The 56678-nt window shown below is 66.2% G+C and carries 50 protein-coding genes and 2 pseudogenes (2 of these 52 cut by a window edge); 17 read left to right on the plus strand and 35 right to left on the minus strand.

Features of this window, described 5'->3' with window-relative positions; genetic code table 11:
* A protein-coding gene (gene glmU, locus JLDANKMP_RS18500) for a bifunctional UDP-N-acetylglucosamine diphosphorylase/glucosamine-1-phosphate N-acetyltransferase GlmU (RefSeq protein WP_005411125.1) crosses the window boundary here: on the minus strand, positions 1–543 show its start. It extends 825 nt beyond the left edge of the window; only the first 543 of its 1368 coding nucleotides appear in the window; the start codon lies at positions 541–543; its stop codon lies off the left edge, out of view.
* A gap of 84 nt (positions 544–627) precedes the next feature.
* Between glmU and JLDANKMP_RS18505 the strand changes: the two genes are divergently transcribed.
* Entirely contained in the window at positions 628–1011 is a 384-nt protein-coding gene (locus JLDANKMP_RS18505; RefSeq protein WP_024957075.1) for a GtrA family protein, read from the plus strand.
* Positions 1012–1309: 298 nt separating this feature from the next.
* Here JLDANKMP_RS18505 and JLDANKMP_RS18510 read toward each other — a convergent pair whose 3' ends face one another.
* From JLDANKMP_RS18510 to JLDANKMP_RS18550, 9 genes are all read right to left on the minus strand, one after another.
* Positions 1310–1732, minus strand: a complete 423-nt coding sequence (locus JLDANKMP_RS18510) for a F0F1 ATP synthase subunit epsilon (RefSeq protein WP_005411127.1) — start codon at positions 1730–1732, stop codon at positions 1310–1312.
* 113 nt (positions 1733–1845) lie between these two features.
* Positions 1846–3252: a F0F1 ATP synthase subunit beta gene (atpD, locus tag JLDANKMP_RS18515; protein ID WP_005411128.1), complete on the minus strand. Its 1407-nt coding sequence runs from the start codon at positions 3250–3252 to the stop codon at positions 1846–1848.
* Between the two features lie 37 nt (positions 3253–3289).
* Complete coding sequence (gene atpG, locus JLDANKMP_RS18520; protein WP_005411129.1) at positions 3290–4153, minus strand: F0F1 ATP synthase subunit gamma; 864 nt, start codon at positions 4151–4153, stop codon at positions 3290–3292.
* Positions 4154–4250: 97 nt separating this feature from the next.
* Positions 4251–5798 carry a F0F1 ATP synthase subunit alpha gene (gene atpA / locus JLDANKMP_RS18525; protein WP_005411130.1) on the minus strand — a complete coding sequence of 516 codons (1548 nt, stop codon included), beginning with the start codon at positions 5796–5798 and terminating at the stop codon, positions 4251–4253.
* 44 nt (positions 5799–5842) lie between these two features.
* Positions 5843–6370 carry a F0F1 ATP synthase subunit delta gene (locus JLDANKMP_RS18530; RefSeq protein WP_005411131.1) on the minus strand — a complete coding sequence of 176 codons (528 nt, stop codon included), beginning with the start codon at positions 6368–6370 and terminating at the stop codon, positions 5843–5845.
* Between the two features lie 2 nt (positions 6371–6372).
* A complete protein-coding gene (locus JLDANKMP_RS18535; protein ID WP_005419512.1) occupies positions 6373–6843 on the minus strand; it encodes a F0F1 ATP synthase subunit B in 471 nt (156 codons plus the stop codon).
* A gap of 106 nt (positions 6844–6949) precedes the next feature.
* Positions 6950–7255, minus strand: a complete 306-nt coding sequence (atpE, locus tag JLDANKMP_RS18540) for a F0F1 ATP synthase subunit C (RefSeq protein ID WP_005411133.1) — start codon at positions 7253–7255, stop codon at positions 6950–6952.
* 73 nt (positions 7256–7328) lie between these two features.
* The gene (gene atpB, locus JLDANKMP_RS18545; RefSeq protein WP_005411134.1) at positions 7329–8129 is read right to left on the minus strand and encodes a F0F1 ATP synthase subunit A; all 801 of its coding nucleotides are present in this window, start codon (positions 8127–8129) and stop codon (positions 7329–7331) included.
* Between the two features lie 31 nt (positions 8130–8160).
* On the minus strand, positions 8161–8526 hold the full coding sequence (locus JLDANKMP_RS18550) for a hypothetical protein (protein WP_006394654.1): 366 nt from the start codon (positions 8524–8526) through the stop codon (positions 8161–8163).
* A 457-nt stretch (positions 8527–8983) separates the two neighbouring features.
* Between JLDANKMP_RS18550 and JLDANKMP_RS18555 the strand changes: the two genes are divergently transcribed.
* Entirely contained in the window at positions 8984–9802 is an 819-nt protein-coding gene (locus tag JLDANKMP_RS18555) for a hypothetical protein (RefSeq protein WP_032967007.1), read from the plus strand.
* Between the two features lie 454 nt (positions 9803–10256).
* On the opposite strand, the gene lpdA is transcribed toward JLDANKMP_RS18555, so the two are convergent.
* From lpdA to JLDANKMP_RS18570, 3 genes are all read right to left on the minus strand, one after another.
* Positions 10257–12065: a dihydrolipoyl dehydrogenase gene (gene lpdA, locus JLDANKMP_RS18560; RefSeq protein WP_212561808.1), complete on the minus strand. Its 1809-nt coding sequence runs from the start codon at positions 12063–12065 to the stop codon at positions 10257–10259.
* Positions 12066–12172: 107 nt separating this feature from the next.
* Complete coding sequence (gene aceF, locus JLDANKMP_RS18565; RefSeq protein WP_212561809.1) at positions 12173–13891, minus strand: dihydrolipoyllysine-residue acetyltransferase; 1719 nt, start codon at positions 13889–13891, stop codon at positions 12173–12175.
* Positions 13892–14058: 167 nt separating this feature from the next.
* Positions 14059–14574, minus strand: coding sequence for a DNA-deoxyinosine glycosylase (locus JLDANKMP_RS18570; RefSeq protein WP_212561810.1), 516 nt, complete (start codon positions 14572–14574; stop codon positions 14059–14061).
* A 186-nt stretch (positions 14575–14760) separates the two neighbouring features.
* On the opposite strand from JLDANKMP_RS18570, the gene JLDANKMP_RS18575 reads away from it, so the two are divergent.
* From JLDANKMP_RS18575 to glpK, 3 genes are all read left to right on the plus strand, one after another.
* Positions 14761–15396, plus strand: coding sequence for an OmpW family outer membrane protein (locus tag JLDANKMP_RS18575; protein ID WP_212561811.1), 636 nt, complete (start codon positions 14761–14763; stop codon positions 15394–15396).
* 128 nt (positions 15397–15524) lie between these two features.
* On the plus strand, positions 15525–17030 hold the full coding sequence (glpD, locus tag JLDANKMP_RS18580) for a glycerol-3-phosphate dehydrogenase (RefSeq protein ID WP_212561812.1): 1506 nt from the start codon (positions 15525–15527) through the stop codon (positions 17028–17030).
* A gap of 105 nt (positions 17031–17135) precedes the next feature.
* On the plus strand, positions 17136–18635 hold the full coding sequence (gene glpK, locus JLDANKMP_RS18585) for a glycerol kinase GlpK (protein WP_212561813.1): 1500 nt from the start codon (positions 17136–17138) through the stop codon (positions 18633–18635).
* Positions 18636–18741: 106 nt separating this feature from the next.
* On the opposite strand, the gene JLDANKMP_RS18590 is transcribed toward glpK, so the two are convergent.
* Together JLDANKMP_RS18590 and JLDANKMP_RS18595 are read right to left on the minus strand one after the other, a co-directional pair.
* Positions 18742–19536, minus strand: coding sequence for a MetQ/NlpA family ABC transporter substrate-binding protein (locus JLDANKMP_RS18590; RefSeq protein ID WP_012481327.1), 795 nt, complete (start codon positions 19534–19536; stop codon positions 18742–18744).
* Positions 19537–19562: 26 nt separating this feature from the next.
* The gene (locus JLDANKMP_RS18595) at positions 19563–20534 is read right to left on the minus strand and encodes a YafY family protein (RefSeq protein ID WP_212561814.1); all 972 of its coding nucleotides are present in this window, start codon (positions 20532–20534) and stop codon (positions 19563–19565) included.
* A gap of 81 nt (positions 20535–20615) precedes the next feature.
* Between JLDANKMP_RS18595 and JLDANKMP_RS18600 the strand changes: the two genes are divergently transcribed.
* On the plus strand, positions 20616–21218 hold the full coding sequence (locus tag JLDANKMP_RS18600; protein ID WP_212561815.1) for a hypothetical protein: 603 nt from the start codon (positions 20616–20618) through the stop codon (positions 21216–21218).
* Between the two features lie 106 nt (positions 21219–21324).
* Entirely contained in the window at positions 21325–22101 is a 777-nt protein-coding gene (locus JLDANKMP_RS18605; RefSeq protein WP_005411146.1) for a DUF481 domain-containing protein, read from the plus strand.
* Between the two features lie 116 nt (positions 22102–22217).
* Here JLDANKMP_RS18605 and hemC read toward each other — a convergent pair whose 3' ends face one another.
* The 5 genes from hemC to mdoH all read right to left on the minus strand — a co-directional run bounded on the left by hemC (position 22218) and on the right by mdoH (position 28136).
* The gene (gene hemC, locus JLDANKMP_RS18610) at positions 22218–23129 is read right to left on the minus strand and encodes a hydroxymethylbilane synthase (RefSeq protein ID WP_212561816.1); all 912 of its coding nucleotides are present in this window, start codon (positions 23127–23129) and stop codon (positions 22218–22220) included.
* A gap of 582 nt (positions 23130–23711) precedes the next feature.
* Positions 23712–24443 carry a LytTR family DNA-binding domain-containing protein gene (locus tag JLDANKMP_RS18615; RefSeq protein ID WP_005411148.1) on the minus strand — a complete coding sequence of 244 codons (732 nt, stop codon included), beginning with the start codon at positions 24441–24443 and terminating at the stop codon, positions 23712–23714.
* A gap of 10 nt (positions 24444–24453) precedes the next feature.
* On the minus strand, positions 24454–25497 hold the full coding sequence (locus JLDANKMP_RS18620; protein ID WP_024957924.1) for a sensor histidine kinase: 1044 nt from the start codon (positions 25495–25497) through the stop codon (positions 24454–24456).
* A 3-nt stretch (positions 25498–25500) separates the two neighbouring features.
* Positions 25501–26160, minus strand: coding sequence for an alpha/beta hydrolase (locus JLDANKMP_RS18625; protein ID WP_212561817.1), 660 nt, complete (start codon positions 26158–26160; stop codon positions 25501–25503).
* Positions 26161–26210: 50 nt separating this feature from the next.
* Positions 26211–28136: a glucans biosynthesis glucosyltransferase MdoH gene (gene mdoH / locus JLDANKMP_RS18630; RefSeq protein WP_212561818.1), complete on the minus strand. Its 1926-nt coding sequence runs from the start codon at positions 28134–28136 to the stop codon at positions 26211–26213.
* A gap of 495 nt (positions 28137–28631) precedes the next feature.
* On the opposite strand from mdoH, the gene JLDANKMP_RS18635 reads away from it, so the two are divergent.
* Positions 28632–30677, plus strand: coding sequence for a TonB-dependent receptor (locus JLDANKMP_RS18635; RefSeq protein WP_212561819.1), 2046 nt, complete (start codon positions 28632–28634; stop codon positions 30675–30677).
* A gap of 60 nt (positions 30678–30737) precedes the next feature.
* On the opposite strand, the gene JLDANKMP_RS18640 is transcribed toward JLDANKMP_RS18635, so the two are convergent.
* The gene (locus tag JLDANKMP_RS18640; protein WP_005411154.1) at positions 30738–30911 is read right to left on the minus strand and encodes a hypothetical protein; all 174 of its coding nucleotides are present in this window, start codon (positions 30909–30911) and stop codon (positions 30738–30740) included.
* A gap of 216 nt (positions 30912–31127) precedes the next feature.
* On the opposite strand from JLDANKMP_RS18640, the gene JLDANKMP_RS18645 reads away from it, so the two are divergent.
* Positions 31128–31514 (plus strand): DUF2628 domain-containing protein, encoded by a 387-nt coding sequence (locus tag JLDANKMP_RS18645; RefSeq protein ID WP_005414559.1) that lies wholly within the window; start codon positions 31128–31130, stop codon positions 31512–31514.
* 77 nt (positions 31515–31591) lie between these two features.
* On the opposite strand, the gene JLDANKMP_RS18650 is transcribed toward JLDANKMP_RS18645, so the two are convergent.
* From JLDANKMP_RS18650 to JLDANKMP_RS22465, 3 genes and pseudogenes are all read right to left on the minus strand, one after another.
* A complete protein-coding gene (locus JLDANKMP_RS18650) occupies positions 31592–34123 on the minus strand; it encodes a methyl-accepting chemotaxis protein (RefSeq protein ID WP_212561820.1) in 2532 nt (843 codons plus the stop codon).
* 209 nt (positions 34124–34332) lie between these two features.
* Positions 34333–35226, minus strand: a complete 894-nt coding sequence (locus JLDANKMP_RS18655) for an NAD(P)-dependent oxidoreductase (RefSeq protein WP_212561821.1) — start codon at positions 35224–35226, stop codon at positions 34333–34335.
* Positions 35227–35324: 98 nt separating this feature from the next.
* A pseudogene (locus JLDANKMP_RS22465) lies at positions 35325–35593 on the minus strand (peptidase S41); the annotation flags it as partial.
* Positions 35594–35726: 133 nt separating this feature from the next.
* On the opposite strand from JLDANKMP_RS22465, the gene JLDANKMP_RS18665 reads away from it, so the two are divergent.
* On the plus strand, positions 35727–36032 hold the full coding sequence (locus tag JLDANKMP_RS18665) for a KGG domain-containing protein (RefSeq protein ID WP_212561823.1): 306 nt from the start codon (positions 35727–35729) through the stop codon (positions 36030–36032).
* A gap of 10 nt (positions 36033–36042) precedes the next feature.
* Here JLDANKMP_RS18665 and JLDANKMP_RS18670 read toward each other — a convergent pair whose 3' ends face one another.
* A complete protein-coding gene (locus JLDANKMP_RS18670; RefSeq protein ID WP_212561824.1) occupies positions 36043–37515 on the minus strand; it encodes an MFS transporter in 1473 nt (490 codons plus the stop codon).
* A 127-nt stretch (positions 37516–37642) separates the two neighbouring features.
* On the opposite strand from JLDANKMP_RS18670, the gene JLDANKMP_RS18675 reads away from it, so the two are divergent.
* Positions 37643–38272, plus strand: coding sequence for a TetR/AcrR family transcriptional regulator (locus JLDANKMP_RS18675; RefSeq protein WP_088431967.1), 630 nt, complete (start codon positions 37643–37645; stop codon positions 38270–38272).
* 15 nt (positions 38273–38287) lie between these two features.
* Here JLDANKMP_RS18675 and JLDANKMP_RS18680 read toward each other — a convergent pair whose 3' ends face one another.
* Both JLDANKMP_RS18680 and JLDANKMP_RS18685 read right to left on the minus strand, forming a co-directional pair.
* Entirely contained in the window at positions 38288–38638 is a 351-nt protein-coding gene (locus JLDANKMP_RS18680; RefSeq protein ID WP_005411161.1) for a VOC family protein, read from the minus strand.
* Between the two features lie 156 nt (positions 38639–38794).
* The gene (locus JLDANKMP_RS18685) at positions 38795–38995 is read right to left on the minus strand and encodes a hypothetical protein (protein WP_005411162.1); all 201 of its coding nucleotides are present in this window, start codon (positions 38993–38995) and stop codon (positions 38795–38797) included.
* Between the two features lie 188 nt (positions 38996–39183).
* On the opposite strand from JLDANKMP_RS18685, the gene JLDANKMP_RS18690 reads away from it, so the two are divergent.
* Positions 39184–42540, plus strand: a complete 3357-nt coding sequence (locus JLDANKMP_RS18690) for an autotransporter serine protease (RefSeq protein WP_212561825.1) — start codon at positions 39184–39186, stop codon at positions 42538–42540.
* Between the two features lie 115 nt (positions 42541–42655).
* On the opposite strand, the gene JLDANKMP_RS18695 is transcribed toward JLDANKMP_RS18690, so the two are convergent.
* From JLDANKMP_RS18695 to JLDANKMP_RS18710, 4 genes are all read right to left on the minus strand, one after another.
* Positions 42656–43018, minus strand: a complete 363-nt coding sequence (locus JLDANKMP_RS18695; protein WP_032967009.1) for a hypothetical protein — start codon at positions 43016–43018, stop codon at positions 42656–42658.
* Positions 43019–43042: 24 nt separating this feature from the next.
* Positions 43043–43423 carry a hypothetical protein gene (locus tag JLDANKMP_RS18700; protein WP_111118249.1) on the minus strand — a complete coding sequence of 127 codons (381 nt, stop codon included), beginning with the start codon at positions 43421–43423 and terminating at the stop codon, positions 43043–43045.
* A gap of 66 nt (positions 43424–43489) precedes the next feature.
* Positions 43490–45991: an RHS repeat protein gene (locus JLDANKMP_RS18705; RefSeq protein WP_249336988.1), complete on the minus strand. Its 2502-nt coding sequence runs from the start codon at positions 45989–45991 to the stop codon at positions 43490–43492.
* A 344-nt stretch (positions 45992–46335) separates the two neighbouring features.
* Positions 46336–46788: a PA2169 family four-helix-bundle protein gene (locus JLDANKMP_RS18710; protein ID WP_005411167.1), complete on the minus strand. Its 453-nt coding sequence runs from the start codon at positions 46786–46788 to the stop codon at positions 46336–46338.
* Positions 46789–47341: 553 nt separating this feature from the next.
* Between JLDANKMP_RS18710 and JLDANKMP_RS18715 the strand changes: the two genes are divergently transcribed.
* Together JLDANKMP_RS18715 and JLDANKMP_RS18720 are read left to right on the plus strand one after the other, a co-directional pair.
* On the plus strand, positions 47342–50176 hold the full coding sequence (locus JLDANKMP_RS18715; protein ID WP_212561826.1) for a TonB-dependent receptor: 2835 nt from the start codon (positions 47342–47344) through the stop codon (positions 50174–50176).
* 260 nt (positions 50177–50436) lie between these two features.
* Complete coding sequence (locus JLDANKMP_RS18720) at positions 50437–51465, plus strand: hypothetical protein (RefSeq protein ID WP_100443411.1); 1029 nt, start codon at positions 50437–50439, stop codon at positions 51463–51465.
* A gap of 27 nt (positions 51466–51492) precedes the next feature.
* Here JLDANKMP_RS18720 and JLDANKMP_RS18725 read toward each other — a convergent pair whose 3' ends face one another.
* Complete coding sequence (locus tag JLDANKMP_RS18725) at positions 51493–52443, minus strand: DMT family transporter (RefSeq protein WP_171956622.1); 951 nt, start codon at positions 52441–52443, stop codon at positions 51493–51495.
* Positions 52444–52450: 7 nt separating this feature from the next.
* Here JLDANKMP_RS18725 and JLDANKMP_RS18730 point away from each other — a divergent pair, with 7 nt between their 5' ends.
* Both JLDANKMP_RS18730 and JLDANKMP_RS18735 read left to right on the plus strand, forming a co-directional pair.
* Entirely contained in the window at positions 52451–53254 is an 804-nt protein-coding gene (locus JLDANKMP_RS18730; RefSeq protein ID WP_212561827.1) for a helix-turn-helix transcriptional regulator, read from the plus strand.
* A gap of 85 nt (positions 53255–53339) precedes the next feature.
* Positions 53340–53982: pseudogene (locus JLDANKMP_RS18735) on the plus strand (glutathione S-transferase family protein).
* A gap of 23 nt (positions 53983–54005) precedes the next feature.
* Here JLDANKMP_RS18735 and JLDANKMP_RS18740 read toward each other — a convergent pair.
* A complete protein-coding gene (locus JLDANKMP_RS18740; RefSeq protein ID WP_005411174.1) occupies positions 54006–54413 on the minus strand; it encodes a hypothetical protein in 408 nt (135 codons plus the stop codon).
* 49 nt (positions 54414–54462) lie between these two features.
* Positions 54463–54882, minus strand: a complete 420-nt coding sequence (locus JLDANKMP_RS18745; protein WP_005414575.1) for an H-NS histone family protein — start codon at positions 54880–54882, stop codon at positions 54463–54465.
* Positions 54883–55000: 118 nt separating this feature from the next.
* Here JLDANKMP_RS18745 and JLDANKMP_RS18750 point away from each other — a divergent pair, with 118 nt between their 5' ends.
* Entirely contained in the window at positions 55001–55393 is a 393-nt protein-coding gene (locus tag JLDANKMP_RS18750; protein WP_033833983.1) for a DoxX family protein, read from the plus strand.
* A gap of 16 nt (positions 55394–55409) precedes the next feature.
* Here the strand turns inward: JLDANKMP_RS18750 and JLDANKMP_RS18755 are convergent, their stop codons facing one another.
* Positions 55410–56678, minus strand: the 3' portion of a protein-coding gene (locus JLDANKMP_RS18755) for a serine hydrolase domain-containing protein (RefSeq protein ID WP_249336989.1). Its footprint extends 507 nt past the window's final position; the window shows 1269 of its 1776 coding nt (coding positions 508–1776); its start codon lies beyond the right edge, outside the window; its stop codon occupies positions 55410–55412.

The following is a 56678-nucleotide window of genomic DNA, read 5'->3' on the forward strand; positions in this document are numbered from 1 at the left end:
ACGGCGCAGCGCAGTCGATTCGGCGGCGATGATGCCGGTATTGATCGTACGCACGCGCAGCTGGTCATCGGTGGCGTCCTTCTGCTCGATGATCGCGCCAACCTTGCCCTCGGCATCGCGCAGCACGCGGCCATATCCGGTCGGGTCATCGACATCGGCCACCAGTACCGCCAGCCGGCCCGGCTGTGCGAGCAGGTCGCGCAGGGTCTGCGCACGGATCAGCGGCACGTCGCCGTACAGGACCAGCACCTGCGCCAGGTCGGGAACCTGGGGCATCGCCTGCGCTACCGCATGGCCGGTGCCGAGCTGCTGAGCCTGTTCGGCCCATTGCAGGTCGGGCTGGCCGGCGAAGTACTGGCGCACCGCCTCGCCGCCATGGCCATGGACCACGTGGATCGCCGCCGGCTGGAGCTCACGGGCCGCGTCGATCACGTGCGCCAGCATCGGCTGGCCCGCGATCGGCTGCAGCACCTTCGGCAGCACCGACTTCATGCGCTTGCCCGCGCCGGCGGCGAGGATGATGACGTGCAGGGGTTGGGTCATGGGAACGGCGGTCCGTGGTTCGTTGCCGGTGATTCTAGAGCGTGCGCCGTTAACATGGGCATCCCTCCTCCCTTCGCCATGCCGATGAGCCTCGTCCGCCAGGGAAGCGCCTACCTCGTCATCGGGCTCGTGCAGCTGCTGCTCGACTGGCTCGTGTTCGTGGTCACCACCGCGCTGGGCATGCCCGTGGCGCCGGCCAACATCGCCGGGCGCCTGGCCGGCATGCTGCTGGGTTTCTGGCTCAACGGCCGCTACACCTTTGCCGAGGCCGGCACCCGCAAGCTGGGATGGAAGCGATTTGCACGCTTCTTCGGCCTATGGCTGCTGCTCACCGTGGCAAGCACATTGCTGGTGAGCCTGGTGGACCATGCGCTGGGCCTGCAGTACACCTGGCTGGCCAAACCGCTGGTGGAAGGCGGCCTGGCGTGTGTGTCGTTCCTGCTGATGCGGTACGTGGTGTATCGCTGAGACGGCACCAGGATCGGGATCGGGATCGGCACCAGGATCGGGATCGGGATCGGGATCGGGATCGGGATCGGGATCGGGATCGGGGATCGGGATCGGGGATCGGGGATCGGGGACCGGGACTGGGGACCGGGACTGGTAGAGTCGACTGTTAGTCGACTAACGCGCGCAGCGCGGGATTTTCGCGGCCTGAACGTAGAGCAGTCGACTAACAGTCGACTCTACCCAGTCGACTCTACCCCGCCACCCGAACAAAAACGCCGGCACAGGGCCGGCGTTTTCGTGGATGCAGCGCGGAACCTCAGTGCTTGAGGGTCTTGCGCAGGCGTTCCAGGGCCTGCAGCTGGACGACGGCTTCGGCCAGCTTCTGCTGGGCTTCGGCCACTTCCATGGCTTCACCGCGGTTGGCCAGGATGCGCTCGGCTTCTTCCTTGGCCTTGCGGACCGAGGCTTCGTCGATGTCCTGCGCGCGGATCGCGGTGTCGGCCAGCACGGTCACCACCTGCGGCTGCACTTCCAGGATGCCGCCGGAAATGGCGAAATCCAGCTGCTCGCCATTCGGCGTGGTCACCACCACCTTGCCCGGCTTCAGGCGGGTGATCAGCGGCGCGTGCTTGGGCGCGATGCCCAGTTCGCCCAGCTCACCGGTGGCCACGACCAGGGTCGCTTCGCCACGGAAGATTTCCTGCTCGGCGCTGACGATGTCGCAACGGATCGTGCTCATGCAAATCTCTTCGCTGTTCGCGGCGGCGCAATGCCACCGTGGGAGTCCACCGGCGCGGGCGGTTGCCCGGCGCCGGCGTCAGGTCGGGCAGGATCGCTCCCGCCCGCCCCGGATCAGGCCTTCTCGGCCATCTTCTTGGCCTTCTCGACCGCTTCTTCGATGCCGCCGACCATGTAGAACGCCTGCTCCGGCAGGTGGTCGTACTCGCCATCGACGATGGCCTTGAAGCCACGGATGGTGTCCTTCAGCGGCACGTACTTGCCCGGCGAACCGGTGAACACTTCGGCCACGTGGAACGGCTGGCTGAAGAAGCGCTCGATCTTACGGGCGCGCGACACGGCCTGCTTGTCCTCTTCGGACAGTTCGTCCATGCCCAGGATCGCGATGATGTCCTTCAGTTCCTTGTACTTCTGCAGGGTCTGCTGGACGCGCTGGGCGGTGTCGTAGTGCTCGTGGCCGATGACCAGCGGGTCCATCTGGCGGCTGGTGGAGTCCAGCGGATCGACGGCCGGGTAGATACCCAGCGAGGCGATCGAACGCGACAGGGTAACGGTCGAGTCCAGGTGGGCGAAGGTGGTTGCCGGCGACGGGTCGGTCAGGTCGTCCGCGGGAACGTAGACGGCCTGGATCGAGGTGATCGAACCGTTCTTGGTCGAGGTGATGCGCTCCTGCAGGACGCCCATTTCCTCGGCCAGGGTCGGCTGGTAACCCACGGCGGACGGCATGCGGCCCAGCAGTGCCGACACTTCGGTACCGGCCAGGGTGTAGCGGTAGATGTTGTCGACGAACAGCAGGACGTCCTTGCCCTTGCCGTTCTCGTCCTTCTCGTCGCGGAAGTACTCGGCCATGGTCAGGCCGGTCAGGGCGACGCGCAGACGGTTGCCCGGCGGCTCGTTCATCTGGCCGTACACCATCGCCACCTTGTCGAGGACGTTGGAGTCCTTCATCTCGTGGTAGAAGTCGTTGCCCTCACGGGTACGCTCACCCACGCCGGCGAACACGGACAGACCGCTGTGCGCCTTGGCGATGTTGTTGATCAGTTCCATCATGTTGACGGTCTTGCCGACGCCGGCGCCGCCGAACAGGCCGACCTTGCCGCCCTTGGCGAACGGGCACATCAGGTCGATGACCTTGATGCCGGTTTCCAGCAGCTCGGTGGCCGGGGACTGGTCTTCGTACGACGGGGCCGCACGGTGGATTTCCCAGCTGTCGCTGGCGGCCACCGGGCCGGCTTCGTCGATCGGACGGCCGAGCACGTCCATGATGCGGCCCAGGGTGCCAGCGCCGACCGGCACCGAGATGCCACGGCCGGTGTTGACGGCAACCAGGTTGCGCTTCAGGCCGTCGGTGGAACCGAGGGCGATGGTACGCACCACGCCGTCGCCCAGCTGCTGCTGGACTTCGAGGGTGATCTCGGTGTTTTCCACCTTCAGTGCGTCGTACACCTTCGGCACCGATTCACGCGGGAATTCGACGTCGACGACCGCGCCGATGATCTGAACGATCTTGCCCTGACTCATTGCTGCATCCTCTAATGTGTGCTTTGAACGAACGCGGTCAGACTGCTGCCGCGCCGCCGACGATTTCGGAGATTTCCTGGGTGATCGCTGCCTGGCGCGCCTTGTTGTAGACGAGCTGCAGGGTGCCGATCAGCTTGTTGGCGTTGTCGCTCGCCGCCTTCATCGCAACCATGCGTGCCGCATGCTCGGAGGCGACGTTTTCCAGCAGTGCCTGGTACACCAGCGACTCGATGTAACGCGTCATCACGTGCTCGAGCACGGTCGCGGCATCGGGTTCGTACAGGTAATCCCAGTCGTGGTGAGCGACCTGCTTCTCAGCCGGCGGCAGCGGCAGCAGCTGATCGAAGCTGGCCTTCTGCACCATGGTGTTCACGAAGCGGTTGTAGACCAGGTACACGCGGTCGATCTTGCCTTCGGTGAAGGCGTCGAGCATGACCTTGATCACACCGATCAGCGATTCCAGCTTCGGCACGTCGCCGATGTGGGTCACGCTGCCGACCATGTTGACCTTCACGCGGCGGAAGAAGGTCGAAGCCTTCTGGCCGATGGTCACCAGGTCCACTTCCGCACCCTTGTCCTGCCATGCCTTGGCTTCGCCCAGCATCTTGCGGAACAGGTTGTTGTTCAGGCCGCCGGCCAGGCCGCGATCGGAGGAGATCACGATGAAGCCGACCCGCTTGACCTGCTCGCGCTCGACCAGGAACGGATGCTGGTAGTCGGTGCTGGCCTGGGCCAGGTGACCGATCACCTGCTTCATCGCCTGCGCGTACGGACGCGAGGTCTTCATCCGATCCTGCGCCTTGCGGATCTTGGAGGCCGAGACCATTTCCAGGGCGCGCGTCACCTTGCGGGTGTTCTGCACGCTCTTGATCTTGGTTTTGATTTCGCGTCCGCTTGCCATCTCTTGTTTCCCGTGGCGCGGGGCTGCTGCCCCGCGTTGTTCAACCGTTTGTCATCTGGTCCAGCGGAGCCAGCGGCTCCGCTCTACAGGACCGCGATTACCAGCTGCCGGTGGTCTTGAACTCGGCGATGCCCTTCTTGAAGGCACCTTCGATGTCGTTGTCCCAACCGCCGGTGGCGTTGACCTTGCTGACCAGCTCGCCCTGGGTGTTGGCGAAGTGGGCGTGCAGGCCTTCTTCGAACGCCAGCAGCTTGTTGACCGGCACGTCGTCGAGGTAACCCTCGTTGACGGCGTAGATCGACAGTGCCTGGTTGGCGATCGACATCGGCGCGTACTGCTTCTGCTTCATCAGCTCGGTGACGCGCTGGCCACGCTCCAGCTGCTTGCGGGTCGCTTCGTCCAGGTCCGAGGCGAACTGCGCGAACGCAGCCAGTTCGCGGTACTGGGCCAGCGAGATACGGATGCCGCCGGACAGCTTCTTGATGATCTTGGTCTGGGCCGAGCCACCGACGCGCGACACCGAGATACCGGCGTTCACGGCCGGGCGGATGCCGGCGTTGAACAGGTCGGTTTCCAGGAAGATCTGGCCGTCGGTGATCGAGATCACGTTGGTCGGAACGAAGGCGGACACGTCGCCGGCCTGGGTTTCGATGATCGGCAGCGCGGTCAGCGAACCGGTCTTGCCGGTGACCTTGCCTTCGGTGAACTTCTCGACGTACTCCTCGGACACGCGGGCAGCGCGCTCGAGCAGACGGGAGTGCAGGTAGAACACGTCACCCGGGTAGGCTTCACGGCCCGGCGGGCGCTTCAGCAGCAGCGAGATCTGGCGGTAGGCGACAGCCTGCTTGGACAGATCGTCGTACACGATCAGCGCGTCTTCGCCGCGGTCCATGAAGTACTCACCCATGGTGCAGCCCGAGTAGGCGCTGATGTACTGCATGGCAGCCGATTCGGAAGCGGTCGCGGCCACCACGATGGTGTGGGCCAGCGCGCCGTTCTCTTCCAGCTTGCGCACGATGTTGGCGATGGTCGAAGCCTTCTGGCCGATCGCAACGTACACGCACTTGATGCCGGTGCCCTTCTGGTTGATCACGGCATCGATCGCCATCGCGGTCTTGCCGGTCTGGCGGTCACCGATGATCAGCTCGCGCTGGCCACGGCCGATCGGGATCATCGAGTCGACCGACTTGTAGCCGGTCTGCACCGGCTGGTCGACCGACTTGCGCCAGATCACGCCCGGCGCAACACGCTCCACCGGAGCGGTCAGGTCGGTGCCCAGCGGGCCCTTGCCGTCGATCGGCTCGCCCAGCGCGTTCACGACGCGGCCCAGCAGTTCCGGACCGACCGGCACTTCCAGGATGCGGCCGGTGGTCTTGGCGACGTCGCCTTCGCGCAGGTGCTCGTAGTCACCCAGCACCACGGCGCCGACCGAGTCGCGCTCCAGGTTCAGGGCGAGGGCGAAGGTGTTGTTCGGCAGTTCGATCATTTCGCCCTGCATCACGTCGGCCAGACCGAAGATGCGCACGATGCCGTCGGACACGCTGGTCACGGTGCCTTCGTTGCGCGATTCCGCGGCCAGCTTGACCTTCTCGATGCGGTTCTTGATCAGTTCGCTGATTTCGGAGGGGTTGAGCGTGGTTGCCATCGTCAAGTCCTAGTGCCGGCAGCGGGGCCGGACGTTAAATGAATTCAGTTAGCGAGCGCGGTCTGCAGACGGGCCAGCTTGCCCTTCAGCGAACCATCGATGACCACGTCGCCGGCGTCGATCACGGCGCCGCCGATCAGCGAGGCATCGACCGCGGTGGTCACGTCGACCTCGCGGTTGAAGCGCTTGCGCAGCGCAACCTTGATCGCGTCCAGCTCACCGGCCGACAGTTCGGCGGCCGAGGTGACGGTGGCCTTGACCACGTGCTCGGCTTCGGCGCGCAGGGCGTCGAACATGCCGGAGATTTCCGGCAGCAGCGGCAGACGATGCGATTCGGCCAGGATGGCCAGGAAGCGCGAGTAGGTCTCGCCGTGGGACACCGGCGCCAGCAGGGCGACGGCGTCGTCACGACCCAGCTCCGGGTTGGCGAGCAGGGCCGCCACGCGCGGGTCGGCGGCGACGTGGGCGGAGAACGCCAGGGCGTCCGACCACGGCGCGAACGCGCCTTCGTCGCGCGCGGTCGCGAACGCGGCGCGGGCGTACGGGCGGGCAAGCGTGAGGGCCTGGCTCATCCTTAGATCTCCGAGGCCAGCTCGTCGAGCAGCGCCTTGTGGGCGTTGGCGTCGATTTCGCGCTTGAGCAGCTTTTCGGCACCGGTCACGGCCAGCGCGGACACCTGCTTGCGCAGATCTTCACGGGCACGGTTGGCGGCGGCGTCGATTTCAGCCTGGGCCAGTTCCTTCTGACGGGTGGCTTCGGTGATCGCTTCGTTACGGGCAGCATCAACGATCTGGTTGGCACGCGCGTGGGCCTGATCGATGATCTCGTTGGCCTTGGTGCGTGCTTCCTTCAGCGCTTCGTTGACCTTCTCCTGCGCCTGGGCCAGATCTTTCTGGCTGCGGTCGGCAGCAGCGAGGCCTTCAGCAATCTTCTGCTGGCGCTCTTCGATCGCGTTCATCAGCGGCGGCCAGATCTTGGTCGCGATGATCCAGATCAGACCAGCGAAGGCCAGCGCCTGCGCAAGAAGGGTGAAATTGATATTCATGGTTAGCTCGATCGCTGGTTTCGGGGTGGACGCGCCGCCGTAGCGGCACATCCGGCCTTCATCCGAAACCGGGTGCATCAGCACCCGGTCGTCTCAAACCGCTGTATCAGCCGGCCAGAGCCTTGGTGACGGCGCCAGCGAAGGCAGCCGACAGCGGGTTGGCGAAGGCCAGCAGCAGGCCAACGGCGACCGAGATGATGAACGCGGCGTCGATCAGGCCGGCGGTGATGAACATGCGGACCTGCAGGACCGGGATCAGTTCCGGCTGGCGGGCGGCCGACTCCAGGAACTTACCAGCCATGATGGCCAGACCCAGACCGGCGCCCAGCGCGGCCAGGCCGATCATGATGCCGACGGCAAGGGCGGTGGAGCTCTGAATCTGCGCGAAGTTGGTCAGGACGGCGAAGTACATGGTTATCTCCAGGAACTTAAGTTGCTAAGGGTGATGAAACGGATGAAGGTTGAAACGCGTTGAAGCTTGAAACTCAGTGAGCGTCTTCCGACAGGCTCAGGTACACGATCGACAGCATCATGAAGATGAAGGCCTGCAGCGGGATCACCAGCAGGTGGAACAGCATCCAGCCGAGGCCGAACACACCACCGGCAATGGCACCGAAGAAACCGGCACCACCCAGCACCCAGATCAGCAGGAACACGATTTCGCCGCCGAACATGTTGCCGAACAGTCGCATCGCCAGCGAGATCGGCTTGCTCAGCCACTCGACGATGTTGAGGATCAGGTTGAACGGCATCATCCACTTGCCGAACGGGGCCGTCAGGAATTCCTTGATGAAGCCGCCCAGGCCCTTGGACTTGAGCGCGAAGAACAGCATCAGGAAGAACACGCTGATGGCCATGCCCAGGGTGGCATTGACGTCAGCGGTCGGCACCGGCTTCCAGTAGTGCACGCCCGCCCATTCCAGCGGCTTGGCGATGAAATCGGCCGGGATCATCTTCAGCAGATTCATCAGCAGAATCCAGAAGAAGATGGTGATGGCGATCGGCGTGACCAGCTTGCTCTTGCCGTGGTAGGTGTCCTTGGCCTGGCGGTCGACGAACTCCAGGCAGATTTCAACGAAGGCCTGCCACTTGCCCGGCACGCCGGCGGTGGCCTTGCGGGTGCCCAGCCAGAACGCGACAACGATCACCAAGCCCATCAGGACCGCGGTGAGGAAGGTATCGACGTGGATATGCCAGAACATACCCTCACCCTTGCCGACCGGCGCGGTCAGGTTGTGCAGGTGATGCTGGATGTAGCTGGTAGGGGTTAGAGCCTCGCCCGCCATGTGTCCGGAACCTTCAGTTAATTGAATTCTGTCAACGCCTGGCCATCGCCAGGACCTGGAACATCAAGCCGACGGCGATACCGGCCAACAGCGCCAATGCAGGCAGCTTGAAGACCAGGAACCCCACCAGCAGGACGCCGAAAACCACGACCCACTTGGCCACGATCGCAATGATCAGGCGAGCCATCGCCGATCCTGCGGCCAGTGCCCCACCGCCCAGTGCCATCCGTGCCGCCACCCAGCCACCGGCCGAAATGGCCACACCGGACGCCAGCGCGCCGAGGGCGTATTTCGGACCTACCAGCAGGAAGGCCAGGGCCAGGACAGCCACTGCGGCCAGCGGGTAGACCGCGGCGCGCAGCATCAGTCGCCGACCCGCATCAACGGAGTTCAGCACAGGACGTCCCGCGTGGTTGCAAGTGGAGGGCTGAGGCGGCTACAGCAGGGGGGCCTCATCGAGCCGCCAAATTATAGCAATGGGACAATTTGCGAGACAACCGCTCCCTGTTCATCCCTGGAAGCCGCAAGTTGCGGTAACGGTTACATTTTTGCGTGCCACCAGGGGGACAATGACGTCCGCACCATGTTGCGACGCACTATTGAACTTTGGTCGCAGGCTGCGGAACTTTCGTCAGACATGCCGGTCCGATCATTCGACCTGCCTGCAGCATCCTCGTCGGCTCCGCCCCGCAGGTCCCACGATGGCCCCGAAGCCCGGCTCCGGGGCCATCTTTTTGCATCGTCGCGACAGCACTGAACCGTACACATGCCATGGACCATACGTTCACGCATGGTGGACGGGCCTGTCCGGCACAGTGGCCTTCATTCTGATGAACCACTGCAAGGACTCTTCGATGCGCCCCGTACCCACCCTGCTCGCCCTCTCCCTGCTCGCTGCCGGCGCCTCGTTCGCCAATGCGGCCCACGCCGCCGAAGGCGATGACCGCTTTGCCATCCGTCTGGGTGCGATGAACATCGATTCGGACAACACCCTCCGCGGCAGCACCACCGTGGCCGGCCAGGACATCTCCCTGAACCAGGACTTCAAGCTGGGTGGCAAGGAATGGGAGCCGCGCATCGACGGCATGTTCCGCATCAGCAACCGTCAGCGCCTCCTGTTCAACTACTTCAAGTACGACAAGGACCGCCGCGAGACCCTCGACCAGGGCATTTCCTTCGGCGGTGAGAACGTGCCGGCCGGCAGCTTCGTGAAGGGTGAGCTGAAGTACCAGGTGGCCAGCCTGGTCTATGACTACTCGGTGGTTGATACCGACACCTTCGACCTCGGCCTGCAGATCGGTGGCGAGTACGCCAAGGTCAGCACCAAGGGCTACGCCGACCTGGGCACGGTGTACGAAGGCCAGTTCCTCGACGAGAAGGCCGATGGCGTGGCACCTGTGGTGGGCGCCCGCATGACCTTCACGCCGTCCGAGCGCTGGATGATCACGCTGCAGGGCCAGTACCTCAACACGCGCTGGGGCAGCTTCGATGACTACAAGGGCGACCTGAGCCGCGCCAATGCCATCGTCGATTACCGCTTCACCAAGAACTTCGGCGTGTTCGCCGGCTACGACTGGTTCAAGCTGGACGTGGACAAGAAGGGCAGCGACGGTACTGTCGGCCTGAAGCAGGAATTCAAGGGCCCGGTGGCCGGTATCAGCTTCGTGTTCTGATCCCCCGCCCCTTCCACGGCACTCTCTCTCCTGGCGCGGCCTCCGGAACATCGGGGCCGCGTTTTTTGTGGCATCGTCGAGCAGAGAAGCAGGTTGGTCGAGCGCAGGGGGAGAGGGGCTTGCGTGCGAATGTCCCCCGGCGCCGGCCTACGGCCGACGCCTCCTCCTTTACTTCGCACACAAGCCCCTCTCCCCCCGCGTGTCAGGAATCCGGGCGGCTTTGGCACTGGCTCTGACTATCCGCAAGCCGAGCCACTGCGCGGGTGGCGGGCGTTTCGACAAAGTAAAGGAGGAGGCGACCGCCACAGGCGGGCGACGGGGGACATTTGTCGAAATGCCTGCCACCCGCGCAGTGGCCCGGACCCTCGCGATGACAACAGCCGAAGACATTCCTGCAGCCAACAAAAAACCCCGGCAGAAACCGGGGCTTTTCGTTCGGAACGGCGCGGACGCCTTACTTCTTCTTCGGCATGTACAGATCGGTGATCGTGCCGTCGTAGATTTCCGAGGCCATCGCCACCGACTCGCTCAGCGTCGGATGGGCATGGATGGTGTGGCCGATGTCTTCGGCTTCCGCACCCATCTCGATGGCCAGGCCGATCTCGGCCAGCAGGTCACCGGCGTGCACGCCGACGATCGCACCGCCGATGATGCGGTGGGTTTCTTCGTCGAAGATCAGCTTGGTGAAGCCCTCGGTGCGGCCGATGCCGATCGCGCGGCCACTGGCAGCCCACGGGAACTTGGCCACGCCGACCTTCAGGCCCTTGGCCTTGGCTTCGGTCTCGGTCACGCCAACCCAGGCGATTTCCGGGTTGGTATAGGCCACCGACGGAATCACGCGGGCCACCCACTCCTTCTTGTGGCCGGCAGCCACTTCGGCGGCCAGCTTGCCCTCGTGCGTGGCCTTGTGGGCCAGCATCGGGTTGCCGACGATGTCGCCGATGGCAAAGATGTGCGGCACGTTGGTGCGCATCTGGCGATCAACCGGGATGAAGCCACGGTCGGTGACCTGCACGCCGGCCTTCTCGGCATCGATCTTCCTGCCGTTCGGCGAGCGGCCCACGGCCACCAGCACGCGGTCGAAGGTGCCCTGCGCCAGCGCAGGCGCCTGGCCTTCCTCGGCGGCGTCGAAGGTGACGGTGATGCCCTTGGCATCGGCGGTGACGCCCGAGGCCTTGGTCTTCAGGTGCACTTCGATGCCCTGCTTCTTCAGGCGGTCCGCCAGTGGCTTGACCAGGTCCTTGTCGGCGCCCGGCATCAGCTGGTCCATGAACTCGACCACGGTGACCTTGCTGCCCAGCGCGCTGTACACGGTGGCCATTTCCAGGCCGATGATGCCGCCGCCGACGACCAGCAGCGAGCCCGGCACTTCGGCCAGCTCCAGCGCGTCGGTGGAATCCATCACGCGCTTGTCGTCCCACGGGAAGTTCGGCAGCTTCACCGCCTGCGAACCGGCGGCGATGATGCACTTCTGGAAGCGCAGCAGCTGGGTGCTGCCGTCAGCAGCGGTGATTTCCAGCTCGTTGGCCGAGATGAACTTGCCGACGCCCTGCACGTTGCGGACCTTGCGCTGCTTGGCCATGCCAGCCAGGCCCTTGGTCAGCTGGTTGACGACCTTTTCCTTGTACTGGCGCAGCTTGTCCAGGGTGATGGTCGGCTTGCCGAACTCGACGCCGAAATCACCGGCGTGGGCCACTTCGTCGATGACCGCTGCGGCGTGCAGCAGCGCCTTGGACGGAATGCAACCCACGTTGAGGCAGACGCCGCCGAGGCTGGCGTAGCGTTCGACCAGCACCGTATCCAGGCCGACGTCGGCAGCGCGGAAGGCGGCGGTGTAGCCGCCCGGGCCCGAGCCCAGCACGACCATCTCGCATTCGATGTCGGCCGGCTTGCCGCTGGACAGCGCCGGCTTCGGCGCAGCCGGTTCAGCCGGGGCGCGATGCGACGGGGTCACCGGCGGCTTGCTGGCCGGAGCGGCTGCAGCCGGAGCCGGAGCAGTGGCCTTGGCCGGGGCTTCGGCGGCGCCTTCAGCGTCCAGCACCACGACCACGGCGCCTTCGGACAGGGTGTCGCCCAGCTTGACCTTGATCTCCTTGACCACGCCGGCAGCCGAGGACGGCACTTCCAGGGTGGCCTTGTCCGATTCCAGGGTTACCAGACCCTGGTCCTTCTTCACCGTGTCGCCGACGGCGACCAACACTTCGATCACCGGCACATCGCTGTAATCGCCGATGTCGGGAACCTTGACTTCAATCGTGGCCATGGTGGGTTTTCCTCGTGCCCGCCCGGCATGGCCGGTGGGCTGTCACTGCATCTGTTCACGCGGCCGCGCCAGGGGCTGCGGCCGCACGGTGGGGGCGAAGCGGTGCCTTACAGCAGCACGCGGCGCATGTCGGCCAGTACCTGGGACAGGTACGTGGTGAAGCGTGCAGCCAGGGCGCCGTCGATGACGCGGTGGTCGTAGCTCAGCGACAGCGGCAGCATCAGCTTCGGAGCGAATTCCTTGCCGTTCCAGACCGGCTGGATGGAGGACTTGGAGACGCCGAGGATGGCCACTTCCGGTGCATTGACGATCGGGGTGAACGCGGTGCCACCGATGCCGCCCAGCGAGCTGATCGAGAAGCAGCCGCCGCTCATGTCGGCCGGGCCCAGCTTGCCGTCGCGCGCCTTCTTGGCCAGTTCGCCGGTTTCCTGCGCGATCTGCACCACGCCCTTCTTGTCCACGTCGCGGATCACCGGCACGACCAGGCCGTTCGGCGTGTCGGCGGCGAAGCCGATGTGGAAGTACTTCTTCAGGGTCAGGTTTTCACCGCTGGCATCGAGCGAGGCGTTGAATTCCGGGAACTTCTTCAGCGCCGCGGCGCTGGCCTTGATCAGGAAGGCGAGCATGGTCAGCTTGATGCCGGCCTTCTCGTTCTCCTTGTTCAGCGCCACGCGCAGGCTTTCCAGGTCGGTGATGTCGGCCTGCTCGAACTGGGTGACGTGCGGGATCATCGCCCAGTTGCGGGCCAGGTTCGCACCCGAGATCTTCTTGATGCGCGACAGCGGCTGCACTTCGGTCTCGCCGAACTTGCTGAAGTCGACCTTCGGCCACGGCAGCAGGTTCAGGCCACCACCGGCAGCGACAGCAGCACCGCCGGCAGCCGGCACGCCACCACTGAGCGCGGCCTTGACGAACTTCTGCACATCACCCTTGGTGATGCGGCCACCCTTCTCGGTGCCGTTGATCTGCAGCAGGTCCACGCCCAGTTCGCGCGCGAACACACGCACCGCCGGGGTGGCATACGGCACCTTGGCGGGCAGCACGCCATCGGCGTTGAACTGCACCGGCGGGCTGGACGGGGTACCGGCCGAGGCGATCTCGCGGGCCGCCAGCTTGTCCGGCTGCACCGGCACAGCGACCGGCTCGACCTTGGTGGCGGTCTCGGCGGCAGCCGGAGCGGCCGCAGCGGCCGCCTTGGCCGGCGCCGGCGCGGCAGCGCCCTCGGCCTCGATGATGGCGACCACATTGCCCTGCGACAGAGTGTCGCCGACCTTGACCTTGATCTCCTTGACCACGCCGGCCACCGACGACGGCACTTCCATGGTGGCCTTGTCGCTTTCCAGCGTGACCAGGCCCTGGTCCTTCTTGACCGTGTCGCCGACGGCGACCAGCACTTCGATGACCGGAATGCCGGCGTAGTCGCCGATATCCGGCACCAGCGCTTCAACCGCACCACCGCTGGCAGCCGGGGCGGCCGGCGCAGCTGCGGCCGGGGCCGGTGCGCTCTGGGTGGCGGCAGCCGGGGCAGCAGCCTTGGCCGGTGCCGGCGCGGCAGCCGCCGGCTTGGCGGCTTCGGCTTCGCCTGCGGCCACTTCGATCAGGGCCACGACCTTGCCTTCGGACAGGCTGTCGCCGACCTTGACCTTCAGTTCCTTGACCACACCAGCCACCGAGGACGGCACTTCCATGGTCGCCTTGTCGCTTTCCAGCGTCACCAGGCCCTGGTCCTTCTTGACCGTGTCGCCGACGGCGACAAGCACCTCGATTACCGGGATATCGCTGTAGTCACCGATATCGGGGACAAGTGCTTCCTTGATTTCGGCCATGGGGATAACTCCGGCAATCTGGTGTAGGGAAACGTCTATTGTGCGGCCAGCGGGGTCCAGCGCCAACCGTTACAGGTGTTTTCAGTACGCACGCAGCCGGGACAGGCTGTTGCCCATGGGTCGCGGCCGCGACCAGTCGGTAGCGTATTGTCCGGACGATGTCCGCTTCATGTCGCCCGCGCGTCGGCCACCGGCTGCCAGGCCTGGCGCAGGCGCGGCAACGACCACGCCGCATTGGCAGGGCTGGTCGACGGCAATGCGACCAGCTTCGGCGGGGTTTCCAGCCGTGGCAGCACCCAGCGCTGGAACGCCTGCAGCGAGGCACCACCATTGCAGCCGATCAGCTTCAGCTCAGGCAGCGTGGCGATCAGTTCCGGCAGCGCATTGGCCACTTCCGTGCCACGCACGATGTCGGCATCCAGGCTGCCGCGCCGCTCGCAGCGGCCGATCACATCCCACAGGCCGATGCCCGCGGCGTTCAACGCCTGCAGCCGTTGCACATAGGGCAGGCCCGCGTCGAAACCGCAGATATCGGCCATCAGCGGCCAGAAGCGGTTGCGCGGATGCGCGTAGTAACGCTGCTCCTGGAGGGATGCCACGCCTGGCATCGAACCCAGCAGCAGTACCCTGCAATCCACGTTCACCTGCGCTTGCAGGCCGACGCACTGCGTTGCCGCGCTCACATCTTCTCCAACTGAATGAATGCCACTGACAACCAGAAACCCCATGGATACAGGCTTTTCGCGCTGATCGCTGAACAAGGAAAACTATTTTTTAACGCGCGTCGGATTCGATTCATGTTGAGGCGACTACGGTGTGCTCGCCCCGCAACCGGGGGCCCAAAACAAGAAACATTAGGAGATACCCCCATGCGCTCCATCCGTATCCTGAGTCTCGCCCTGCTGACCTCCGCCGCCTTCGCGCCGGCCGCTTTCGCCCAGGACAGCAGCTCCACCGATACCGCTTCGGGCAAGCATTTTGCCGTGGTTGGCGGCGTCGCGCTGCTGCAGCCGAAGAATGATCCGATCGACGGCATCAAGAAGGTCGATGGTGGCCCGGCGCCGACCGTCAGCTTCAGCTACTACATCAACGACAACTGGGCCGTTGAACTGTGGGGCGCCGCCGACAAGTTCGACCAGAAGGTGAAGGGCCCGAACAATGCCCGCCTGGGCAACGTTGAGCAGCAGCCGGTCGCGCTGAGCGGCCAGTACCACTTCGGCCAGGCTGACAACGTGTTCCGTCCGTTCGTGGGCGTGGGCTACTACCAGTCCAGCTTCAGCAATGAAACGCTGGCCGACGGCAGCAGCTCCGACATCCGCCTCAAGGACGCCAAGGGCGTGATCGGCACCGTCGGCGTGGACATGAACATCAACTCCACCTGGTTCGCCCGTGCCGATGCCCGCTACATGCGTTCGCGTCCGGACGTGAAGGTCGGCGGCGAGAAGATCGGCGAAGCCAAGATGGATCCGTGGACCGTCGGCTTCGGCATCGGTGCCCGCTTCTGATCCAGGCAGCACCGGCTTCACTGATGTAACGCGACGGGCCCTGCGGGGCCCGTCGTCGTTTCCGTCACCCGCGTTCTGTAGAGTCGACTGTCAGTCGACTCTACGCACACACAGGACACGGAGACGCGATGGACGACGTCGACCTGCTGGTGATCGGTGGCGGCATCAACGGCGCCGGCATCGCCCGTGATGCGGCCGGCCGCGGCCTGCGGGTGCTGTTGTGCGAGCAGTATGACCTGGCCGCGCACACCTCCAGCGCCAGCAGCAAACTGATCCACGGCGGCCTGCGCTACCTTGAACAGGGCGAGTTCGGACTGGTGCGCAAGGCACTGGGTGAACGCGAAGTGGTGCGGCGGCAGGCCCCCCATCTGGTCCGTCCGTTGCGCTTCGTGCTGCCATGGGAACCCCACCTGCGACCGCGCTGGATGCTGCGCGCGGGCCTGTGGCTGTATGACCATCTGGGCCGGCGCAGCCCGAGTTTTCCCGCCTCGCGCGCACTGGACCTGCAACGCGACCCGCTCGGCCCCTGGCTCTCCCCGGCGCTGCGGCAGGCCTTCAGCTACGCCGATGCGCAGGTCGATGACGCGCGGCTGGTACTGCTCAATGCGCTGGACGCCGCCCGGCGTGGCGCACGGGTACATGTGCGTAGCCGCTGCATTGAACTGCGCCCTGTGCTGGGCCGTTGGCAGGCCACGCTGGAAGCCACCGACGGCCGGCAGCAAACGGTGATCGCCCAGGCCGTTGCCAATGCAGCCGGCCCTTGGGCAGGAGGCCTGCTGGAACGTATGCAGGCGCGCGATGGCGGCCCCGCCCTGCGCCTGGTACAGGGCAGCCACATCGTGCTGCGCCGGCCCTGGCCCGACGACAGCGCCTGCCTGCTTCAGCAGCCCGATGGCCGCGTGGTGTTCCTGCTGCCCTTCGCCCACGACCACCTGCTGGTCGGCACCACCGACACCGACTACCGTGGCGACCCGGCCCGGTGCAGCGTGCTGCCTTCGGAGGTGGCTTACCTGTGCGAGGCCGCCAACCACTACCTGCGCGAGCCGATCACCCCGCAGGACGTGGTCTGGCAGTTCGCAGGGGTACGCCCGCTACTTGCCGATCCAGATCCGCGTGCAGCGAAGCTGAGCCGTGACTACCGCCTGCAGTTGCAGTCCGGCCCGGCGCCCGCGCTGCATGTGCTGGGCGGCAAGCTGACCACGTACCGCGTGCTGGCCGAAGAAGCGCTGGACCTGCTGCGCCCCGCCCTGCCGCAGATGGGACCGGCATGGACGGCAACGGGCCACCCACTGCCGGGCAGCGACTGGGGCGACGCCACGCAGGCGTGCTCGCGCCTGCAGGCACTGGCACCGTGGCTGCCCGCAGAGATTGCGCGCCGCTGGGCCGGCGCCTACGGCAGCCGCAGCGCGGAGCTGCTGCAGGGCCTGCGGGGTATGAACGATCTCGGCGAGGACTTTGGCGGCGGCCTGCATGCGCGGGAAGTGGCTTTCCTGCGCGACCACGAATGGGCGCGTAGCGCCGAGGACGTGCTGTGGCGGCGGAGCAAGCTGGGGCTGCGGCTGGATGCGGCGCAGGTGGCGCGGCTGCAGGCGTGGATGGGGGGTCGGATCCCTTTCCCAGGGAAAGGGCTCTGACCCCCGTGTTGCCACGTGTGCCAACCACGGTTGGCAGCTACCAGGGTGGCCGCGCGCGACGCGATCGATGCATTAGGATTTCCCCATCGCCACCGGAGACGCTGCATGACGCCCCGCTACGTGCTGGCCATCGACCAGGGCACCACCAGTTCGCGCGCGATCCTGTTCGACCGTGCTGGCGACATCGTCGGCAGTGCGCAGCGCGAGTTCGCGCAGATCTTCCCGCAACCCGGCTGGGTCGAGCATGACCCGCGCGAGATCCTCACCAGTGTCTATGCCACGCTGACCGAACTGCTCAGCCGCGAACAGATCGACCCGCGTCATATCGCCGCGCTGGGCATCACCAACCAGCGCGAGACCACCGTGGTCTGGGACCGCGCCACCGGCCAGCCGATCCACAATGCCATCGTCTGGCAGTCGCGGCAGAGCCATGCCATCTGCGAGCGACTGAAGTGCGACGGGCATGAGGCACTGGTCCGCGAACGCACCGGCCTGCTGATCGACGCCTATTTTTCCGCCACCAAGGTGCGCTGGATCCTCGACCACGTGGAAGGTGCGCAGCAACGCGCCGAGCGTGGCGAGCTGCTGTTCGGCACCATCGACAGCTGGCTGGTATGGAACCTCAGTGGCGGCCATGCGCATGTGACCGACTACAGCAACGCCGCACGCACGCTGTTGTTCAACATCCACACCCTGGACTGGGATGACGACCTGCTGGCGCTGCTGGACATACCCCGCGCGATGCTGCCGCAGGTGCGCGATTCCAGCACGGTGTATGCGCACACCCGGCCGCAGTTCTTCTTCGACCACCCGATCCCGATCGCCGGCATCGCCGGAGACCAGCAGGCGGCGCTGTTCGGCCAGGCCTGCTTCCAGCCGGGCATGGTCAAGAACACCTATGGCACCGGCTGCTTCATGCTGATGCACACCGGCACGCAGGCGGTGCGCTCGCGCAACGGCCTGCTGACGACCATTGCCTGGGGCCTGGACGGGCGCGTGGAATATGCACTCGAAGGCTCGATCTTCATCGCCGGCTCGGTGGTGCAGTGGCTGCGTGACGGCCTGCGCATGATCGAGCGTGCCAGCGACAGCCAGGCACTGGCCGCGCAGGTGCCGGACAGCGGCGGCGCGTATCTGGTGCCGGCATTCGTCGGCCTGGGCGCGCCCTACTGGCGCAGCGATGTGCGCGGCGCGATGTTCGGCCTGACCCGTGGCACCCGCAAGGCACACTTCGTGCGTGCCGCGCTGGAGGCGATGGCCTACCAGACCCGCGACGTGCTTGATGCGATGCAGTCCGATGCGGGCATCGCGCTGACCGAACTGCGCGCCGACGGCGGTGCGATCGGCAACGATTTCCTGGCCGGCTTCCAGGCCGACATCCTTGGGGTGCCTCTGCTGCGGCCGCGGCTGACCGAGACCACCGCGCTGGGCGCGGCCTACCTGGCCGGTCTGGCCGTCGGGTTCTGGTCCAGCCGCGAGCAGATCGCCGCGCAATGGGGCCTGGACCGGCGCTTCGAGCCACAGATGGAAGTGGCGCGCCGCGAGAAACTCTATGCAGGCTGGCAGCAGGCCGTGGCGGCCACCCTCGCCTTCCACGTGGACTGAAGGTCGTGCCGGCCGCTGGCCGGCAACCCCATGATCCTTGGCGGCGTTTGCAGATTGCCGGCCAGTGGCCGGCACGACCGCATGGCCAGAACGTCCGTAGCGCCGGTCAGAACGCCGGCAGCACCGCGCCCTTGTACCTGGTCTCGATGAAAGCCTTCACCTGCGGGCTGGTCAGGGCCTTGGCCAGCTTCTGCACGCGGGCGTCGTCCTTGTTGTCCGGCCGCGCGACCAGGAAGTTCACGTACGGCGAGTCCTTGCTCTCGATCGCCAGTGCATCCTTGGTCGGGTTGAGGCCCGCATCCAGCGCGTAGTTGGTGTTGATCAGGGCCAGGTCGACCTGGTCCAGCACGCGCGGCAGCATCGCCGAGTCCAGCTCGCGGAACTTCAGGTTCTTCGGGTTGGCGGTGATGTCACGCAGGGTCGACAGCGCGTTGGCCGGATCCTTCAGCTCGATCACGCCGGCCTTGTGCAGCAGGATCAGCGCGCGGCTGTTGTTGCTCGGGTCGTTCGGGATCACCACGTCGGCACCGTCGCGCAGCTCGGCCAGCGACTTGACCTTGCGCGAATAGGCACCGAACGGCTCGATATGCACGCCGATCACCTTCACCAGATCGGTCTTGCGATCGCGGTTGTAGGCATCCAGGTACGGCTCGGTCTGGAAGTAGTTGGCGTCCACCTGCTTCTGCACCAGCTGGTCGTTGGGCTGCACGTAGTCGTTGAACACGCGCACGTCCAGGTCCACGCCTTCCTGCTTGAGGATCGGCTTGACCACCTCAAGGATCTCGGCATGCGGCACGGCCGTGGCGGCCACCACCAGCTTCTGCGAGGGCTCGCCGGACTTGCCGCAGGCGGTCAGGGCCAGCGCAGCGGCGAGCAGGGGCAGCAACAGGGTCTTCTTCATGGGGGACGGGATTCTCGGGGGGAGTGTCAGGAGGGTTCGTAGTTGCTCAGCGCCAGCTCGAGCAGCGCCTTGGCCTGCTCGCGCAGCATCACCGGCTCGACGATTTCGGCATCCGAGCCGTAGTGCAGCACGTCCATCAGCAGTTCGCGTGAGACGCTGTACGGCACCTTCAGTTCATAGCGGCCATCGGCCAGGAAGCGGCCCTGCTGCTTGGAGTGCCAATGCTCGTCGGCCACCCAGCGCGCGGCCTTGGCACTGAACAGGATGGTCGCCCAGCCCTTCGGCGCACCGGAGAAGATGCCGTAGCTGGCACCCAGCTGCTCGTCCAGCTCGCTGTCGGCGACGTCACGGGCAGTGCTGTCGACCACGCGCGCCTTGTGGATGCGGTCCACGGCGAAGCTGCGCAGGGCTTCGCGGTCATGGTCCCAGGCATCCAGGTACCAGTTGTCGCGGTAATGGGTCAGGCGCTGCGGCGAGACGGTGCGCTTGGTCGGCTCGTCGGTGGAACGGGCACGGTACTCGAACGCCAGCTGGCGGCGCTCCAGCACCGCCGAGGCCACGCTGCGGAAGCTGCCTTCATCGAACTTGCGGCCGCGGTGCGGGATTACCCGCACACGATCCACCGGCCAGTTGGAGACACCGGCCTGGGCAGCCAGCAGGCTCTCGATACGCTGCTGCAGCGGCGCCAGCACCGAGGACAGCACGCCGCCGCCGGTACGCGCCAGCAGGTGCTGCGAGGCCAGCAGGGCGTGCAGCTCCTCCGAGCTGAGCCACAGGCCAGGCAGTTCGAAGCGGTCGCTCTCGTCGGCCTGGTAGCGGAAGCCGGCCTCGCCGTCGCCCTCGATCGGTGCCATCAGCGCATCGCGCAGGAAGGCCAGGTCGCGGTAGACGGTGGCACGGGAACAACCGAGCTTGTCCTGCAGAGTCGCCACCGTCACCGGATAGCGCGCGGACTTGAGCAGACGATGCAGGGCGGTGATGCGTTCGTATCGGTCCATACCCCCGATTATGTCCGAGTCGCGGGTCTTGTGTGGGACGTTTGGGCTATCGTGGTCGCCCCCACCCCCATGGAATGCCCGATGCGCCGGTTGCCCGCCCTGTCCCTGCTGGCCTGCCTGCTGCTGGCTGCCTGCGATCGCGCACCGGCGCCGGCCAGGACCGAAGCCCCCGTGCCCGCGGCCGATCCGGCCCAGGCCGTACTGGGCGCCAGCCAACGCTTTGCGGCCCTGGGCAGTTTCCATGCCGAGCTGGAGGTGCTGGGCGCGCCGCAGCCGGTGCGCAGTGCCATGGACTTCGTCGCCCCCGACCGCTTCCGGGTGCAGACCCCGGGCGGGCCGCAGACGATCATTGGCGACACCATGTTCCTGCAGGCCGACGGTGCGATCCGCCAGGTTCCCACCCCGCCGGGCCTGCTGGAGCAGTGGCGCAATCCCTTGCCGGCCGACGCCCTGCCTGCCGAGCTGCAGGCCGAAGACCTGGGCAGCCATTCGCTGGATGGAGTCGAAACCCGTCACTACCGGCTGCGTGGCGCCCAGCCCGGCGAACGCCTGGAATACTGGGTGGACGCCCAGGGCCTGCCACGGCAGATCGTGCGCAGCGGCAGCAGCAACGGCCGCAATTTCCAGCTGCGCCTGCGCTATTCGCGCTTCAACGACCCGGCATTGCGTATCGATCTGCCCTGAATAGGTGTCCGCGGCAACGTCTGCTGAAGCGCGCCTTGGATCGATTCTGACCGCCATCACGCTTCCAGTATCATCACCGGCTGTCAACCGCTTCGGAGAAGCCCCGATGTCCCTGCGCGTGTCCCTGCTGATCCCCCTGCTGCTGTGCGCGCCGCTCGCGTATGCACAGGATGCCTCCGAACTGGCGGCGATGTCTTCGCCGTGGAGCGGCAGTGGCGGCGAGCTCGGCTTCGCCTCGGCACGCGGCAACAGCAGCACCGAGAGCTTCAACGGCCGCCTGCGCCTGCGCTACACCGACGGCGACTGGGTGCACAGCATGGACCTGGCCGGCCTGCGTTCCAGCTCCAAGGTGACCGAGACCCGCGACGACGGCACCACCACCCGCCGCAACAACACCACCGCCAACCGCTACACCGGCAGTGCCGGCAGCGCGCTGCAGCTGGGCGAGCACCGCCAGCTGACGGCCACGGTGCGTACCGAGCGCGACGACTTCGCCACCTACGACCGCCAGAGCTCGTTCGGTCTGGGTTACGGCACCCGCCTGTGGAACACCGAGCGCTTCTCGTTCGACGCGCAGATCGGCCCCGGTGTGCGCCGTACCCACAGCACCGAGGACGACCGCACCCGCACCGGCATGATCGGCCGCGGCCTGTTCGACATGAAGTACTCGCTGACCGACAACACCGACCTGGTCAACACCCTGCTGGTCGAATCCGGTTCGTACAACACCTTCGGCCAGAACGACTTCGGCGTGTCGGTGAGCATGAACGAGCACCTTGCGCTGAAGGCCGGCTGGCAGGCGCGTTACAACAGTGACGTGGCCGAGGACAAGCGCAAGACCGATACGCTGACCACGATGAACGTGGTCTACAAGTTCAAGTAAGCGGAACGGGCGCCCAGGGCGCCCGTTCTTCTTCCGGTAGTGCCGGCCGCTGGCCGGCAACCGCATTCAATCGGGATCATGAGGTTGCCGGCCAGCGGCCGGCACTACCTGATGGCTCAGACGTTCAGCAGTTCGCCGGCGCCATCGTCCAGCAGCATCTTCGCCACGCGCTGGCCCAGCGCTTCCGGATCACTGCCTGGGCCCACGGCTTCGGCGCGCACCGCACGGCCGTCGCTGGCGCTGCCAACCAGCCCCTGCAGGTGCAGATCATCGCCCTGCCACTGCGCGATGGCCGCCACCGGCACGTGGCAGCTGCCATGCAACGCACGGTTCATCGCCCGCTCGGCTTCCACGCAGGCACGCGTGGCCGCGTCATCAAGCGGGGCGAACAACGCCATCAGACGCGCATTGCCACTATCGCACTCCACCGCCACCGCGCCCTGCGCCGGGGCTGGCAGCCACTGCGGCGGTTGCAGGCGCGCGACGATGCGCTCGCCCAGACCCAGACGCTCCAGGCCGGCCACGGCCAGCACGATGGCGTCGTAGCCACCGTTATCGAGTTTGGCCAGCCGGGTGTTGACGTTACCGCGCAGGTCGAGCAGTTCCAAGTCCGGTCGCAGCGCGCGCAGCTGCGCCTGGCGACGCAGCGACGAGGTCCCGACCCGCGCACCGATCGGCAGCGCGTCCAGCGAGGCGTACAGGTTGGAGACGAAGCCATCGGCGGGATCGTGGCGGGTCAGCATTGCCGGCAACGCGAACGGCGGGTCCAGTTCCATCGGCACGTCCTTCAGCGAGTGCACCGCGCAGTCGGCGTCACCGCGCAGCATGGCCAGCTCCAGCTCCTTCATGAACAGGCCCTTGCCACCGATGGCGGCCAGCGAACGGTCGAGCACTTCGTCGCCGCGGGTGCTCATCGGCACCAGTTCCACATGCAGCCCGGGGTGGGCCTGGCGCAGGCGGTCGGCGACGTGTTCGCTCTGCCAGAGGGCGAGCGGGCTCTTGCGGGTGGCGATGCGGACGGTTTCCATCCGGTCATTATCGCGCCTCCGGCGGGGATACGGCCAACGGCGGAGCCCCTCGTGGCTGGTGGAGGGGTCATGAAAGCAACAGCCGCGCGTGGCCGGGCGGGGTGGGCCACGCAGGGGACGCTGCAAGTACGTCCGTGTAAGCTCGGTCGCCGCATCCATGCGGCTCACGCCCCTGCGCAGCCCACCCCGCCCGGCCTCTGACAGTTTCCGTGTGCGTCAGCCACGGAAGATCAAAAGAAAAAAGCAGAAGCAAAAGCAACAGCCGACGGCTTCCGGGGTCAGATCCCTTTTCCGCAGGAAAAGGGATCTGACCCCTCTTTCCCCACCCGATAACAACAATGCCTTTGCCGTCCGACGCGGGAAAAACGAGAGGGTTGGGCCGGGGTGGGGTGGCGGGACCGTTGGCGCCATGGATGGCGCCATCGAGCTACAGGGATGTACTTGCAGCGTGTCCCGCCCCCCCACCCCGGCCCGACCCAGTACGTAGCACCAACGAGCCGACCAACCGCCGTTGCAGTTGCCGTTGCAGTTGCTCCAGACGTTGCTCGTAAGCAGTCGCGGCCGCAGGCCGCGCGGGACCACTCACAGATGCCGCAGTTCCTGCTTCAGCGTCGCCACGCAGCGGCGGCTGACTTCCAGCGGCTGCTTGCCATGCCGCAGCACCGCCTGCACCTGCCCGCCCGAGCCGCGGCGCAATTCCACCAGCTCGTGGCGCGCCACCAGGCAGTTGCGATGGATGCGGATGAAGCGGCTGGCGAACTCTTCCTCCAGCGACTTCAGCGACTCCTCGATCAGGTCCTCGCCGCGCGCATGGTGCACCACCACGTACTTCTCTTCCGCCTGCAGGTAGTGGATGTCGTCCAGCGGGATCAGCCGCAGGCTGCCACGCAGGCGTGCGCACAGCATGCTGCGGGCCTGCTGCCCGCCGCTGTCCTGCGGCTGGCCGTCGCGGCCGGCCAGGAACGTGCGTGCACGTGCGATCGCTGCCGCCAGTCGCTCGGCACGCACCGGCTTCATCAGGTAATCGATGGCCGCCGCCTCGAACGCCGACAGCGCATGCGCGTCATAAGCCGTGCAGAACACCACCGCCGGGCGCGGCTCGAAGCTGGCCAGGTGGCGGGCGGCTTCCAGGCCGTCCAGCCCGGGCATGGCGATATCCAGCAGGACCAGGTCCGGCTGCAGCTCCGCGCACGCATGCAGGGCCTGCTCGCCGTTGCCGGCCTCGGCCACCACGTCCACCCCGTCCTGCGCCGCCAGCAGGCTGCGCAGGCGTTCCCGCGCCAGCGGTTCGTCATCGGCGATGACTACCCTCACGGTCGTCCCCTCACTGGATCGGCACTGTCACCTGGCAGGCATAGTAGCCCTCGCTCCAGCCAGCCGTCATCCGCGCGGCGGCGCCGAAGCGCCAGGCCAGCCGATGAGCGATGCTGTGCTGGGCATGGCCGGCACCACGCGCCAGCGCCAACCCCGGCGCCTGCGGATCGGGTGCGGGATTGCGCACGCAGATCTGCAGCTCCTTGCCCTCGCGCACCAGCTGCAATTCGATGGTGCCGCCCTCGGGCAGCCGCGAAATGCCATGCAGCACTGCGTTTTCCACCAGCGGCTGCAGTACCAGCCTCGGCAGTGGCAGGTCCCACGGCAGCGGCTCATCGCGCTGCCAGCGCACCTGCAGACGCTCGCCGAGGCGCAGCGACTCTATCGACAGATAGCGCTCGGCCAGCTCGCATTCGTCACGCAGGGTGGAGTCGCCCTCGCCCGCGCCCAGGGCAGCACGGAACAGATCGGACAGATCCAGCACCGCGCGTTCGGCCACCGCCGGATCGCGATGCAGCAGGCTGGCAATCAGGTTCATGCTGTTGAACAGGAAGTGCGGCCGGATCCGCGCCTGCAGCGCGTCGGCCTGGGCACGCGCGTTGGCCTGCACCTGCGCGGCCCAGCGATCGCTCACATAGAAGTAGCGCAGGGCAAGCGCGGCGATCAGCGCCGTGGTTGCCGCACTGCCCAGGGTGAAGCGCCAGAAGCTGATGCCGCGGGCGAAGTTGTCGCCCAGTACCGCGTACAGTGCATGCACGATGCCGGCACAGACCACCGCGATCAGGGTCGCCAGCACGATCGCCGCGACAGCGCCCAGCACCGGCGGCAGCCTCGACAGAGCCTGCCGCAGGAGGCACAGGCTGGCGGTCACCGCCAGCGCCAGCCACAGCGCGAAGCCGCTGGCCGACAGCAGCTCGCCGAAGGTCCAGTGGCGGCTGCCATCGGGCGCCAGCGCCAGCACCACCACCACCAGCTGGGCCAGGCCGAGCATCGCCGCCAGCCGCGGCAGGCGGCACAGTTCCGGCATCCACGGCGATGTGCTGGCCGGGGGCATGGCTCAGGCAGCGCCCAACCGTTCCTGCAGCCAGTCACCCAGCGCCTGGATCTCTTCGGCGCAGACCTGGTGGGCCATCGGATAGCTGTGCCACTCCACCTCCAGGCCCAGCGCCTGCAGGGCCTGCGCGCTGTGTACGGCCACCGCCTGCGGAATCACCGGGTCGCTGCTGCCATGGGCCATGAACACCGGCACCTGCACCGCACCGTCAACGCGCCTGGCGCTCTCGGCTTCCGGCAGGTAAGTGGACAGTGCGATCAGGCCGGCCAGTGGCGCGGTGCGCGACAGTGCAGCGGTGAGGATGATCGCCCCGCCCTGCGAGAAGCCGGCCAGGAAGATCTTCTCCGCCGCGACGCCGCGCTCGATCTCACGTGCGATCAGCGCATCCAGCTGCAGCACCGATTCCTGCACGCCGGCCATGTCGGCACGCGAGCGGAAGTCCATCCCGACGATGTCGTACCAGCCGCGCATCGGCACGCCGTTGTTGATCGTGATCGGCCGCACCGATGCGTGCGGGAACACGAAGCGCAGCGCCGGCCAGTGCGGACGCACCAGTTCCGGCACGATCGGCGCGAAGTCGTGGCCGTCGGCGCCAAGCCCGTGCAGCCAGATCACCGACCACTGTGGCGAGGCGCCGGTTTCCTGTTCCACCGTTTGCAGCATGATGCGGCTCCTTCAAGTTCGAGCCGCATTATGCCGCTGGTGCAGGGCCATCAGTACAGCGGCGGTTGCTCGGCGGCTTCCCGGCGCAGCTGCGCGGCGCGCACCAGCACCGGTGGCGGAATGTTCTCTTCGGGGATGTCGAGCAGGCCGAGGCGATGCAGGAAGGCACCCGGGCCGCGCGAGGAGGTCAGCGCCACCACCGGAACGGCCAGCACCATGCCGATCACCACCGGCGCCATCCAGGCTGCCAGCGACGGCGACACCGCCCACGCCAGCACCCCCATGAACGCACCAAACACACCCAGCCCGCCGTAGCCACGGATCAAGGCCATCCACGAGATGCCACCATCGTCACGCTGCTGTGCGTCCCAGCCGGAATCGCGGCCGGACAGCACTTCGGCCACGCCGCGCGACTGCACGTACATCACCACCGGTGCCATCAGTGCGGCCAGCACGGTCTCCACCAGCATCGACACGAACGCACGGATCGCACCGCCGCAACCGCGGCGGTCGACAGGGTCCAGCAGCATCGCCAGATAGCCCAGCACCTTGGGCAGCAGCAGCACCGCCATGGTGGCGGCGAACAGGCGCACCACCTGCTCCTCGTCCTGGGCCCGCCAGTACACGCTGGGTGACAGGTGCAGCAGGGCATTGAAATCGATGCCTTCCTGGAACAGCGGGATCGCAATGCCGATCAGCATCAGCATCGCCCACATCGGCGCGGTGAAGTAATGGCCGATGCCGATCAGCATGTGGGTGCGGCTGATCCAGTGCAGGCCACGGCTGCCGACCACCTTGCCGTGCTGCAGGTTGCCCTGGCACCAGCGACGGTCGCGCACCAGCAGGTCGGTCAGGGTCGGCGGGCCTTCTTCGTAGCTGCCCCCCATGTACGGCACCATGTGCGCGGCCCAGCCGCCACGGCGCATCAGCGCCGCTTCGACGAAATCGTGGCTGAGCACGTGGCCGCCGAACGGCTTGCGCCCCGGCAGCGCTGGCAAGCCGGCGTGGTCGGCGAAGGCACGGGTGCGGATGATGGCGTTGTGGCCCCAGTAGTTGCTCTCGGCGCCATGCCACCAGGCCACGCCACGGGCGATCACCGGGCCGTACACGCGACCGCCGAACTGCTGCATGCGTGCGAACAGGGTGCGGCCACCGATCACCGAGGGCAGGGTCTGGATCAAGCCGACATCGGCGTTGTGTTCCATGCCGGCCACCAGGCGCACGATGCTGTCGCCGGTCATCAGGCTGTCGGCGTCCAGGATCAGCATCTGCGGGTAAGCGCCACCGAAGCGGCGCACCCAGTCGGCGATGTTGCCGGCCTTGCGCCCGCTGTTGTCGCCACGGCGGCGGTAGAACAGCCGCGTCTGGCCGTCCGGCACGCGCTCGCGCAGTTCGGCGAATACCTGCTCCTCGGCGCGTGCGATGTCCTCGCGCCGGGTATCGCTGAGCACGAAGAAGTCGAAGCGTTCGAGCTGGCCGGTGGCGGCCACCGACTCGTAGATCGCCTGCAGGCCCGCCAGCAGTCGGCGCGGATCCTCGTTGTAGGTCGGCATCAGCAGCGCGGTGCGGCTGTGCACGGTCGGCAGCGGCTTGTCCGGGTCGATGCCAAGGCGATAGCCACGGTCGAACACGGCGGTCAGGAAGCCGGCCACGGCGCTGGCGAAGGACAGCGCGATCCAGGCGAACAGGCCGACGAACAGCACCAGCAGGCAGGCTTCCAGCACGCTGATGCCATTGGCCGACAGCACCCGCCACATCATGCGGGTGGCGATGGCGGTCATGGCCAGGGTGCCGCCGAAGATGTAGAACCGGCGCAGGCCGATCAGGCGTGGCGAGGTACGGTGCCGACGGACCTTCAGCTTGCCTTCGCGCAGGGTCTGTTCGGGCATCGGCAGCGGAGATTCGGCCGGCAGCAGCGCCCAGCCGGCGTCGAGCCGGGGCGCATCCGCTTCCGCGTGGATGGTTTGACCCCCCATCACCGCTTACTCCCCACGATCGGCATGGCCGGCCGTCCCGGCCGGGCTGCATGCGCGAAGGTTCCCGGCGCGCCTTCCCGGCGCCCGCACTTGTCCTGGCTGTACCGGCCCTTGGCCGCACAGTCGCTGTCTGTCACTACCGGAACCCACACGATCTCCAACGGGGCGGAATCGAAAATGCGGCCCAGTCTAGGGCGCCGGATGTAAGCCGAGTGCGAAGGTCTACGCCGGGATTTATCCCCATTCAGCAAACAGCAGGCGATGGCGGACCGCGCAGCGGAATGTCGCTTCGTGACACCGGGTACTGGATCGTAACAAACGCGAACGGTTATCATTTCATTAACCAGGCAGGTCGCCGTCTTCCGTACGGCCGAGACCCACCCAGCTGCGCCGGCCCGAACCGTGCGCCCTACGACCCATGGAAGGGGGCCTGCCTGCTTGTCTGCGTGTGCCCGCTGCTTCCATCCGGTCCCCCCTCATTCGATGGAAGCCGTCATGTCCAAGCCGTTCCGCTCCCGTTCCGCGCGCCTGCCGCGCACCCGCCTGGCCAGTGCCCTGGCCACCGCCTGCCTGCTGGCCCTGCCCGGCGTGGCCGCTGCAGAGGCCAGCGCCGATGCCTCCACCAAGGACCTGGATACCGTGGTGGTCACCGCCTCGGGCAACCAGCAATGGATCAAGGATGCGCCGGCCAGCATCAGCGTGATCAGCCGCGAGGACATCGAGCGCCAGCCGGTGCACGACCTGGCCACCCTGCTCAGCCGCGTACCCGGCGTGACCGGCGGCCTCAGTGCGGTCGGCGAGCAGTCCAAGATCAAGCTGCGCGGCATGCCGTCCAACTACACGCTGGTGCTGGTGGACGGCAAGCGCATGGGCAGCTCGGCCTCGACCAACTACCGCCCCGATCTCGGCCGCCAGGATCTGAACTGGATCTCGCCCGACCAGATCGAACGCATCGAGGTGGTGCGCGGACCGATGTCGTCGCTGTACGGCTCCGACGCCATGGGCGGCGTGATCAACATCATCACCAAGCGCATCGGTGATGACTGGAACGGCAGCGCCACCCACAGCTATACCCGCGCGGGCGATGGCAAGCGCGGCGACACCCAGCAGATCGGTGCGACGTTCTCCGGCCCGCTCGGCGAGCGCTTCGGCCTGCGCATCGGTGCCAACAGCATGCGCCGCGATTCGGATCGCTCCAATGGCGGTGTCTACGGCAACGCGTATGCAGGCGAGAAGGACCGCAATGTCGATGCGCTGCTGCAGTGGAAACTGAGCGACGCGCAGGAACTGTCGCTGGAAGCCGGCCATGGCGTGCAGCAGGCCTTCATCGATGCTTCGCTGGAAAAGCAGGACGAAGGCGCCTGGGGTGCCAGTGAACTCAAGCGCAGCTCGCTGGCGCTCAACCACGATGGCAAGTGGAGCTTCGGCAATTCGAAGATCAGTGCGTACTGGACCGAGTACAGGAACGACATCGGTGCTACCGGCCGTTCCGAAGCCACCGATACGATCATCGAGGGCAGCCTGACCACGCCGTTCACCCTCGGCGTTGAACACCAGTTCGCCGTGGGCGGCCAGTGGAAGCGCCAGGAGCTGACCAACACCGACACCATCGGCCGCGCGCCGATCGACTATACCGGCAATGCCGTCAGCGGCTCCGATCTGGAAGTGGATACCTGGGCCCTGTTCGTCGAAGACGAACTGAAGCTGCACCGCACCCTGGCACTGACCCTGGGCGCGCGCCTGGATCACCATGAGACGTTCGGTGGCCACGTCAGCCCGCGCGCCTACCTGGTCTGGCATCCGGCCGAGCAATGGACCATCCGCGGTGGCGTCTCCAAGGGCTTCCGCGCCCCCAGCCTGACCGAGAACTCCGCCAGCGCCGCCACCCAGTCCGGTGGCCGTGGCTGCACCTCGCTGATTCCGCTGGGCTATACCCGCGGCGGCTGCTACATGGCCGGCAATCCGGACCTGGACCCGGAAACCAGCACCAACCGCGAAATCGGCATCAGCTTCGACAACGACCTGGTCGATGCCGGCCTGACCTACTTCCACACCGACTTCAGGAACAAGATCGAGTACGCACCGCTGGGCAGGTTCAACGGCATCTGGTGGACGCGTATGAGCAACGTGCAGCGCGCGCGCACCAGCGGCATGGAAGGCAACCTCAACTTCCGCTTCGGCGAACACTGGCGCTGGCGCACCTCGGCGACATGGATGAAGGAAGCCAGGAACCTGACCACCGGCCGCAACCTGATCGATACCCCCGAATTCTCGGGCTATTCGTCGCTGGACTGGACGCCCGACGCGGTGTTTTCCAGCAGCCTGTCGGCGCAGTACACCGGCAGGCAGGCCGGCACGGCGACGACCTTCCTCAAGGCCTACACGCTGTATGACCTGACCGCGGCCTGGAACGTCAACGAGGTACTGACCCTGCGCGGCGGCGTCAGCAACCTGGCCGACAAGAAGCTGTATGCGGAAGGCTCCACCGATTACTTCGTGGCCGGGCGCAGCTACTTCCTCAGCATGACCGCGCGGTTCTGACCAAGAGCGTCCGCCGCGATCGCGCTGGCGACGGGCCAGCGCGATCGGCGGTGTTGCGGATTACTCGCTTTCCAACGCGGCGGCGGGCGCCGCGCTCTGCGTAGCCGCCGTGCGTGCACGGTCCATCGCCACCGCCAGTTGCTGGCGTGCGAGCAGCTGTTGTGCCTGCACCACTTCAGGTGTCGGCAGGAGCACCGGTCCCGGTGCGTTTTCCGGTGTAGCAGGTGTGGTCATGCAACCTCCATGGACATCCCGCCGCCGCACGGATTCAGCTGGTGCGGCAGCGGAATTGCGCACCCTATCCTAAAAACAAGGCGGGCGGGTGACGGTGCGCGCCCCTGCCGCAGCAGCCGGAACAAGGCAGGCGTCACATTTTTGACGGTGACGCTTGGATCCTGAATAGGACTTGTCCTATCATGAAAACGTTTTCTCACAGGGATGTCTCCCCCAATGAATACCACTGACCTGTCCCAGTTCAGCCCGAAGTGGCAGTTCCGCTTCAACTTCTTCCGCCAGCACGGCGCCCCCAAGAACCCCGGCTTCAAGCAGGCCTGGAAGGCGCTGTCCTTTGGTGACCGCCTGAAGATCAACCTGAACTTCTTCGCGTTGTTCTTCGGTGCCATCTACCTGCTGATTCTTGGCATGTGGCGCAAGGCACTGGTGGTGATCGGCATCAACATCGTGCTGGCCATCGTCTCCATGTTCCTTCCGGACGTCGTCGGGCGCATGCTGTTCATCGCCATGAACCTGCTGGTCGCCTCCAGCACCAACTACAGCTACTACCTGGAGAAGGTGGAAGGACGTACCAGCTGGAACCCGTTTGAAGGAATGTTCTGAGCCATCAGACCTGCGCAGGATGCGCGGCAAGGATGCAACCGACGCCCGGCCCCCGCCGGGCGTCTTCGTTTCCGGGATCAGGCCGCGCGGCGGGCCATGGCCTCCGGTTCGGCCCGCAGGCGGAAGCGCGAGACCGCCACGGCCAGCTGCTCGGCCTGCTCCTCCATCGCCCGCGCCGCGGCGCTGGCTTCCTCCACCAGTGCGGCGTTCTGCTGGGTGGTCTCATCCATCTGCACCACGGTCTGGTTGACCTGCTCGATGCCGGCGGACTGTTCGCGCGACGCAGCCGAGATCTCGGCCATGATCTCGTTGACGCGCCCCACCTGGCCGACGATGGCCTGCATGGTACGGCCCGCACCGTGCACCAGCTGCGCACCGGCACCGACCTGCGCCACGGATGCGTCGATCAGTTCCTTGATCTCCTTCGCTGCGCCCGCCGAGCGTTGCGCCAGCGCGCGCACTTCGCTGGCGACCACCGCGAAGCCGCGGCCCTGCTCACCGGCCCGCGCCGCTTCCACCGCCGCATTCAACGCCAGGATGTTGGTCTGGAAGGCGATGCCGTCGATCACCGAAATGATCTCGGCGATGCGCTGCGAGGAGGCCTCGATCTGCTCCATGGTCTGCACCACCTGGTTGACCACTTCCCCGCCCTCGCTGGCAACGTCAGCGGCGGATCCTGCCAGGGTATTGGCCTGCAGCGCGTGGTCGGCGTTCTGGCGCACGGTGGAGGTCAGCTCCTCCATCGAGGCGGCGGTTTCTTCCAGGTTGGCGGCCTGCTGCTCGGTACGACGCGAGAGATCGCTGTTGCCCGCAGCGATCTCACCCGCCGCCAGGCGGATGCTGGCGGCCGACTGCTGGATCTGGCCGACGATCTGGGTCAACTGCTGCACGGTGCTGTTGGCATCGTCGCGCATCACCGCGAACACGCCATGGAAATCGCCGCGCATGCGTGCGCTGAGGTCGCCGGCGGCAATCGCGCGAAGCAGCGTCGAAAGCTCAGCCAGGTTGTGATCGCTGACCTGCATCATGATGTTGAGGGTCTCCACCATGCGGCGGAAATCGTGGTCGAAGCGCTGGGCATCACCGCGTACAGCGAAGTCGCCGGCCGCCGCGGCGGCGGCCAGCTGCTGGATCTGCTCGTTGATCGCGGCCAGGTTGCTCTTGGTGGTGGCCATCGCTGCGGTGAACACCGCCTTCTCGCCCGGCAGCGCTTCCATGTCCACGCTGAGGTCACCCACCGCGTAACGCTGCATCACCTCGACCAGGCGCTGGGTGACCGCATTGCTGGAAGCCACCAGCTGGTTGCTGTCGGCCACCATGCGGCCGTACTCGCCGGGGAAGGCAGTGGCGTCCATGCGGTAGCTCAGCTCGCCAGCATCGTGGCGGCGCGCCATTTCCGCCTGCGCCGCCATCACCGCCTGCAGCTGCCCGCGCATGCCCTGCATCGCGTCCAGCAGGCGGCCCACTTCATCGTTGCTGCGCGCAGGCAAGGTGCTGTCGAGCTTGCCGGCGGCGACGTCACCCGCCACCCGCACCGCTTCGGCCAACGGGCGGATCGCCAGGCGGCGCAGCAGCACATAGACGCCGGCACTCAGCGTCAGCGCGGCCACCACGCCCACCAGCAGCGTCAACCACAGCAGCTGGCGCGCCTCGGCCACGATCACCGCGTGCGGCATCACCACGCCCAGCGCGAAGCGCTGCGGGGCATTGCCCACGCGTAGCGGCACGTAGACGCGCACGTTGCCGGCTGCATCGGGCGTGAAGGCTTCGAACCGGCGGTCGGCGGCGATGTCGGCCAGCATGCTGCGGGTCAATGCGTCGGTGCGCGGCTTGCCGATCTCGGCGGCATTCGCCGAGGCCAGCACCACGCCGTTGGGCGAAAGCAGCTCGACGCGGCCTGCGCCCATCGGCGTCAGCGTCGCCAGGTGCTTCTGCAGCGCCGCCAGCGAGAAGTCGACGGTGAACACGCCGAGGAAGGTACCGTTTTCGACGATCGGCGAGCTCAACGTGCTCATCAGCACCTGCTGGCCGGCGATGTCGTAGGCATAGGGCTCGCTGACCTTGGGCAGCTTGTCGCGGCGGGGTACCACGTACCAGTCGGCCGAGCCGTCGGCGGCTTCGGTGTAGTCGGTCATGGTCGACTGCTGCGGCTTGCCGTCATGCCAGGCCCAGTAGCTCATGTAGCGGCCGCTGGCATCGTGCATCGCGGTATTGGCGAACTCGGCATCCTTGCCATCGAAGGCATCGGCCTCCCACATGGTGCTCTTGCCCAGCCACTCCGGGTGGGTGCGCAGCTGCTCGCCCAGCACGGCAGCCAGGCTGGCGCGATCGGGCACGTCGCCCCGCGCACGCTGGGCGAGCACGGCTTCGACCATGGCATCGTTGCTGGCAAACGCCGTGCCCAGGTCGGCGGCGACCTGGCGCGCTTCGGCGTTGGCCTCGCTGGTCATGGTCTGGCGCGAGGCATCGATCAGGCTGGCACTGGCCTGGCGATAGATCAGGAACGCCGTCAGGCCGAAGCACAGCAGCGCGATGACGGCGGTGCCCAGCATCAGCTTGTGGGCGATGCTGCCCGGGCGGCGGGCAGCGGCGGAACGGGAAGAAGGCATGGAGGGGTCCGCAAGGCAGTTCAGGACGACCGGCGCCGGGAGGGCACCGCGCAGGCGCGCGATCCGTCGCGCAGGCCACCGGCCGCCGGGACCCGCCCGGCGCAGGAAGCGCACCGGGTTAGCGGCCGCCTGCCAACGAGGTTGAGGCGACCGGCCTACACATTCCTGAATCCACTCAGGGACGGGACAGGGATCCGTCCCCGCTTCCCCTATTCGGCCACCCGATCCTTGATCCACTCCGCGCGTGGCAACACCTCGATGCTGCCTGCGGCGTACTGCTGCAGCACGGCGTCCGGCCCGAAACGCGGCTGCCACCCCAGCTCCCTACGGATGCGGGCGCTGTCGTAGACGCGGTCGACGCTCAGCGGCAACGGCCAGCCGCGGCGCTCGAACTCGGCCAGCAGCTGCGGTACGCGCCGGGCCAGTACATTGCGCGGCTGGGTGGCCAGTTCCAGGCAATCCTCGCGCCGAAACGGGGTTGCGGCGCAGGCGATGTAGCGGGCGAAGGCCGGCCCCTCATCCAGCAGCAGCGCGGCATGGGCACTGGCCACGTCACGGGCGTCGATCCCACGATGCAACCGGAACATCGCCATCCGTTCCGGCGGTTCCGGGAAGCAGCGCCCCATCCGCAGCACGCGCACCCCGAAGTCCGGTGCGGCGGCAGCTTCAGCCAGGGCCTCGGCCTGCAGCTTGCTGCGGTGGTAGATCGTTCGCGGCAGCGGCTCGGTATCCTCATCGAGCCAGCGGCATCCCCCTGCCACCACCGCGTGGCCGTACAGCGCGGTGGTACTGGTCAACACGAACCGCCGTGCGCCTGCCTCGCGCGCCGCCTGCAGCAGGTGCGCAGTCGCGTCCACGTTGATCTGCTGGAACACCGCGTCCGGTACCAGGCCGACGTGCGGCGCATGCAGGGCCGCGGTATGGATGACCGCGTCGACGCCCTGCACCGCGCGCACGACGGCTTGATGATCGGTGACATCGGCAATGATGCGCGTGGTGGCAAACGGACTGCGGTCCAGACCCACCACTTCATGGGCAGCCGCCAGCGCGCCGAAGATCGCGCGCCCGATCCGCCCGGAACTGCCGGTCAACAGAATCTTCATTGAGTCCATTCACTCGAAGCGCCCGGGAACTACCGGGATGCTTCGATTCTAGGCATGCAACGGGACATCTGCGATAGGACGACCGCGCAACTGTGCGTTCATCCTGACGACTTCGGCGGAGCCAGCAGTTGACGCGCGATGGAGAGTGGATCGTCGCCGCCTGCCGCGTGGGGCGCGACACCGGTCCGTTCGCCGTTGCCACCGGTGCGCAGTTTGATCGGTTGCCGGTCCGGAACGTTTATCTGATAGCCATCGGGCAGCAGCACAGGATCATCGAACATATGTGCGGCACCGCCACTGCGGCCGCCGGCCTTGCCGCGCATCCGAGGGCCGGCAGTGAATACGCGACGGATGCGGCCGCCGGGCCGGCTGCGTGATCATCCCCGTGCGCAGGGCGCGTGAAAACCGGGGCGAAGATGGCGACCTGGACTTAGCGTGCGATGGCCAAGCATGGACGCCGTCGCCCACGAAGGCGGCGTCCACACTGCAGGAGATTTCACATGACTGATCAGAACCCGCGCAGCTCCAACCGGGGCTTCGCCTCGATGGACCAGGACAAACAGCGCGCGATCGCCGCCAAGGGCGGGCGCGCGGCACATGCCTCCGGCAATGCGCACGAATTCAGTCCGGCCGAAGCACGTGTCGCAGGCCGCAAGGGCGGCGAAGCGATCAGCCGCGACCGCCAGCACATGGCCACGATCGGACGCGAAGGTGGACACGCACGCCACGCCAACGCGCGCCAGCAGCAACAACAGCCTCAGGCGATCGAACGCACGGCAGAGGACCCGCAACGCCAGCAGGGCTGAATGCTGCGCGTCAAGCCGATGCACGCTGCCGATGCAGCCCAAGCGCCGCAAGCAGGGCCAGCGCACCCGCCACCGCCATCGCCCAACCGAACCCGCTGGCCATCGCACTGCGGTACCAGGTCAGCACCTGCGGCGTGGCGTGCATCGAGCCCGGGTGCAGGATCAGTTCACGCGCCTGCGCAACAAGCCGCTGCTGCCCTGCGACCTGTGCGCAGGCGGTGAACTGCTGTACGGCACGCTGGCCCATCAGGCTGCCCATCAGCGCGATGCCCAGGCTCATGCCTGCCTGGCGCAGCGCGTTCATCGTGGCTGACGCGATACCTGCGCGTTCGGCCGGTGCGTTGGCCATGATCGCCATGCCGGTCGCCGGCACCGCCAGCCCCATTCCAATGCCAAGCAGCATCAGCACGGCAGTGGCATGAGCGCGCGAAGTAGCCGGTTCGAACGTGGCCATTGCGCACATCGCCACACCGGCCAGGACGTAGCCCAGCACCAGCGCGGCATGCAGCCCGAGGCGGGCAACCAGACGCCCGAACAACAGCGAGACAACACCCATCAACAGGAACTGGGGAGCCAGCTGCGAGCCCGCCAGCGCGGCGCTGTGCCCCTGTGCCTGCTGGAAGAAAAGCGACAGGAAGAACAGGCTCGCATAGGCGGTGAAGCCCAGCACGAACGAGGCCAGGTTGAGCATACGGAAGCGACCATCGGCGAACAGGTCCAGCGGCAGCAGTGGGCGTGCCACCCGCCGCTCGACGATGCCGAACAGGATCAGCCCCGCAGTTGCGGCGCCCAGCGCCAGAAGCGTCACCGGCGCCAGCAGGCCCTGCTCGCCGATCGCGATCAGGCCATAGCACAGCGCGCCCAGCGCGCCGATGCTGAGCAGCTGCCCGGCCGGATCCAGCGCGGCGTGCTGCGGGTGCCGTCGCTCGGCGATGCCCCAGGCGCCAAGCACAAACGCCAGCAGCCCCAAAGGCAGGTTGATCAGGAAGATGCTGGGCCAGCCAGCCCGCTGCACCAGCGCACCGCCCAGCAACGGGCCAAGCACCAGGGCAAGCGCGCTGAAGGCGGACCAGCCACCGATCACGCGTGCACGCTGGCCCGGATCGGGAAATGCGTGACTCAGGATCGGCATCGCACTGGGAATCAACAGCGCACCTGCCACGCCCTGCACCGCGCGCCCGGCGACCAGGGTCGAAAGGTCCTTGGCGCAGGCGCACAGCAGCGAGCCCATGGTGAAGGTGGCGACGCTCAGCAGCCACATCCGCCGATGACCGTAGCGATCCCCCAACGGACCGGCCGACAGCATCAGCGCCGACAGTGCGATCGCGTAGGCGTTGATCACCCATTGCAGGCCCGCCATGTCGGTCTGCAGCGCCTGCTGCAGGGTTGGCAGGGCCACGTTGACGATGCTGATGTCCAGCGAAGCGAGGAATGTACCGAGGTAGGCCGCCAGCACCAGGGCGGGCCGTTGGAGGCGTCTCATGCGTGGATCCCGGGGGGAGGATGTGCGCGCATCCTATCGACTGACTGACCGTCGGTCAATGACCGGCGGTCAGTCAGTGCGAAGGGGCAGCTAGAATGGCGTCCGTCACACCCGGATACCGCCCACCATGCAGACCCCAGCTGTCGCCAGGCCTCGCACCAAGCCCGCCGAAACCCGCCAGGAGGAACTGATGGACGCCGCGCAGGCGTTGTTCCTTTCGCAGGGTGTGGACGCCACCACCATCAGCGACATCGTCGCCGCGGCCGACGTGGCCAAGGGCACTTTCTATACCTATTTCGCCTCCCGCACCGAGATCCTGCAGGCGCTGGCGCAGCGCTACACGCGGCAGTTCATGGACGAGGTCGAGCAGGCAGTGCAGCAACACCCTGCCAGTGATGGCGCAGCGCGCCTGCGCGCCTGGATCCGCGCCAACATCGAGATCTACGCGCGCACCCACGCGTTGCATGACGTGGTGTACGCCAACCATCACCACCACCAGCGGGGCAATGCCGAGCGCAATGCGATCCAGCAGCAGCTGCTGGGCATCCTCGAAGCGGGCAACGCAGCCGGACTGTGGCAGCTGCCTGCTCCACAGGTCACCGCCTCGTTGATCTATGCCGGCGTGCACGGGGCCACCGACGACCTGATCGCCACACCCGCACAGGATGCCGATGCCTTCATCGCCGCTGTGGAAGCGGATTGCCTGCGCATGGTCGGCGTTCCGGCAGCGCCGACGCGCAGCGGCAGACGCCGCTGAAGGAACGCTTCCCGCTCAGGTGTGGGCGAGAATGTTCAACAGCCGCCCGAACGGGTCGCGGACGAAGAAACGACGCACTCCCCAAGGCTCGTCGGCAGGGCCATACTCCAGCGGGATGCCGGCCGCGTGCATGCGCTCCAGCACCTGCTGCAGGTCGTCCACTTCGATCGACAGATCGGGCACCGCGGTGCCGGAACCCCCTTCGCTGGCAAAGCTCACCTGCGCCAGCGCACTGCCCTGCCCGCCATGGGTGACGATCCAGCCATGATCCATCACCACCGGCATGCCCAGCAGCCCGCCATAGAACGCTGCGGCACGCGCCGGGTCGGGCGTGGCGATGTTGGCGACAATGCGTTTGACGGCCATGTGCAGCGGCTCCGGTGCGATTTCCCATCCTCGCCGCTGCGTGCATGGCCCGCAAGCGGGCTCGGGCCAGATGACCGCATCGCCATCTGAGGCGATCGCTGGAACAGAAGAGCCCCGTCGATGACGGGGCTCCGCGTACGGCTCAAACGGCGCGACTCACACGCCCATGCACAGATCGACCACGCAGGTGTTGTACGCCTGCTGGCATTCACCGGCATCGGTGCCACTGGCCAGGCACATCTGATAGGCCCGCCAGCACGGCTGGTCGCAGGGCTCGACCGGCCCTGCCACTGCCACCGAACCGGTACACGCCAACGCGAATACCGCCACTGCGATCACCTTCCTGACAACACGCATCGCCATCACTCCTTGATAAGCCTGGTGAGCCCAGGCCGGCCCACGTTAGCGAGGACACGGGGAGACGAAGTGAAGCCCACTGTCACGCACACTTAACCTGTTCACAATTTTCCTTTCACATGCATGGGGGATGTCGCCACAGATTGGCGTTAACGGCCTTGTTGCCCGTCCACCAAGGAAGTTGCCCGATGAATCACCCGCTGCACGGCCGTTCGTCCCACTCCCGCTCCCCGCTGCACAGCCGCCTCGCGCTGGCCGTGCCCAGCTCTCTGTTGCTTGCCGCTGCCGCGCCCGCCATGGCCGGCGAGGCGCTCGACGCATGGCAGCAACAGCGCCAGCTGCAGGCGGCTTGGGCACAGCCCGCCGTCAGCGCGCCTGCAGCATCGACGGCCGCCACGCCTGCGGCAACCGGCACCGCCCTGCTCGGCAATCCGGGCGATGCCGCCAGCTGGCGCAGCGATGAATTCAACGCCGACTGGGGCCTGGGTGCGATGGGGGCCGACTACGCGTATGCCCGCGGCCTGACCGGCAAGGGCGTGCGCCTGGCGCTGTTCGACACCGGATCGGCACTGGCTCACCCCGAATTCGCCGGCCGCAACACCTCCAGCATCACCATCGGCCCGAACTGTGCGTCACCGGGAACCGTCGGCGGTACCGGCGCGTGCAGCCAGACACAGGGTGATCAACCGGGTATCAACTACTACACGCTCGGCGCGGGCGTGCCTGCTTCCCTGCAGGCCAACATCATTGCCGCAGGCCGTGAATGGGGTTTCCGCTATGCCGATCACGGCACGCATGTCCTCGGAACCATTGGCGCCAACCGCAATGGCACGGGGATGCACGGCGTCGCCTTCGGTGCCGATCTGACGACCGCCCGTGTATTTGGTGACACTTACTACGAATGGAGGCGCCAGGCGAGCGGAGGCTACCTGCCTGAAGCCGTGGAACGGACGGATCCCGATGGTGCCGCAAGGCTGGACATGTACGCGCAGCTGCAGGCACAAGGCGTGCGTGCCATCAATCACAGCTGGGGCATCTCCACCCGGAACATGACCGTGGCCGCACTGGATGCCCAGTACGCACGCATCGGTGCCGGCTACGACGTATACGGAAGCATCTACAAGGACAGTGCAAACGCCCCCGCTTCGCAGTTGATCCAGGTCTGGTCGGCCGGCAATGGCAGCGGCGCCGTCGCCGGTATCACCGCGGCCCTGCCGCGCTGGAAGCCGGAGATCGAGCCCTACTGGCTGGCCGTCGCCAACGTTCGCCAGCCCAATACAGCCAATGGTGAAACCGACTACGTGATCAACGCAGGCTCGAGCATCTGTGGCGCTGCCGCCAACTGGTGCATTTCCGCACCCGGCACGGCAATCCTCAGCACCATCGTTTCCGGTGACATCCAGGGACGGCTGGAGAAGACCGCAGACTACGTCCGTCTTCTCATCGACAGCCAGAATCCCACGTACGACTACGGCCTGAAGACCGGCACGTCCATGGCCGCCCCCCATATCACCGGCGCACTCGGCTTGTTGATGGAGCGCTTCCCCTACCTGGACAACGCCCAGGTGCGCGACGTCCTGCTGACCACCGCGCGCGATCTCGGTGCGGCAGGCGTCGACCCGATCTACGGCTGGGGCATGGTTGACCTGCGCAGGGCCATCGAGGGCTATGGCTCGCTGCGCGTGGATACCAACGTGGTGATGAACCAGAGGGCCGGCGGCCTGAAGGTGTGGGAAGGCGATGCCTGGGACGACTGGACCAATGACATCGGCGGCCCCGGCACGCTGACCAAATCCGGCATCGGTTGGCTGCGCCTGAGCGGCGACAACAGCTTCAACGGCGCGGTGCTGCGCGAGGGCACGCTGGAGTTGAACGGCAGCAACACCCTCACCTCGGCGGTCGATGTGCAAGGCGGCCGGTTCCTGCTCAACGGCAGCCTGGTCTCCACCGCACTCACCACCACCGGTGGCGTCAGCACGGTCAGCGCCAGCGGCGTTCTGAAGGACGGGAACCTGACCGTCAATGGCGGCGTGGTGTCCTTCAATGGCATGCAGACCGGCGGCACCACCACGGTCGGTAGCAACGGCCTGCTGAAGGGTATCGGCACGTTGGGCAGCACCCGAGTGGACGGCACCATCGCGCCCGGCAATTCGATCGGCACGCTGACCATCAACGGCGACTACGTGCAGGGCGCGACCGGCGTCTACGCCGCCGAACTCGCGCCTGGCGGGCGCAGCGACCAGTTGCACGTGACCGGTACCGCCACCCTCGGCGGCACGCTGGTCGCGTTGCCGGAACCAGGCATCTACTATCTCGGCGAGCAGTTCAACTTCATCCGCGCCGACGGTGGCATCAACGGCCAGTTCGCGAAAACCGACTTCAGCGCGTTCTCGCCGTTCCTGCAGTTCAGCCTCGCCTACGGGGCCAATGGCACCCGCATCGACGTGGCACGCGGTGCCTCGCTGGCCAGCGCCGCCACCACCCCGAACCAGCGCGCGGTGGCCGCCGCGGCGGACCTGCTGGCAATCAACCAGGGCCTGCCCAAGCCGCTGACCCAGCTGTTCCCGCAGCAGATCGGCGGCGTGCTCGACGGCCTCAGCGGCGAACTGCACGCAGCCACGCCGCTCGCACTGGTGGAAGGCAGCCGCTACGTTCGCGATGCTGCGCTGTCCCGCCGTGCAGGTGCAGTCGCGCCAGGCGCCGATGCGGGCGACGCCACCGGCGCCTGGGTGCAGGCTCTGGGCGGCAACAGCAGGCTGGACGGCAACAGCAATACCGCCCGCACCGAAGCCAACAGCAACGGCCTGCTGGCCGGTATCGACCACGAGTTCTCTGGCTGGCAGGTCGGCGTGCTGGCTGGCACCGGCCGCACCGACGTCAAGCAGCAGGCGCTTCGTGCCAAGTCGAAGATCGACAACACCCACTTCGGTGCATATGCCAGTCACAACTGGGGCGGCCTCGGCCTGCGTGGCGGCGTCGCCTGGAGCAAGCACAAGGTGAAGAGCACCCGCGATGTCGACTTCGCAGGGTTCAGCGACAGCCTGAGCGCCCGCTACAACGCGCATACCCGCCAGGCCTTCATCGAAGCCGGCTACCGCTTTGGTGGCCCGGAGGCCGGGCTGGAACCCTACCTGCAGGTCGCGCGCGTGGAGGTGGACCTGAAGCCGATCAACGAGCGCGGTGGTGCAGCCGCCCTGTACGGCAAGGTGGACGACACCGGCACCACGATCGCCACCGCGGGCCTGCGCTTCGACAAGGGCCTGAAGGCATCGTTCCAGCAGGACAGCTGGCTGCACCTGCGTGGGGGCGTGGGCTACCGCCGTGCCTCGGGTGACCGCAGCCAGCTGGCCGACCTCGCATTCGCCAACAGCACCACCACCTTCGCGGTCGAAGGCGCCCCGATTGCCGACAGCGCCGTGGTGGCCGAGCTGGGGCTGTCGGCGTGGCTGACCCCGCGCCAGCAGCTGGAGCTGGGTTACAGCGGCCAGTACGGCAGTGAAAGCCGCGACCACAGCGCCAACATGCGCTGGTCGGTTCGTTTCTAGACGCGTGTTCTCCTGACGGTTTGGGGCGGCCTCAGGGCCGCCCCCTTTTTATCCACGCCCCAGGGCTGTGCGCGATACCCCAGGATCATCGCGTCCTGGATCCATCCGTGGAGCGTTACGCGTGGATGAAGATCGACTGGAGCCGGGTCGCCCAGCCATTGCACCCGGTGGAGTTGAACGCCTCGAGCCGGACATTCTTCCCCGATGTCAGCGCTGCCAACGCCGCCGCGTAGGCTTCCTTGGCTCCCGGCCGGGACATGTCGATTGCAAAGGTATCGGTATTGCAGAAAGCCGTACTCGAAACATGCACGTACACAATTCCCGCCGGGCCGTCCATGTACGGCCGCAGCGACAGAATCGTCATCTGATCGCTGGTTGGCTCCGCCTTCAGTGGTGCAGACAGGCACAAGGCCAACGTCAAGGCCAACCCCGCTCCCAACCTCCTGCGGAAGCCCGGCGTCGCGTCACTCATCATCATGTAGTTCCCCTGTGGATTCAGACATCAGGCCTCAGGCATCGTCACGGCCCTCAGCTGCATTACCCCGGAGGTGCAGCCGTCGACACGCAATCCGACACGCAGCTTGTTCTGCCAGGCGATGAGCAGCATCGAGACCATCTCCCTCTGCATCGGATGATCATTGAGGAGAATGAAGCGATTGCCACCCCCACAATCCGAGCCCGCTGGAAGCACACCTTGCGTCACCAGGTAGAACCCTTCCCCGCCCCAGCCAGTTGCGACGGATACGATCCGATGGCCTTCCAGATTGTAAGGCTCAGCATTTGCCGTTGAGGCCAGGCCAGTTCCCAGCACTGCCACCACCGCCAGCAGGACCTTGCCGCCGATGGCGCCACGCGGGCACGACACAGCACGTACTCCAGCCATGTTCTTCCTTCCCCTGTCATGAATAACCGGTTGACGGTGCACTGCGGCCGGTGCAGCCCGCTACGCTCAGCCCAGCAGCAGCTGGTACAGCAGGGGCACGATGTCACCCTGCGGACGCTGGACATGCGAGACATCGGACACCGGCGTGCAGCTCCCCGTGGCGCCACAGGCAAGCACGCGATACGCATAGCTGGTGGCAGGGCGTGCGGCCGACGTCCAGTTCGCGGCGTTGCCTTCGTAGACCGTGGTCCAGGTCACCCCGTCCACGCTTTCCTCGACGACGTAGCGGACGGCAGAGGCCACAGGCGACCACCCAACGAAGTCCTTCGCGGCCGGCGAACGACGCATCGGCACCGCTGCCTTGGCGACCAGGCTTCCGCCCAGCGTGATGTAATCGGTCCGTTTGTCCTCGCGCTCGCTCGCCTGGTAGCGGAGGACGCCGGCGTGGTCGTACATCGAGGTGATCCGTCCGAACGATGAATCTGTCTGTGTGCGGCGACCGTCAGCGTCGTAACGGTAGCTCTCGGAACCTGCCGCCGCACGCAGCCGGTTGCCGAAGTCGAAGGCGAACGGCTGTCCGTTCTTCGCCCGCAGATTGCCCTGCGCATCGTAGGCCAGGCCGACCACGGTTGACCCTCCGCACCCGTTGATCTTCACGTTGGTCAAGCGCCAGGCGTTGTCATAGCAGTAGTGATGGTCACGGCCGAGAATCGTCACCCGCGTGAGGTTGTCCAACGCGTCATAGCTGTAGCTCGCCGAGCCGAACATGGGCGAGGAAGCCGAAACGAGCCGATCCAGCGCGTCATAGCCCAGATTGCGGTTGCCACGCTGGTTGCGGCCCGTGGCACCGTCAGTGATTGCCATCACATTGCCGACCGCATCGTAGTCGTAGCCGTCGCTGAGGATCCGGGTTGCGCCAAGGGTGTCCTGGCTTTCATCCGGCAACTGGCGCGCGTTCTGCACCATCGAGTGGACAATGCCGTTGCCATAGGTGAACTGACGAATCGCCCCATTGGGGTAATAGACCACGCCAGCGGCGTAGGAGCCCGCCTGCCCGGCCTGTCCCAGCGCGTTGGGCGCATACGCGACCACGTTGCCGGAGGGATAGCGATGCGCGGACAGGTTGCCCAGTGCGTCGTAGGCATACCCCATCGCCAGCGCTTCGCCATCGGTGGGGCTCTGCACCTCACCGATGAGCAGCCCGCGACGGTTGTACGCATAGCTGTTGTGCGTCTCCACCCCGGCGTTCAACGTGGTGACCTGCTTGACCAGGCCATCGGGCCAGTAGCTCCAGCGCTGGTTGCCATTGCCGTCGGGGAACTGCAGTGATGCGAGCCGGTTGCGTGCGTCATAGGAACGCACCACCCGGCGCCCGCTCGCCGCAGCAATGTCCTGGTTGCAGTTGCCTGCATCGGACAGGTCCAACCCCTGCGCGCTTCCAACCGGGTTCGATGCGGCGTCGTAGTCAAATACGGTGACGCCGGTTTCCGGTTCGATCGTCTTGCACAACCGCTGCGCCGCATCGTAGACATAGCGCCGGGTCGACGTCACCGAGCCATTGCTGGCCCTGCGGGTGATCGACGTCGGCTTGCCGAAGACGTCCCGCGGGATATCCAGCACGGCTCCCTCGGCCAGTTCGATACGTACCGGCCAGTCAAGCTTCGCGGCATCTGCACCGGTGTAGGTCACGACGGTCGGGATACCCCTGGCATTGGTCGTGCGCACGCGCCGCCCCGGCAGGTACTCGGTTGTGCTGACCAACGCGCCAATCTCGGAATCCTGGCTGACCTGGACCACCCGCCCAAGTGCGTCGTACGTCGTACGGACGCCAGTTCCGGCGTCCTGGACCGTACCGACCCCCGCGACAGGATAGGACTGGAAGGTGACCCGCCCCTCCGTGTCATAGGCGGTCACAGAGGCCCGCTGCGTGCCGGCTTCATTGCCCGCGTCGTACTCGCGCACCAGCAATGGGCGCCACAGCGCATCGTAGTAGGTGACCTTGCGCGCATTGCCGGTGCTGACCGTCTGCCGCCAATGACCGGCAGGAATGCCGTACTCGGCGCCGCCCACCTGGGCAAACTGTGTCGTGGTGGACGCCCAGTCCACCGTATCGCCGTCGGGGTAGTCGACCAGCGACATGCGCCCCATCGCGTCGTAGTCGTAACGCGTGGTGTTGCCCCGGCCATCGGTGATCCAGCGTATCCAGCCATTGTCATCCACGCCGGCAGACTGGGTCGAACCATCCGCATACTGGATGTTCCCGGGGATGCCGCGCTTCCAGCCGGACAGGCTCACCGTATTGCCACGCCCATCCACCACGGCGCGAACGGTACCGTCGCTGTTGTAGTGAATGGTCTGCTGGAGCTGGCCGAAGGCATGGATCCGCTGGGGCTTCGCGGTGGCCGGGTCATAATCCACCTGGGACTCGGTCCGGCCCGTGTCCTGGTTGACCGACGTCCGGACCTGGCCAAGCACCCACTTCGACAGATCATCGTGATAGGTGATGACGTTGGTCTTGCTGTAGGACTGCGCCCCCGCACTTCCCACAACCGTGCCCAGCAACATCATCGCGGAAAGTGCATTGACTCGACGCATCGTCAGTGGGCCTGTTCGCAATGGATGGCGATGGGACAACCAGGACCAGGCAACGGAAAGACCGGCGAAGCGCACATCACAGCAAACCGCGCACACGCACAAAACCGGACGCGGCTGCATCCGGTTGGCGATTGACGTTGATGCTGGACGAAGCCCCCTTCGTCATGCCGCGCCTGTTCCCTGGACTCGGCCAAGTATAACCATGGAAACGGGGCCGGACGCCCGGTCCTTCGCAGCCCTGCCGGGCTGCGAAGGTTCCCGGGCCATGACGCGCCTCCGGGGCTCGACGGCCGCGATCGGCCGCCCGGCGCGGGACGTCAGGCGGCCTTCATGGCGTGCTTGCGTGCCCGCATGACGTTGTGGCACTCCTGCACATCCGGCAGCAGCTGGGTCACTTCCTGGCGCACCGCCGGCGGCAGATCGTTGTCCTGCAGCACATCCTTGAACGCGCCCAGCAGGCGGTCTTCGGATTCTTCCAGTTCGGCCACGTAGCCGTAGTTGGTATCACCAAACGCGGCGCGCACCTTGCCGTAGAACTGCTGCATCGAACCGACCATGGTGCCGTGCTCGGCCGGCTTGCCGCCGCTGGCGGCAACCGAACCACTCAGCGCCGCGACGATCCGCGCCTTGACCCCGGCGATACGGGTGAACAGTGCCGACAGTTCGGCATCCTTTACCTTCGTTGCGGCTTCCTCATAGAAGGACTTGCCATCACGGGCGATCTCGATCAGGTCGTTGAGGCGATGTTCGATGGTGGACTGGGTGCTCATGGCGTCGCTCCTGTGTGCTCGAAAGTCAGTGGAGAATGGCAGCGCGTCGGCACTGCCTTCGACCTCACTATCATCGTCCTCGTGTGCCGGCCAGGTGAGTACGAATTGATGTACACATCACCATGCGGAACACGTGCTGACTTCTTCATTGCCGGCATCATTGAATGTTCACGGAAAACAAGCATGCGATGCCTGCCTCACCATGGCGCGATGACGATGATCACACTGATCAGCAGCGCAATCGCCAGAATCACCAGCAGCACATGCCATTGCTTCCAGCTGGGTTTCGGCTTGCCAGGCGTATTCATCGGCGGCCTCCTGTGTATGCCGGGAAAGGAGCTGCCAGACTGAAGCGAAACGACATTGCACAACGTCGACGCGACGTGCACTCCCCGTGCAGGACAGCGGCCAAGGGCGCGCGAGATAACGCGTCCATAACGCAGTTCAAATGTGAGCGGGATGTTAGGTTCCTCTCGATTCCGGGTAACGGAATGCAGACCGGTCGTAGCGCCGCGCGCATTGCGACCACACAACGGATTTGGAGAGAGAAACAATGCACTACAAATACACTCTGCTTTCGGCAGGGATCGGCGCCGTGTTGGCCGCCGTTTTCTCGCCGGCTGCCAATGCACAGGACGACGCTGCGAAGTCTCCGAAGAACCTGGACCGCATCCAGGTGACGGGATCGGCGATACGCAGCGTGGATGTGGAAACCCAGCAGCCGGTGCTTGCCATCTCGCGCAAGATGATCGAGCAGCAGGGCTTCACCACCATCGCCGACGTCCTGCAGAACCTCACGTCGGCCGGCGCACCAGCGCTCTCGCGTTCGCGCACGCTGTCGTCCGGCGAAGACGTCGGCGGCAGCTACGCAAACATCCGCAACCTCGGCGCCACCCGCACCCTGGTGCTGGTGAACGGCAAGCGCCTGGGCGCCAGCACCAGCGGCCTGCAGGACCTGAGCCAGATTCCGATGAGCGCGGTCGAGCGCATCGACGTGCTCAAGGATGGCGCCTCGGTGCTCTACGGATCCGACGCCATCGCCGGCGTCATCAACATCATTACCCGCAAGAGCGTCGAGGGGCTGGAGCTTTCGGCGCAGCATGGCCAGTTCAGCCAGGGCGACGGCAAGGACAGCACGTTCTCGCTCGTTACCGGCGCGCGCGGCGAGCGAGGTGGCTACACCTTGGCCCTGGAATACCAGAAGGCCGACCCGGTGTTCGCCCGCGACCGCTGGTTCTCCAAGCATGGTGGTTCGGGGCCGGGTTATCCGCGCGCGGGCTGGAGCGACCTCAGCCAGAACGGCTCCTGGTGTGACCCGGCGCTTTACGACTGTGCCACCGGAAATTCCGTGTTCAAGACACTCAATCGTGGTGGCGACCCGAAGAACCCGAACGACTACCATCCGATCACGCCGGCCGAGTATTCCAACGGCAACGAGCAGATGCATGTACAGACCGGCATCGAGCGCCGGTCGCTGTTCCTCAGCTCCGACTATGCACTGAGTGACCAGATCACCTTCACCACCGATATCGGCTACAACGAGCGCATCTCGGACCAGCAGATTGCCGGCTACCCCTACGAATCGACCAAGTTCGGGACGCCGCTGGCCGGCAACAGTGCGTTCAACCCGGTCGGCCATGACATCGCCTTCAACCGCCGCCTGTGGGAGCTTCCGCGCACGACCGAAAGCAAGCTGAAGTCGCTGCGCGTGGCACCGACGCTGTCGGGCTACTTCGAACTGGCCAGCAGAACGTTCGACTGGGAGGTGGGCGCGCTGTTCAACCGCAACGAGGTGACCAAGACCGGCCGTGGTGACATGAGCCTGATCGCCTCGCGCCAAGCGCTGGGACAGTCCTTTGTTGATGGCAACGGTGTAGCACGCTGTGGCAGCGCAGGTGCACCGATCGCCGGCTGCCTGGCCTGGAATCCGCTGCTGCCGTACGGCGTTGCTGGCGCCGGCTCGCTTGCCGACCCGGAACTGCAGCGCTTCCTGTTTCCCACGTTCACCGATACCGGCATCACCAAGACCCGAAGCTACTTCGCCAACATCTCCGGGCCGGTGCTGGAACTGCCGGCGGGCGAGCTCTCGGTGGCGATGGGCTACCAGTACCGCAAGGAAGAGGGACGCTACGTTCCCGACGCCTTTGCCCAGTCGCGCCAGAGCACTGCACTGGGGGCACAGACCACTGCAGGCGGTTACAGCCTCAATGAAGTCTTCGCCGAAGTGAATGTGCCGGTGCTGCGTGACCTTCCGTTCGCCAAGGAGCTGACCGTCAACGTTGCGGCACGCTATTCCGACTACAGCAACTTCGGCAGCACCACCAACACCAAGGCCAGCTTCGCCTGGCGCCCGGTCGAGGAGCTGATGGTGCGCGGCACCTTCGCCGAGGGCTTCCGTGCTCCCAGCATCTCCGACCTGTATGGCGGCCTGGGCACCAGCTTCGAAACCTACGTGGACCCCTGCGGCATCGGCGCCACCAACAGCGTCAACGGCAACGCGGCCTGCAACGCCGCCGGTGTTCCGCGTGGCTACGAGCAGCTGGCCCAGGGCCTGAAGCCCTGCACCAGCTACCCGTGCGCGACCCCGAACGAGTTCACCACGGGCTCGAACCCGAACCTGCGCCCGGAAGAGTCCAAGAGCAAGACCGTCGGTGTGGTCTGGAGCCCGCGCTGGGTCAACGGTCTGGACATCAACCTGGACTGGTACAGCTACAAGATCACCAACATGATCATCGAGGACAACGTCGATCGCATCCTCCGTGACTGCTACGTGCTGGGCAATGCCTCGCGCTGCGGCAGCGTCAAGCGTGCCGCTGATGGCCACATCACCAGCATGTTCTACGGCCTGACCAACCTCGGCGCGATGAAGACCGAGGGCTGGGACCTGGGCATCCGTTACCGCCTGCCGGAGTATGCGTTCGGTCGCTTCACCCTTGACCTGCAGAACAGCTACGTCTCCAAGTACGACGAGGAGAAGCAGAACTCGGCCGGTGACACCATCATGGACGGTCGTATTGGACGCCCGGGGGTGTTCCGCCTGCGGTCCAATCTCGGCGTCAACTGGCAGCTGGGCAACCTCTCGGCCCAGTACACGGTGCGCTACTACTCCGGGATGATGGAAGGCTGCATGCCAAACCGGCCCTGCACCGCGCCCGAACGCATCGCCAACGGCGAACCGGATGCCGTGCGCAGGGTCGGCTCGAATGCGTTCCACGACATCCAGATCAGCTACAGGCTGCCCTGGGATGGCACCGTGGCAGTGGGCTCGAACAATGTGTTCGACCATCGCGGCCCGATCATGTTCTCCAAGCCGGAGAGTTCCTTCCCCTACTACGGCGGCTTCGATATCGGCCGCACGGTGTACGTGAAGTACTCGCAGCGCTTCTGATCGTAGCGTCCGTGCACGTGGCCGGTGGAAGGGGAGTTCCGCCGGCCACGCCGCACACAACCTCCACCCAATCTCCACGCTACTTCGACCCAATCTCCAACATCCCCGGCAACACTGGCGCAACGGCAGCAGATGGAGCAGGCAAGCGAGGATCGCCCGCGTGGCATCCACCTCGCCCGACCTCTCCGGATTCACCACTGAATGCGATGGACCACCCCCTCCCCGCTGCGGGGATGAGGCTGGTCCAAGGGAAGCAAGCGATGACAACGGCAGTACACAGTGGCTTGACCGATCTGGTCATGGATGCGCAGCGCTACCTGCGCCGGATCCTGCCCGGCCTGGCCTCGGTGGTCGGCCCCGTGGCTGCGGCACGCTTCATCCCGCAGACCATGGCCTCGCGCTATCACATCGCCGAGCTGACCCTCTATGGTGAAACGCCGGCGATGCTGGCAGTTCCACGCGTCCCGGGCGAATCCAGCAGCCGCGTCATCCAGGATGTGAAAGTGCTGCGCTCAGCGGCAAAGGCCATGGTGCTGTATGTCTCGCCGTACCTCACCCCCACCCAGCGCAGGTTCCTGGTCGAGAACCATATCGACTTCGTGGTACCGCACAACCAGCTGTACGCCCCCAGCCTGGCGATCGAGTTCCGCGATGCGCCCGACCACGAGAAGAAGGCGATTTCGCTGCTGCCTTCGGCGCAGGCCGTGCTCATCCACGTACTCCTGTCCGGCCAGGCACGCTGGTGGTCGCCGCGTGAGGTCAGCCGTGCTGCCGGATACACCTCGATGACCGCGTCGAGGCTCTCCGCTGAACTGGTCGGTCGCGGACTGGCCGAACGCTCCACCGGCGGACGCGAACGCTTCCTGAGACTCGCCGGCAGCCGCGGCGAAGTCTGGGCGAGAGCGCAGCCGTTCCTGCGCTCCCCCGTGCTGAAGGAAGTGGAGGTCTGCTGGGAACAGGTCGCCGACGTTCTGGCCCGACATGCTCAATCCGCCCCCCAGGCAGGGACGGAAGCAATGCTTGCGGTGCCGTCGAAAGACCACGGCATCACACGCGCCCTGTACATCGATGCCTGGCGGAAGCTGGGGGCACTGCCTGCAGCCGGCCCCGACTGCACGCGCAGCGGAACGTTGCAGATATGGTCGTATCCGCCTGCCTTCACCGGTAGCGGTGACCGCGTGGACCCGCTGTCGCTGTACCTGAGCCTGCAGGGCAAGCGCGGCTACGACGCCGACGCGCTGGAGCAGGAGGTGGAGCAGGCGCTGTGCGGGACGACACGCCACGGCTGAGGTCCGCGCGGGTCCGGCCCGACCGCGTCAGGACGCTTCGCCCCCACTCGCCATCGTCGCGCGCTTCGCTGCGTACTCGGCGAAGACCACACCGGATACCGCCAGCACGCCCCCTGCCAGTACCCAGCCACTGAGCGATTCACCCAGCAGCAGCACGGCCAGTGCGGCGGTCACGATCGGCACCAGGTTGAAGAAGCCGGAGACACGCGCTGCGCCCAACCGTGACAATCCGGTCATCCAGGTCAGTGGGGCCAGGATCGACGCGCATACTGCCGCAAACCCGATGCAACCGACCGCAGTGAGATTGTTCACCCCGGTACCGACCAGCAGCTGCGCCGGCAACAGGATCAGCGACGCGGCGGTGGCCTGCAGGAACAACGATTCCAGCACCGTCAGCGGGATCTTCCAGCGCTGCATCAGCACGTTGTAGGCGGCAAAGGCCAACGCACCGATCAGCATGATCGCATCACCGCGGTTCACGCCCTGAGCGGCCAATCGTGCCAGGTCGCCCTGCGAGACCACCGCCGCCACCCCGACAGTGGAAATCACCGCACCGGCAATGGAGGTACCGCGCACCGGATGGCCCATGAACACGCGTGACAACGCCAATGCGAGCAGTGGAATCAATGCCTGGATCACGCCCATGTTGGTGGCCGAGGTGAAGTGCGCCGCATAGTACGCAAGGCACTGGTACATCACCCCGCCCAGGCACCCCAGCAGCAGGAAGCGGCCAAGGTTGGCACGCACGGTCTGCAGGTTGTTGCGCAGCCGCGGCAGCGCGAAGGGCAACAGGACAATGGCCGCCACCAGCCAGCGGAAGAAACCAATATCGATGGGACCGACCGCGCCCGAGGCCAGCTTGGTCACGATGGTATTCGCGCCCCACAGCAGGCAGGCAAGGATTGGGAAGAGGTAGTTCAAGAGCGTGGGTGTACGTGGGGGAATGGCCAGCGTACGCTTGGCGCATATCGAGGACATCCTGAAAATGCGTCACTCCGACCCTGGGTTGCGGCAACCGATGGAGCCCATCCCCACCTTCCGCCAGCTGCCCGGTCCGGTCTACTTCCGGCAGGGTGCGATGGAGCCCACCGACTGGGGCACGCACAGCCATCCTTGGGGCCAGTTCAACTTCGTCGCACAAGGGGTGATGGAGATGAAGATCGACGGCGAGTGGATGGTGTCCCCGCCCCATTACGCGATCTGGATCCCACCGGGAATGCCCCACTATTCGCGCAACCGGTCGCGGTTGGCCTATCGCTCGGCCTACCTGTCGCCGGCGTTGTCACGCCGCCTGCCCGAGCGCTGCAGTGCGCTGGAAGTCAGCCCATTGCTGCGCGAGCTGCTGCACGAGCTGGCGCGACAGGGCGTGACCGATCCGCGGACGCCGGCCCTGCGGCGCATGGCCGCCGTGGTGATCGACCAGATCCTCAATGCCGCAGTGCTGCCCAGCTTCCTGCCGATCGCCAGCAGCGATGCCCTGAAACAGGTGATGGCGTACATCGAGAAGCACCTGTCGGCAGCCGAGTCGATCGCCGATATCGCGCAGCGGCACCACATGAGCGTACGCAAGCTGGAACGCATGGCACGCAGCGAGCTGGGCATGTCACTCGGTGACTGGCGCGGTCGGGTGAAGTTCGTGCGCGCCACCGAAGCGCTGTGCACACGCCGGCCGATCAGCCGGATTGCCGAGGAGCTGGGCTACTCCGGCGTCAGTGCTTTCGCCGAGATGTTCAAGCGGCACGCGCAGTGCACACCGGATCAGTACCGGAAGCTGCATCGGGCGGGGTGAAGAGCGCATCGAGGGATGTCGATTTCCGCCCTCGTCGTTCGTCGGAACAGAAGAGCCAGGCCTTCCCGCCTGCAGGAGCGCCGCGATGTCCCCCATCCTCACCGCCTTTGCCCCCCCCCCCCGACCGCGGCCAGGGCCTGGCCCGTGACATGCGCGTGCGCTGGGCGCTGGAGGAACTGGGCGTGCCCTATGACGTGCAGCTGCTGACCTTCGCCGAAATGAAGCAACCTGCCCACCTGGCGCGGAATCCCTTCGGACAGATTCCCACCTGGCAGGAGGGCGACCAGGTCCTGTTCGAATCCGGCGCGATCGTCCTGCACCTGGCCGAACAGCATGCCGGCCTGCTGCCCGTCGGTCCGGATGCACGCATGCGCGCAGTCATGTGGGTGTTCGCCGCGTTGAATACGGTGGAGCCACCCATCGTCGAGCGCTCGATGGCCTGGGTGCTGGAGCGCGAACAGCCCTGGTATGCACGGCGGTTGGTGATGCTGGACGAGCGCGTGCGGATGCGTCTCTCACAACTGTCCGCGTGGTTGGGCGCGGCGGCGTGGCTGGAAGGCGGGTTCAGCGTGGGCGACCTGATGATGGTCTCGGTGCTGCTGCGCCTGAAGAGCAGTGGCCTGCTCGACGAGTACCCGCTGCTGGTGGCCTATGTGGCACGGGCGACGCAGCGTCCCGCCTATCAGCGCGCGTTCGCTGCACAGTTGGCGGTATTCCAGAACGGGTAGTTCCACGCCATGGGTGGAAACACTCAGCGCAAGCTGCGCCGGCAGGCGGCCTGCACCAGCATCAGCTGCGCTACCAGGATCAGCATCGCGCCGCCTGAAAGCAGCCACGGGTCGATGTACCACTGCGCGTTGAAACTGAAATCACCGGCGGAAATGCGCTTCCAGCCGTTGAAGTGCTGCATCGCTGCAACCACGAACGCGAAGCCGCCCGCTGTGTACGACAACCAGGGCACGATGAGGCTCCCCGGCCGCGCGAACAATGTCAGCACGCCCAGCACACCGATGACAGTGCGTTGTACGCGGCAGTATGGGCAGACATAGGCCATCCCGCTCCACTCCACCGCCCAGGCCAACAGGCTGACCAGCACGGCCACGCCTGCGGCTGTGTACAGGACTTTCGGCGTGATCGTCATGCCACCCTCGTGTGCCATCCGGTGCTCCTTGGTTGAAAGACCCGGGCAGGGTAGCAGTGCTGCAGCCTCATCCCTTCTTGATGACAGTCCGCTTGCCGATGGTGCTGGTCTTGCCAGCGGTCGGCCTGGCCAAGCCAGGAATCAGGAAATCGGTGGCCTTGTGGCCCATCGACACCTTGGACGCCAACCAGCGCGGCATGCGCCCGCGACCGGTCCAGGTCAGGCGCTTGTATTCCGGGTCGCGATACTTGGGCGCGACTTTGCCGGATTTACGGCGGGTGGGTTTGCGGGCGGGCGCAGGTGTTTCCGAAGCTTCGCCACCGAAGAGTTCTTCGAGGGTGTAGCCGGCTTCGGCCGCAGCAGCCTTCAACATCCGCCGCACCGCGCTGGCCGGACGGCGGCTGGAAATGAGCTGTTTCCGCTGTTCAGCGGCAACCACCAAGGCGCCCAGCTCCCGAAGGCTGAGCGATTCAATATCGATCGTCATGATGGAAAGGTGTCCTGCGGCCGGCCAGCTGTCAAGCCGCCTTGCCCGGTACGTAGACACGGGCTTCACTGCCGGTGGGCTCCGATCACCTTCGGCAGCCATCTCCGAGGACTTCGACGTGAGCAACTCATCGCATTCGCTCGCCTACCTGCTTGCGCGCATCCTGCTGATGGCACTGTTCCTGGTGTCCGGCATCGGCAAGCTCGGCGACCTCAACGGTACCCAGGGCTACATGGAAGCGATGGGGGTACCCGGCATCCTGCTGTGGCCTACCATCGCCTTTGAGATCGGCAGCGGCCTGTGCATCCTGCTGGGCTTCCAGACCCGGCTGGTATCGATCGTGCTGGCAGGCTTCAGCCTGGTCACCGCCTTCATCTTCCACCACAACGTTGGCGACCCCACCCAGCAGATCATGTTCCTGAAGAACCTGGGGCTGGCCGGTGGCTTCCTGCTGCTGGCCTGCACCGGGGCGGGGCGCTACAGCATCGATGGGCGTGGGCGGCGCGGATGATGGCGGCATGCCGCCATCATCCCTGGCCCACGGGCTGGACGCGCTGCAGACGCAGGTTGCGCCATGTCGGCTGGGAGCTGCGGAAATCCACCGCTTCGCCATCGCTGGTGAACAGCAGGCCTGGCTCCACTTCAGTGACCAGGCGGATGCCATCGATGTACAGCCAGCCCTGTCGCTGCTCCAGCACAACGGACATCGACGGTTTTCCCCATTGGTCGATGCGATAGCGCCCCAGCCAGGGTTGCCAATGGGGCGCGTGCGGCCCGGTGGACCCATCGATGGGATCGTTCTGGTCCAGGCTATCCTCGCCGTTCGTACATTCCAGGTGCGCCGGCAGCATCTCCGTCGCCGCATGGTGACGGTACGTCGCAACCTCTCCATCGGTGTCCGCGGTGAACAGCTGGTCGCCGTCGATGGCCGCAAACCGTCTGCCCACAGCTTGCGCCCCACGATGCAGTTGCAGTTCACCGCTTCCGGCAACCACGATCTTCGCCTTGCCGCTGCGCCCTATCCAGTCTCCCGCCATCCGCTGGATCTGGTCCTGGTTCAACCTGATCGGCGCCAGGGACGATAGGGGCACACGCGGCTGGCGGGGCCCGAAACGCGCCGACAGCAGCTGATCGATCAGACGCTCGCCGATGCCGTACCCCGCGGACGTCGCGCGGTTGAACATCGCGGCAAATCCAGCGTTGGCCTGCCTGCAGTAGGTGAACACGCACCCGAATCCGAATCCTCCGCCGCGATGGTGCAGCAGCCGCACCGGTGTACTACCGTAGAGGCGTTCGCTGCGCATTACACCGAGCCCGTAGTCACCGCCCAGGCCGAAACCATGCATCTCGTCCCAGAGACGGGGCTCAAGCAGTTGCTGCGCACCGGATCGGCCGCCACCGAGCAGGAAGCCAAGATACTTCGCCATGTCGACGGCACTGGTCCAGACGCCTCCCGACACCACCAGCGGTGTCACTGGCGGCACCTGCGCATAGCCCTCCTGGGTTCCCAGTGCCCGCCCCCTGCTTGCCAGGTAGACCGACGCATCGGCTGTACTGTCGTGCATTCCCAGTGGCTCGAAGATCCGGCGCTGCAGCCAGGCCGGATAGCCGATGCCCGCAACCTGCTCAAGGACATGACCGGCAAGGTCGAAGCCCAGGTTGGAATAGCGATAGCGCGTACCCACCGGAAAGCGCAGCCATGTCTGCGAGATGCTGCGGACGTGCGCATCAAAGCCCGGTGACGCCGGTTCGTAATTGTTGCCCAACGGCGCCTCGTGCGTGAATCCCGCGCGGTT

This window comes from Stenotrophomonas sp. PE591 (assembly GCF_018320795.1).
In the GTDB taxonomy this organism is placed as follows: Bacteria; Pseudomonadota; Gammaproteobacteria; order Xanthomonadales; family Xanthomonadaceae; genus Stenotrophomonas; species Stenotrophomonas maltophilia.

Excerpts from the sequence above, each read along its gene's own strand:
- JLDANKMP_RS18505 (WP_024957075.1), top strand. The coding sequence starts at position 628 with ATGAGCCTCGTCCGCCAGGGAAGCGCCTACCTCGTCATCGGGCTCGTG.
- JLDANKMP_RS18510 (WP_005411127.1), bottom strand. The coding sequence starts at position 1,732 with ATGAGCACGATCCGTTGCGACATCGTCAGCGCCGAGCAGGAAATCTTC.
- atpD (WP_005411128.1), bottom strand. The coding sequence starts at position 3,252 with ATGAGTCAGGGCAAGATCGTTCAGATCATCGGCGCGGTCGTCGACGTC.
- atpG (WP_005411129.1), bottom strand. The coding sequence starts at position 4,153 with ATGGCAAGCGGACGCGAAATCAAAACCAAGATCAAGAGCGTGCAGAAC.
- atpA (WP_005411130.1), bottom strand. The coding sequence starts at position 5,798 with ATGGCAACCACGCTCAACCCCTCCGAAATCAGCGAACTGATCAAGAAC.
- JLDANKMP_RS18530 (WP_005411131.1), bottom strand. The coding sequence starts at position 6,370 with ATGAGCCAGGCCCTCACGCTTGCCCGCCCGTACGCCCGCGCCGCGTTC.
- JLDANKMP_RS18535 (WP_005419512.1), bottom strand. The coding sequence starts at position 6,843 with ATGAATATCAATTTCACCCTTCTTGCGCAGGCGCTGGCCTTCGCTGGT.
- atpE (WP_005411133.1), bottom strand. The coding sequence starts at position 7,255 with ATGTACTTCGCCGTCCTGACCAACTTCGCGCAGATTCAGAGCTCCACC.
- atpB (WP_005411134.1), bottom strand. The coding sequence starts at position 8,129 with ATGGCGGGCGAGGCTCTAACCCCTACCAGCTACATCCAGCATCACCTG.
- JLDANKMP_RS18555 (WP_032967007.1), top strand. The coding sequence starts at position 8,984 with ATGCGCCCCGTACCCACCCTGCTCGCCCTCTCCCTGCTCGCTGCCGGC.
- lpdA (WP_212561808.1), bottom strand. The coding sequence starts at position 12,065 with ATGGCCACGATTGAAGTCAAGGTTCCCGACATCGGCGATTACAGCGAT.
- aceF (WP_212561809.1), bottom strand. The coding sequence starts at position 13,891 with ATGGCCGAAATCAAGGAAGCACTTGTCCCCGATATCGGTGACTACAGC.
- JLDANKMP_RS18575 (WP_212561811.1), top strand. The coding sequence starts at position 14,761 with ATGCGCTCCATCCGTATCCTGAGTCTCGCCCTGCTGACCTCCGCCGCC.
- glpD (WP_212561812.1), top strand. The coding sequence starts at position 15,525 with ATGGACGACGTCGACCTGCTGGTGATCGGTGGCGGCATCAACGGCGCC.
- glpK (WP_212561813.1), top strand. The coding sequence starts at position 17,136 with ATGACGCCCCGCTACGTGCTGGCCATCGACCAGGGCACCACCAGTTCG.
- JLDANKMP_RS18590 (WP_012481327.1), bottom strand. The coding sequence starts at position 19,536 with ATGAAGAAGACCCTGTTGCTGCCCCTGCTCGCCGCTGCGCTGGCCCTG.
- JLDANKMP_RS18595 (WP_212561814.1), bottom strand. The coding sequence starts at position 20,534 with ATGGACCGATACGAACGCATCACCGCCCTGCATCGTCTGCTCAAGTCC.
- JLDANKMP_RS18600 (WP_212561815.1), top strand. The coding sequence starts at position 20,616 with ATGCGCCGGTTGCCCGCCCTGTCCCTGCTGGCCTGCCTGCTGCTGGCT.
- JLDANKMP_RS18605 (WP_005411146.1), top strand. The coding sequence starts at position 21,325 with ATGTCCCTGCGCGTGTCCCTGCTGATCCCCCTGCTGCTGTGCGCGCCG.
- hemC (WP_212561816.1), bottom strand. The coding sequence starts at position 23,129 with ATGGAAACCGTCCGCATCGCCACCCGCAAGAGCCCGCTCGCCCTCTGG.
- JLDANKMP_RS18620 (WP_024957924.1), bottom strand. The coding sequence starts at position 25,497 with ATGCCCCCGGCCAGCACATCGCCGTGGATGCCGGAACTGTGCCGCCTG.
- JLDANKMP_RS18625 (WP_212561817.1), bottom strand. The coding sequence starts at position 26,160 with ATGCTGCAAACGGTGGAACAGGAAACCGGCGCCTCGCCACAGTGGTCG.
- mdoH (WP_212561818.1), bottom strand. The coding sequence starts at position 28,136 with ATGGGGGGTCAAACCATCCACGCGGAAGCGGATGCGCCCCGGCTCGAC.
- JLDANKMP_RS18635 (WP_212561819.1), top strand. The coding sequence starts at position 28,632 with ATGTCCAAGCCGTTCCGCTCCCGTTCCGCGCGCCTGCCGCGCACCCGC.
- JLDANKMP_RS18640 (WP_005411154.1), bottom strand. The coding sequence starts at position 30,911 with ATGACCACACCTGCTACACCGGAAAACGCACCGGGACCGGTGCTCCTG.
- JLDANKMP_RS18645 (WP_005414559.1), top strand. The coding sequence starts at position 31,128 with ATGAATACCACTGACCTGTCCCAGTTCAGCCCGAAGTGGCAGTTCCGC.
- JLDANKMP_RS18650 (WP_212561820.1), bottom strand. The coding sequence starts at position 34,123 with ATGCCTTCTTCCCGTTCCGCCGCTGCCCGCCGCCCGGGCAGCATCGCC.
- JLDANKMP_RS18655 (WP_212561821.1), bottom strand. The coding sequence starts at position 35,226 with ATGAAGATTCTGTTGACCGGCAGTTCCGGGCGGATCGGGCGCGCGATC.
- JLDANKMP_RS18665 (WP_212561823.1), top strand. The coding sequence starts at position 35,727 with ATGACTGATCAGAACCCGCGCAGCTCCAACCGGGGCTTCGCCTCGATG.
- JLDANKMP_RS18670 (WP_212561824.1), bottom strand. The coding sequence starts at position 37,515 with ATGAGACGCCTCCAACGGCCCGCCCTGGTGCTGGCGGCCTACCTCGGT.
- JLDANKMP_RS18675 (WP_088431967.1), top strand. The coding sequence starts at position 37,643 with ATGCAGACCCCAGCTGTCGCCAGGCCTCGCACCAAGCCCGCCGAAACC.
- JLDANKMP_RS18680 (WP_005411161.1), bottom strand. The coding sequence starts at position 38,638 with ATGGCCGTCAAACGCATTGTCGCCAACATCGCCACGCCCGACCCGGCG.
- JLDANKMP_RS18685 (WP_005411162.1), bottom strand. The coding sequence starts at position 38,995 with ATGCGTGTTGTCAGGAAGGTGATCGCAGTGGCGGTATTCGCGTTGGCG.
- JLDANKMP_RS18690 (WP_212561825.1), top strand. The coding sequence starts at position 39,184 with ATGAATCACCCGCTGCACGGCCGTTCGTCCCACTCCCGCTCCCCGCTG.
- JLDANKMP_RS18695 (WP_032967009.1), bottom strand. The coding sequence starts at position 43,018 with ATGATGATGAGTGACGCGACGCCGGGCTTCCGCAGGAGGTTGGGAGCG.
- JLDANKMP_RS18700 (WP_111118249.1), bottom strand. The coding sequence starts at position 43,423 with ATGGCTGGAGTACGTGCTGTGTCGTGCCCGCGTGGCGCCATCGGCGGC.
- JLDANKMP_RS18705 (WP_249336988.1), bottom strand. The coding sequence starts at position 45,991 with ATGATGTTGCTGGGCACGGTTGTGGGAAGTGCGGGGGCGCAGTCCTAC.
- JLDANKMP_RS18710 (WP_005411167.1), bottom strand. The coding sequence starts at position 46,788 with ATGAGCACCCAGTCCACCATCGAACATCGCCTCAACGACCTGATCGAG.
- JLDANKMP_RS18715 (WP_212561826.1), top strand. The coding sequence starts at position 47,342 with ATGCACTACAAATACACTCTGCTTTCGGCAGGGATCGGCGCCGTGTTG.
- JLDANKMP_RS18720 (WP_100443411.1), top strand. The coding sequence starts at position 50,437 with ATGACAACGGCAGTACACAGTGGCTTGACCGATCTGGTCATGGATGCG.
- JLDANKMP_RS18725 (WP_171956622.1), bottom strand. The coding sequence starts at position 52,443 with ATGTCCTCGATATGCGCCAAGCGTACGCTGGCCATTCCCCCACGTACA.
- JLDANKMP_RS18730 (WP_212561827.1), top strand. The coding sequence starts at position 52,451 with ATGCGTCACTCCGACCCTGGGTTGCGGCAACCGATGGAGCCCATCCCC.
- JLDANKMP_RS18740 (WP_005411174.1), bottom strand. The coding sequence starts at position 54,413 with ATGGCACACGAGGGTGGCATGACGATCACGCCGAAAGTCCTGTACACA.
- JLDANKMP_RS18745 (WP_005414575.1), bottom strand. The coding sequence starts at position 54,882 with ATGACGATCGATATTGAATCGCTCAGCCTTCGGGAGCTGGGCGCCTTG.